Raw genomic sequence first — 47,336 nt, 5'->3', positions numbered from 1 at the left:
CGCGCGCAGCCCCCTGCCGCCCCTGCGCCCGACCGCGCGCCCCGCCGCCCCGTCGCCGCAAGGCCCTGCATCGGCGCCGCAACGCGCGCCCGAGGCGCCGGACATCCAACCCGGCGGCTCGGTCGAAATCTACCGCCGCCGCCCCGGCACATCGCAATTCCAACGCTCGGAGGTCCGCGATGCGTGACACGCCCGCCCCCATCAAGCTGCGCGGCCAGTATATCGGCGGCCGCTGGATCCCCGCCGCGCGCAGCTTCGCCGATCTCAACCCTTCGACCGGCGCGCTCTGGGCCGAGGCGCCCGACGGCACCCGCGCCGATGCCGCCGCCGCGATCGAGGCCGCGCATGCCGCCTTTCCCGACTGGGCAGCGATGAAATTCACCGAACGCTCGCACATGATGCACAAGATCGCCGAGGTCTGGGAACGCCGCGCGCCCGAATTCATCGCCGCCGTGCAGGCCGAAGGCGGCGGCTGGTACGGCAAGGGCGCGTTCGAGGCGCATTACGTGACCGAGGTTTTCCGCTCCGCCGCCGCGATCTGCTATCAGCCGCTGGGCGAGGTTTTGCCGTCCGAATACGGCAAGTTTTCCAGCGCCGTGCGCTCGCCCATGGGGGTGATCTCGGTCATCAGCCCGTGGAATTTTCCCGGCGTCCTGACCGCGCGCGGCTTTGCGTTCGCACTGGCTGCCGGCAACACCATCGTGCTGAAGCCGTCCGAGGACACGCCCTACATCGGCGGGCTGTGGTTCGCCGAGGTGCTGGAAGAAGCAGGCGTGCCGCCCGGGGTGTTCAACGTCATCACCTGCTCGCGCGACGGGGTCGCGGCGATGGGCGACGAGATGATCGAGCACCCTTTCGTCAAGGGCATCTCGTTCACCGGCTCGACCCCGGTGGGCCGCGCCATCGCCGCCAAGGCGGGCGCGCATCTGAAGAAGGCCTGCGTCGAGCTGGGCGGCAAGGACAGCCTGATCATCCTCGACGACGCCGATATGGAGCGCGCCACGCAGGCGGCCAATTTCGGCAGCTTCATGCATCAGGGCCAGATCTGCATGTCGGTGGAAAAGGTGCTGGTGCACGAGGCGATCTATCAGCCGTTCCTTGAACAATTTGCGGCCCGTGCGGCACGGCTGAAGGTGGGCGACACCGCCGACAAGGCGAATGTGATCGGCCCGCTCATCAACGACCGGCAGGTCGCGCGGGTGAAGGCGCAGCTGGAAGACGCCATCGCCAAGGGCGCCGAGATCGTCACCGGCGGCGGCATCAACGGGCGGTTTGTCGAACCCACCATCCTGACCGGCGTGACCCCCGACATGCTGGTCTACCGCGATGAGACCTTCGGTCCCGTCGTGCCGGTGATCCCCTTCCGAACCGATGACGAGGCGATCGCGCTGAACAACGACACCGAATACGGGCTGAGCGCGGGCATCATCACCCAGAACGAGGCGCGCGCGCTGGACATGGCGCGGCGGCTGGAGACGGGCATGTGCCACGTCAATTGCTCGTCGGTGAACGATGAGCCGCATGTGCCCTTCGGTGGGTCCAAGGCCTCGGGGCTGGGGCGGCACGGCGGGCGCTGGTCGATCGAGACCTTCACCGAAACGCGCTGGATCACCCTCGACCGGGGTGGTCGGCCCTATCCTCCGGTCTTCTGATGACGGCGCCTCTGCCCCTTCTGCGCGACAAGCGCATCGCGGTCATGGGTTCGGGCTCGGGCCTCGGACTGGCTGTCGCGCGCGCGGCCGAGGCGGCGGGGGCCGAGGTTCTGGGCATCGATGCAGAGGCGCGTTTCGACCATCTGGCCGAACTCTACCGCGTCGATCCGGGCGATCCCGCATCGGTCGATGCGCTGGCGCAGGCCCTGCCCGACGATCTGGACGGCCTTGCACTGTTCCCCGCCCTGCCCGACGGCCCGCCCGCGCGCCAACTGGCCGAGGCACTGGCCGCGCCCAAGCGACTGGCCGCAATGCTGGCCCCGCGCCTGCCGAAGGGCGCGGGCATCGTCGTGCGGGGCGCAACCGTTGACAAGGCACGCCCCGGCGCGCTGGCCGCGATCCGGGCGGGCGTCAGCCTGCAGCCCGGCGCGTCCGAGACCTTCGCCGCAACATGGGCGCTGGACACCGAACCCACGGGCACCGCCCGACTGATCGGCTGGGCCATAGCCGCCTGGGCGCTAGGCCGCGCGCAGGCCTGGCCGTCGCTGCGCGTCAACGCGGTCATTCCGGCCCAGCCCGATGGCCGCCTGCCGCTGGCGCGTGCCGCCGAGCTTGGCCTCGACGCGGGCGAAGGCGCCGCCATCGCCGCGCGCGCCGCGATCTTCCTTCTGTCCGACCTTGCGCAGGGTCTGACGGGCGCCAGCCTTGCCGCCGATGGCGGGCATTCGGCGCAGATACAAACCCGCCTCGAGGGGCTTTGAGGCATCCGGAAAGGACCCACAGATGAGCACCATCTTCTGGATTATCGCCTTGATCGTCGTGCTTGCCGTGCTGATCGGGCTGGCCGCCGCGTTCTACGAGCGGTCGACCAATGCCGTCAGCCTCGTGCGGACCGGGATCGGCGGGCGCAAGGTCGTCATCGACGGCGGCGTGCTGGCCCTGCCATGGTTCCACGAGGTCAGCCGCGTCAACATGCAGACGATACGGCTGGACATACAGCGTCAGGGTGAACGCGCGCTCATCACCCGCGACCGGCTGCGCGTCGATGTGGCGGCCGAGTTCTATCTGTCGGTGCCGCCCTCGGACGAGGCCGTCGCGCGGGCCGCGCAGGCGCTCGGGCGCCGCAGTTTCCAACCCGATGAGCTGCGCGCGCTGATCGAGGGGATGCTGGTCGATGCCCTGCGCTCGGTCGCGGCGCGTCATACGATGGACGAGCTGCACGAAAACCGCGCCGAATTCGTCGACGCGGTGCGCACGGCGCTGTCGGCCTCGATCACGCGGTATGGGCTGGCTTTGGACAGCGTGTCGCTGTCCGCGCTGGACCAAACGCCCTTTGGCGCGCTCGATGAGAACAACGCCTTCAACGCCGTGGGCCTGCGCAAGCTGGCCGAGGTTGTGGCGCTGTCCAAACGCGAGCGGGCCGAGATCGAGGGGGAGACACAGGTTTCCGTCCGGCGCGCGGCGATGGAGGCCTCGCGCCGTCAGCTTGAGATCGACCTTGAAGAACGCCGCGCCGAAATCGCGCAAGCTCAGCAGATCGAAGCGCTGATGGCCACCCAGCTGGCCGAGATCGCGCGCGCCAAGGCCGAGGCCGAACGCGCCGCCGCCGAGGCCCGGATCCGGATGGAGCAGGACATTCAGGCCGCCGATATCGCCCGCGAACAGGCGATCCGCGAGGCCGAGATCCTGCGCGCCCGCGCGCTGGAGATCGCCGAGCAGGAACGCGCGGTGCAGGTGCTGGCGAAAAGCCAGGAAGAATCGCGCGCGCAGGCCGAGGCCGATCTGGCCCGCGCCGAAGCGGTCCGCGCGCATGAGGCGATCGAGACCGCCCGCGCCGGGGCCGAGGCCGAACGCAAGCGCGATCTGGGTGTCGTCAGCGCCGAGGCCGAAGCCGCCGCCGCCGCACGCCGGGCCGAGATCGCTGCGCAATCGGCGCACAAGGTCGCGGGCGAGGCGCTGGAATCCGCCCGTCTGGACGCCGAGGCCGGGCTCACCCGCGCCAAGGCCGATGCCGAGGCCCTGACCGCCCGCATCGCTGCCGAGAATACCCGTTCCGAGGCGACGCTGGCGCATGAGGCCGAACTGGCGCGGCTGGATGCGATGCCGAAGATCATGGGCGAGATGATGAAGCCGGTCGAAAAGATCAAGGAAATCAACATCAACCAGGTCGGCACCGTCGAAGGCTCGCGCGGGGCGATCCTGCAGGCGCTGGAATCGGTGCTGGATCAGGCGGTTCAGGCCCCCAATCTGCACCGCGTTCTGGACCGGCTGACCGATGACATCCGCGACGGCGATCTGGACCGCAAGCGCCGCCGCGACCGGCGCGACGATTGAGGAAGGCCCACCCATGACCACCAATGCGGCGATGCCCCTGAAGGCGCCCGAGCGCTTCTTCATCAACGGCGACTGGGTCCGCCCGCGCACGTCGCGGATGACCGAGGTGGTCTCGCCGGTGACTGAGGAAACCATCATCCGCTACCCCGAGGCCGCGCCGGAGGATATCGACGCCGCCGTCGCCGCTGCGCGCGAGGCCTTCGAGCATGGCCCCTGGCCCCGGATGGAACCGGCCGAGCGGGCGTCCTATCTGCGGCGGATCGCGGCGCTGATCACCAACCGGCTGGAAGAAATCGCCTGGGCCTGGACCATGCAGGTGGGCGCACCGATAAGCCTGACACGCAAACTGGTGCCCCAGAACGCGACGCTGTTTCGCTATTACGCCGACCTGATCGAACACTACCCGTTCCGCGACGACCGACGCCGCGCCGATGGCGGTGCCGTGCGCGTCCTGCGCGAACCGGTGGGCGTCTGCGCAGCGATCTCGCCATGGAATGCGCCGATGGTGCTGCTGACCTACAAGATCGCCGCCGGGCTGGCAGCGGGGTGCACCTTCGTCGCCAAGCCGTCGCCCGAAACACCGCTCGAAGCCTATATCCTTGCCGAGTGCATCGAACAGGCCGGGCTGCCGCGCGGGGTGTTTAACCTCGTGCCCTCGGGCCGCGAGGGCGGCGACCACCTGATCCGGCATCCGCAGATCGACAAGGTGGGCTTTACCGGCTCGACCGCTGTGGGCAAACATATCATGCGGGTCTGCGCCGACCGGCTGGCGCGGGTGTCGCTGGAACTGGGCGGCAAGTCCGCCGCCGTTCTGCTGCCCGACGCGGATTTCCAGCAGGCGCTGCCGTCGCTCATGGTCTATTCCATGCCGATCACCGGGCAGGTCTGTTTCTCGCTCACCCGGCTTCTGGTGCCCAATGCGCGCAAGCAGGAATTCCTCGACACGTTCCTGCCCGCCGTCCGGTCGCTGAAGGTGGGCGATCCGGCTGATCCTGCGACCCAGATGGGACCGCTGGCGATGGCCCGACAGCGCGAGAAAGTCGAAGGTTATATCGCCGCCGGGCGCGCGGGCGGGGCGATGCTGGCCTGCGGCGGCGGGCGTCCCCGCGGGCTGGACAAGGGGTTTTATGTTGAACCCACGGTGTTCAGCGACGTCACGCCGGACATGAAGATCGCACAGGAAGAGATCTTCGGCCCCGTCGTCTCGGTCATTGGCTATGACGACGAGGACGACGCCGAGCGCAAGGTCAACGCCACCCGCTACGGGCTGAACGGCGCGGTCTATTCCCGCGATGTCGAGCGCGCCTATCGTTTCGCCAAACGGATGAAAACCGGTGGGCTGACGATCAACGGTCTGATCGTCGACCCCGAGCACCCGTTTGGCGGCTACCGTGAAAGCGGCATGGGACGCGAAGGCGGGCCCGAGGGGCTCGACAATTATCTTGAGGTCAAGACGATCCATATCGCCTGACAGGGCTTTCCTGACCGCGATTTCCGGCTCGCCAAGGGGCCGTTTTCCGGCGCATGGCGGTGCCGGAATGCCCCTTCTGTCGGTGCTTTTCCCCTTTGAGAACCCGCGTTTTCAGCGTGCCGAAACCCTTGTTCGCCGGGAAATGGCAGGCGCCGTCAGCGGTATTGATTCGGTGCTATTGATGCAGACGCGGCTGCATCCGATCCCATCGCCCCACAAGGCCGCGTTGACAGCCCTTTACAACATTCACTTGACTGAAAATCATTTTATCCCGCGCGTCCGTGCAGCATTCGCGCATCGTGCAGTCGCAGAAATTCCACCCCAACGGCCTAAAACTCTTCGCTTTTCATTTGCGGCATCGGCAAGGCCACCGGAGCGGAGGAAACCACGTTTACAAATTTACATTTTTCAGCGCGCAACAAAACACTCGAATTATCACTGGATTTTGAAACATCGCTATGGAACCCATTTAACGATGGGGCTTCCCGGATCTGGAGGAGACGAGCCGGGCCGCAACCATCTTATGGGAGGAATACATGTCTGATCTGAAACTGTCGCGCCGCGGACTTCTGCGAGCGGGTGCCGCGTCGGGTATTGCGATGGCCGCGCCCATGATTTTCACCAATCGCGCCTATGGCTTCACCAACGAACCTGGCTCGGGCAGCGTCACGCTGGGCTTCAACGTCCCGCAGACCGGCGCCTATGCGGATGAGGGCGCGGACGAGCTGCGCGCCTATCAGCTTGCCGTCGAGCATCTCAACGGTGAGGGCGATGGCGGTATGCTCAACACCTTCTCCAGCCGCGTGCTGGATGGCACCGGCATTCTGGGCCGCCGCGTCGAATACGTCACCGGCGACACGCAGACCTCGTCCGATGCCGCCCGCTCGTCCGCTCGCTCGATGATCGAACGCGACGGTGCGATCATGATCACCGGCGGCTCGTCCTCGGGCGTGGCGATCGCCGTGCAGGGCCTCTGTCAGGATGCTGGCGTGATCTTCATGGCCGGTCTGACCCACTCGAACGACACAACCGGCAAGGACCGCCGCGCGAACGGCTTCCGCCATTTCTTCAATACCGAGATGACGGGCCGCGCCCTCGCGCCGATCCTGGAAGCCAATTACGGCACCGACCGCAAGGCCTATCACCTGACCGCCGACTATACCTGGGGCTGGTCGCAGGAGCGGTCGATCCGCGCCTATACCGAGGCAATGGGCTGGGAGACCACCAACGCCGTGCTGACCCCGGTGGGCGCGGGCGACTTCTCATCCTACCTGACGCCGGTGGCCAATTCGGGTGCCGATGTGCTGGTGCTGAACCATTACGGCGGGGACATGGTCAACTCGCTGACGCAGGCGGTGCAGTTCGGCCTGCGCGACCTGCAGGTCAACGGCAAGAACTTCGAAATCGTCGTGCCGCTGTTCTCGCGCCTGATGGCGCGCGGTGCGGGGTCGGCCATCGAGGGGATCTTCGGCTCGACCAACTGGCACTGGTCGCTGACGGATGAAGGCTCGCAGGCCTTTACCCGGTCGTTCGGCGAGAAATACGGCTTCCCGCCCAGCCAGGCGGCGCAGACCTGCTACGCGCAGACCCTGCTCTATGCCGATGCCGTGACCCGCGCGGGCACGTTCAACCCCTGCGGCGTGGCCGAAGCGCTGGAAGGCTTCGAGTTCGACGGGCTGGGCAACGGCCCGACGCTGTACCGCGCCGAGGATCACCAGTGCTTCAAGGACGTGCTGGTCGTGAAGGGTAAGGAGAACCCGCAAAACGAGTTCGACCTTCTGGAGATCGTCGAGATCACCCCGCGCGAGACCGTCACCTATCCGGTCGATCACCCCGATTTCCAAGGCGGTGACCTGGGAGCCTGCAACCCGGGCGCCTGATCCTTTTGCAACCGACACGGCCCGGGCGCTTCACCGCGTCCGGGCATCCGCGCTGATCGCCCCGGTGATCAGCGGGTGATCCCCGCCCTTGTGGCACCGGATTGGGAACTTCCATGGAATCGATCATCCTGCAAATCCTCAACGGCCTGGACAAAGGGTCGGCCTATGCGCTGATCGCGCTGGGTCTGACCCTGATCTTCGGGACGCTGGGCGTGGTCAACTTCGCGCATGGGGCGCTGTTCATGCTCGGCGCGTTCGTCGCCGTGACGGTGAAGAACCTGCTCAACCTGTCCTTCGAGACCATCGACGAGACACGGCTCGACTTTCTCAACCGGCCCCTGCGGGTGCAGACCCCCTATGTCGAGCACTGGTTCGGCCCCGAGATCGGCGCGACGATCATCGACTGGTCCGTGCCGCTGGCGCTGATCGTGGCGGTGCCGGTCATGGCGCTGATCGGCGTGGCGATGGAGCGCGGGCTGATCCGCCATTTCTACAAGCGTCCGCATGCCGACCAGATCCTTGTGACCTTCGGGCTGGCGATCGTGCTGCAGGAGATCATCAAGGCGAATTTCGGCGCCAACCCGATCCCGACACCGGCGCCAGAGATCTTCATCGGGTCATTCGATTTTGGCGTCTGGCTGGGCTTTGATCCGTACGCAATCATGTATCCCTACTGGCGCCTTGTGTATTTCGGCTTTGCCGCCGTGGTGGTCGGCGCGGTCTTTGCCTTCTTGCAATTCACCACCTTCGGCATGGTCGTGCGCGCCGGTATGGCCGACCGCGAGACCGTGGGCCTTCTGGGTATCGATATCGACAAGCGCTTCGTCATCGTCTTCGCGCTGGCCTCGATCGTCGCGGGCTTCGCGGGGGTAATGTACACGCCGATCCTGTCGCCCAATTACCATATGGGGATGGACTTTCTGGTCCTCAGCTTCGTCGTCGTGGTGGTCGGCGGCATGGGCTCGCTTGCCGGTGCGGTCGCGTCGGGTTTCCTGCTGGGGATCCTGCAGAGCTTCGCATCGATGACGCAGGTGATCGAGCTGATCCCCGGTATCAATCAGGTGGTGATCTATCTGGTCGCCGTCATCGTGCTGTTGACCCGTCCTCGGGGCCTTCTGGGCCGCAAGGGCGTGATGGAGGAATGAGCCGTGCTCGGACTTAACAAGGCAGATACAAGGCTCTACGTCATCATCCTGATCATGCTGATCTTCGCGCCGTTCATTCTGAACCCGTTTCCGGACGGATCGAGCCTCGCGCAGTTCAATGCAGGCTATCCCGACATGATGCAAAAGCTGGTGATCTTCGGCATCTTCGCGGTCGGCTTCAACATCCTGTTCGGGCTGACCGGCTATCTCAGCTTCGGCCATGCCGCGTTTCTCGGCGTCGGATCCTATGCCGGGGTCTGGATGATGAAGCTGCTCACCATGAACGTGATCCCCGCGCTGATCCTGTCGGTGCTCGCGGCGGGCGCGCTGTCGCTGATCATCGGCTTCGTGTCGCTGCGTCGTTCGGGGATCTACTTCTCGATCCTGACGCTGGCTTTCGCGCAGATGTGCTACAGCCTCGCCTATTCGGTGCTGACCCCGATCACCGGCGGCGAGACCGGGCTGCAATTGTCGCTCGACGATCCGCGCGTGATCGGCACCAGCCAGACCGCGTCGGGCAATATCCCCGTGCCGCATTTCTTCGGCATCGAGATGGGACAGGGCATCACCATCGATGTCGGCGCGTGGAGCTTCGTGTTCAATTTCGGCTATTACTTCGCCGCCACCGTCTTCGCGCTTGCGATGTTCCTTGCCATCCGGCTGTTCCGCTCGCCCTTCGGGCTGATGCTGAGGGCAGTGAAATCGAACCAGAGCCGGATGAGCTATACCGGGCTAAGTTCGCGCCCCTACGCGCTGGCGGCCTTCGTGATCTCGGGGATGTATGCCGGGCTCGCGGGCGGGCTGATGGTCGCGATGGACCCGCTCGCGGGCGCCGAGCGGATGCTCTGGACCGCTTCGGGCGAGGTAGTGCTGATGACCATCCTCGGCGGTGCGGGCACGCTGATCGGCCCGGTTCTGGGTGCAGGCGTGATCGTCTATCTGGAATCGATCATCTCGACGATCAACGAAGCCGTGCTGCATGGCTGGTTCTCGGGTCTGCCCGCGTGGCTCGACTCGGTCTTCGTGACCATCATCAAACCCTTCGTCGGCGAAGGCTGGCACCTGCTTCTGGGCGCGGTCTTCATGCTGGTGGTGATCTTTCTTCCCGGTGGCATCGTCGAGGGCGGACAGCGCCTTGGCCGGCTCTTTCGTCGCGACGGCGCCCGGGGGCGCAAGAACGGCGCGCCAAAGAACGGCGCCCCAAAGAATGGCACGGACAGCGCCGAACAACCCGGCGAATGAGGGAGACGTCTGATGGGAATTCTTGAAGTCACCGGCGTCAACAAGAAGTTCGGCGGGCTGCAGGCGCTGGGGGATGTCAATCTCGACGTGGCCGAGGGAAGCTGCCACGCGATCATCGGCCCCAACGGCGCGGGCAAGTCCACGCTGCTGAATTGCCTTGTCGGCAAGCTGATGCCGGATTCGGGCAGCGTGACCTTTCAGGGCAAGAACCTGCTGGGCCTGAAGCCGCACGAGATCAACCAGTTGGGGATCAGCCGCGTGTTCCAGACGCCCGAGATCTTCGGCGATCTGAGCGTGATGGAAAACATGCTGATCCCCTGTTTCGCGCGGCGCGACGGCTCTTTCCGCCTGCACGCTTTCGAGACCGTCGCTCGCGAGAAATCGCTCAACGACGAGGCCGAGCAGATGCTGGCCGAGGTCAACATGCTGGAAAAGCGCAACATGCAGGCCTCGTCCCTCAGCCGGGGCGACAAGCGGCGGCTGGAAATGGCGATGTGCCTTGTTCAGAAACCCAAGCTTCTGCTTCTGGACGAGCCCACGGCCGGCATGGCGCGCGCCGATACCAACAACACGATCGAGCTGCTCAAGGACATCAAGGACCGGCTGCACATCACCATGGCGATCATCGAACACGACATGCACGTGGTGTTCAGCCTCGCCGACCGCATCACCGTTCTCGCCCAGGGCACGCCGCTGGTCGAGGACGTTCCCGAACGGATCAAGGGACATCCCAAGGTGCGCGAAGCCTATCTCGGCGAAGCGCAGGTCTGACAGAAAGGGCCACGACATGAACGCGAAACCCCAATGGGATCCGAACGCCAATCACGCCAGCCATGCCCCGGCCTTTCTGTCCGTCTGGGGGCTCGAGGCCTATTACGACGAAAGCTACATCGTTCAGAATGTCAGCTTCAACGTGCATGAAGGCGAGATCCTCGCGCTTCTGGGCCGCAACGGCGCGGGCAAGACCTCGACCCTGCGGGCGCTTGCGCGGGTCGACACGCCCGAGCTTCGGCATGGTGAAATCTGGCTCGACCATCAGCCGCTGCACAAGATGAAAAGCCATCAGGCCGCCGTCGCGGGGCTGGCTCTGGTGCCCGAGGACCGGCGCATCATCCCCGGCCTGACGGTCGAGGAGAACCTGAAGCTCGCGCAGATCGTGCCGCCCGTCGGCTGGTCGCTCGACCGCATCTACGAGCTGTTCCCGCGTCTGGGCGAGCGGCGGCGGCAGGAAGGCGTGACGCTGTCGGGCGGCGAACAGCAGATGCTGGCCATCGCGCGGGCACTGGCGCGCGACATCAAGCTGCTGCTTCTCGACGAACCCTATGAAGGGCTCGCCCCGGTCATCGTGCAGGAAATCGCCAAGACGCTGAACGTGATCCGCGATCAGGGGATCACCACGATCATCGTCGAGCAGAACGCCGTGGCGGCGCTGGACCTGTCGGACCGGGCAGTCATTCTGGATACCGGAAGCGTGGTCTTCGACGGCGACGCGAAAGAGGTGCTGGAAAACTCGCAACTGCGCGAGGAATATCTGGCCATCTGACTGCGCCTTTCGGGCGACGGCGATGGAACGGGCGGGCCGGTCTTGCGACGGGCCCGCCCCTGCTTTTGTCAGAACGGTTCGGTCTGGGGCACCCAGTTGCCACCCTCGACCCGGTCGATCGAGATCATCTCGGGCATGGCGTGGTTGTTCTCGAAATGCTGCTCGCCATAGGTCATGAAATCCGAGTGCGTGGTCGCATTCGCGCCCTCAATGAAGCTTTCGGCGTTCAGATCCTCGCCCGCCGCACGCAGCGAATTCAGGAACCAGTTGGCATAGGAATAGGCATTCGCCGCGTTCTCGTCGGGGACCGAGTCATAGGCCTCGCGATAGGCGGTGATGAAGGCCTGCGCTTCCTCGTCGGTCGTATCCTCGCCGTGCAGACGCCAGCCGCCGATGCCGTAAAGGCCCTCGACATCCTCACCACCAAGCCGGGCCACGATGGTCGAGCGTCCGGGAATCGCGGTCAGCACGTTGACATCGTCCCAGCCCAGCTTCTTGACCTCGGACATCACACCCACGGTCTCGCGGATGATGGTGCCGGCGACGATCAGATCGACATCAGCCGCCCTGAGCCGCGCGACCTGACTTGAGAAGTCGATATCGCCGGGGCGATAGGCGGCTTCCTCGGTCACGGTCATGCCCAGCGATTCCAGCGCCGGGTTGACGCCTGCGCGGATCAGGTCGCCGAACGGGCCTTCCTGATAGATCACCCCGACCCGCTGCGAACCCCATTCCGGGATCACCCGTTCGAGCGCGCGCTGCGTGGTCGTGTTGTAGTTCTGCACGGTGGTGAACAGATGCGGATCCCCGCCCGCGATCTGGTGCATGACGGCCGAGGCGGCCCAAGGCGCAAAGGCGATCGTGCCCGAACCGGTCGTCAGGCCCATGGTCGCGGCATTGGTGCCCGACCCGAAGCTGTTGAGCAGCGCGAAGACTTCGTCCGAGCGGATGAGCTTCTGCACGGCGCGCACCGCAAGCTGCGGCTGCCCGCCGTTATCCTCGACGATCCAGCGGACCTGACGGCCATGGATGCCGCCCGCGGCATTGGCCTGCGCGATGGCAAGCTCGGTCGCGTTCCGCAGCGCGGGCATCCCCGCCGCAGCCGGACCGCTGAGATCCAGATGCGCGCCGATGACGATTTCATCGGCATGGACCCCGGCGGCACGCGCCGGGCGCAGGCTGCCGCCCAGGGCAAGCGCGGCGGCGCTGCTGGCGAGCATCTGACGACGGTTCATATTCATGGCGTCCTCCCTTTTGGTGTCTGACGGCGTGTTGATGTCTCGGACATGCTCTCCTCCTTCCGCCTGCCGTCTCAGGCGGAATACATGCCTTCGATGAGGGGCGCGTATTTTTGCGCGATGACTTTCCGCTTCAGCTTCATCGTGGGCGTCAGTTCTTCATCCTCGGCGGTGAGAAGCTGGTCGATGATGCGGAAGCTCTTGATCTGTTCGACCCGCGCCAGCCGCGGATTTACCGCGTTAATTTCACCCTGGATCAGCTCGACGATAGCGGGCGCCCGCGCGAGGCTGGCGAAATCGGTATAGGGGATCGCCTGTTCCTGCGCATAGCGGGCGACGTGTTCGAGGTCGATCATCACCAGCGCGGTCACGTAGCGCCGCCCCTCGCCGATCACCACCGCGTCGGTGATGAACGGGCTGAACTTGAGCTGGCTTTCGATCTGCGTGGGCGTGATGTTCTTGCCGCCCGCCGTGATGATGATGTCCTTGATGCGGTCGCGGATCGCCAGATACCCTTCGGGGCTGATCTCGCCGCAATCGCCGGTCTTCAGCCAGCCATCGGGCGTGATCGTCTCGGCGGTCTTCTCGGCATTGCGCCAGTAGCCCGCGAAGACATTGGCACCGCGCACCTGAATCTCGCCTTCGTCGGCGATGCGGATCTCGGTTTCCCCGGCGGGCAGTCCCGCCCAGCCCAGCCGGATCCCGCCCTTGGGCGTCGAGGCCGCGAAACCGGCGGTTTCGGTCATGCCGAAAGCTTCGCGCAATTCGATCCCGATGGACAGGAACCAGCGGATCAGTTCGGGCGGGACCGGGGCCGCGCCGGTCAGCGCGCTGCGGCAGTTCTGCAGGCCCAGAAAGATCCGGATGTTGCGGAAGGCCAGCGTGGCGAGCAGCCGCGTATGCAGACCCTGACGCGGCGGTTTGCGTCCTTCGAGCGCCGCGTCAACGCCTGCGCGCCCGGCGTCGAGGGCGTGGCGATAGACCCAGCGCGCGGGCCCGATCGCGTCGCGCAGAAACAGCTCGATCTGGCTGTGCATCTTTTCCCAAAAGCGCGGCGGCGCGAAGACGATATGCGGCGCCACCTCGCGGATATCGTTGGCCACGGTGCCGGCGTTTTCGGGGAAATGGACGACCAGCCCCAGCGCCATCGGGTTAAAGACCGAGGCCATACGCTCGGCGATATGGCACAACGGCAAGAAAGAGAGCGTCTTGTCGCCCAGCCCGGCATCCAGATATTCGCTCGCCTTGCTGAGCTGGAACACCGCGTTCCGGTTCGAGATCATCGCCCCCTTGGGCGCCCCCGTCGTGCCCGAGGTATAGACCAGAAAGGCCAGATCCGCACCGCGCCCCGCTTCGATCGCGGCTTCGAAATCCGGCGACTGGGTTTTGGAAAGCTCTTCGCCCCGGCGCAGGAAATCGTCGAAGAAACCCACCTGCGGATCGGACAGGTTTCGCAGGCCTTCGCGCTCGATCACCAGAATACGCCTGAGGTCGGGGCAGTCATCGCGCACGGCGAGCGCCTTTTCCAGCTGCTCCTGATTTTCGACCACCAGCACCCGGCAGGCGGAATCCTGCAAGATGTATCGCAGCTGATCGGGCGAGGCGGTCGGATAAACGCCGTTGCCCACATAGCCCATGCATTGCGCGCCCATATCGGCAAACAGCCATTCGGGACGGTTTTCGGCCAGAACGCCGATCACCTCGCCGCGCGCCATACCCAGATCGCGCAAAGCCAGCCCGAAGGCGCGCGCCTTCGCGTAGTACGCGCCCCAGCTATAGCTCTGCCACAGCCCGCGATGCTTGTGGCGCAGGGCCGGCAAATCCGACCATTCCTGCACCCGCGCGCGGAACACGCGGGCCGGTGTGTCAAAGCCCAGAAACGTCACGGCAGGCGGCATCATCGCGTTCATCTGAGGCTCATCTCCACGTTTTTCTGCGCTTCCAGCGCTGTTGCGTGCCCGACAGCCCCTCGCCCGCACCGCCGCCCAGATAGGCCTCGCGCACGTCTTCCTTCTGGCTGAGGACGGCGCAGCTATCGGCGGCGACGATTCGGCCCAGTTCCATGATGTAGCCGTCGTCGCCATGCTTGAGCGCCACGGCAGCGTTCTGCTCGACGACCAGAACGGCGGTGCCGGTTTCGTCGCGGATCTTGCGGATGATTCCGAAGATTTCATGCGTCAGCATCGGCGACAGGCCCAGACTGGGCTCGTCCAGCATCAACAGCTTGGGCGCCGACAGATAGGCGCGACCGATGGCCACCATCTGCTGCTCGCCGCCCGAGAGCAGGCCTGCATGTTGCGCATCGCGCTCTTTCAGCCGCGGGAACCACGCCTGAACGCGCTCGATATCCCGCTCGACCGCGTCGCGATCCCGGCGCGCATAGGCGCCCATCATCAGGTTTTCGCGCACGCTGAGAAACGGATAGACCTGCCGCCCCTCGGGCACCAGAACCAGCCCGCGCCGGGCGATGGCATCGGCCTCTTGGCCCTGCACCTCGACGCCGTCGAACAGCACCTTGCCCTTGAACGGGTCGATCACGCCGGCCAGCGTGTTCAGAAGCGTGGTCTTGCCCGCCCCGTTCGCGCCCAGCACGGCGGTGATGCGGCCCTCGGCCACCTGCAGGTTCACGCCCTTCATCGCGGCGATAGGCCCGTACCACGTTTCCAGATTCTGCACGTCCAGAAGCATCGTCACGTCCCCAGATAAGCGGCAATCACGTCGGGATGCGATTGCACCTCGGCCGCGCTGCCCTGTGCCAGAACCCGCCCCTGCGCCATGCAGACCACCCGGTCGGCGACCGCGTTCACCAGCGACATATCGTGTTCGATCATCACCACGGTGATGCCCAGATCGCTGCGGATGTCGTCGATCCAGAAGGCCAGATCGCGCGTTTCCTCAGGGTTGAGCCCAGAGGCGGGTTCATCGAGAAACAGGATCTCAGGTTCCGAACACAGCGCGCGGCCCAGCTCGACCACCTTGCGCACGCCGTAGGGCAGGCCCGCAACGCGGGCATTGCGCCACGGCGACAGGTCGAGAAACTCGATCACCTCTTCGGCCTTGGCGCGGTGCGCTTCTTCCAGCCGGGTAAGCGCGGGCGTGCGCAAGACCTGCCGCCACCATACACCGCCGCCGAACCGGTGACGGCCCAGCAGCAGGTTGTCGAGCACGGTCGCCGCGTCGAACAGCTCGATATTCTGGAAGGTGCGGGCGATGCCCAGATGGGCGATGCGCGCGCGCGGCAGGCGCGAGATGTCCTGCCCCTTGAACGCGATGCGCCCCTTGCTGGCATCGAACACCCGCGTCACAAGGTTCAGCATCGAGGTCTTGCCTGCGCCGTTGGGGCCGATCACGGCCAGCACCTCGCCCGCCTTGACCGAGATCGACAGATCCGAGATCGCCGCCAGCCCGCCGAAATGCAGAGCCACCTGATCGAGTTCCAGAACCGCGCCGGTCATCGGTTACGCTCCGATTTCATATAGGCCTTCTGTCGCCGGAACGTGTCGCGGCGATACAGCGGAAAGTTCTCGAGCAGCGCGCGGATCTTCATCCAGCGCCCGTTCAGGCCGGTCGGTTCGAACAGCACGAAGAAGGCCAGAACGGCGCCCGCGACGAAGATCTCCAGCCCCGATTGCCGCGCCATGGATTGCGGCAGCACGTCTTTCAGCAGGGCGACACCGTTGGGCAGCATGCTGATCAGCACCGCGCCAAGGATCGCGCCGCGCAGGCTGCCCATGCCGCCGATTACCACCATGAGCACCAGATCGAGCGACAGAAGCAGGGTGAAGGCGTCGGGCGTCAGATAGCCGATGTGATGCGCCATCAGCGCCCCGGCCAGCCCGGTAATGCCCGCCGACAGGCCGAAGGCGCCGACCTTCATGCGCTTGACCTCGATGCCCAGCGCATAGGCTGCGGCCTCGGAATCGCGCACGCCGGTAAAGGCCCGCCCGATGCCCGAGCGCAGCAGGTTGGCCAGCGCCAACAGCACCAGAACGACCACCAGCAGGCAGAGATAATAGAACACCTTGGGCGATCCCAGCGAGATCCCGGCAATGCTGGGCGTCTCGACCAGCATCCCCATGAAACCGCCGGTCACACCGCGCCACATGCCGATCACCTGCTCGACGACGATCGAGAAGGCGAGCGTCACCATGGCCAGATACAGGCCCGACACGCGGATCGCCGGAATCCCCACGACCAGCCCCGCCCCGGCAGAGATCAGCGCAGCCAGCGGCAGGGCCAGAATGAACGGCACGCCATGCGCCAGCAGCCATGCATGGCCGTAAGCACCGATGGCGACGAAGCTGGCATGGCCGAGGCTGATCTGCCCGGTGAACCCGCTGAGCGTCATCAGGCCCAGCGACGCCACGCACAGGATCAGCACGTAGCTGAGTTCGCCCACGAAGTAGTTCGACGCAACCAGCGGCACCACCAGAAGCGCGGCCAGAAGGACACCGTAATTGACCCAGTCGGCGGGATGCTTGAGCAGCGCGAAACCCTGCCGGTAGCGCGTATGATAATCGAACCGCAAAGCTCAGACCCTCCGTCCATGCGCGTCGCCCATCAGGCCATTGGGCTTGAGGATCAGCACCACGATCAGGACCAGATAGGCCGCGATGTCCTTGAAGCCGTCGGGCAGGTAGACGCCCGCATATTGTTCGATCAGGCCGATCAGGATACCACCCAGCACCGCACCCGGCAGGCTGCCGAAGCCGCCCAGCACGATGGCGGCCAGCGCCTTCAGCGTGATCAGCCAGAGCGCCGTATCGACCAGCGTCAGCGGCGCAAGAAAGATCCCCGCAATCGCCGCCGTCACCCCCGCCAGCGCCCAGACCAGCGAATTGAGCCGCTTCACCCGCACGCCGTTCAGATGCGCGGCCAACTGGTTCTGGCTGGCGGCCTGCATCGCGATACCCAGACGGGTCTTGCGGAAGAACACCCACAGCAGTGCCGCGATCAGGAACACCACCGCCATGATGACCAGCGACAGGTCGGCGATCGTGACCCCGAAAAGCTGCACCGAGCCGCCCGTCCACGGGGTGTCGTAGCTTTGGGAATCGGTGCCGAAGATCATCTGCACCAGGCCGCGCAGCATGAAGGCCAGCGCGATGGTCAGCATGACGCCCGCGAATTGCGGCTGACCGGCGATCCGGCGGACGATCAGCGCGTCCATCCCATAGGCCAGAACGCCCAGCCCTGCCGCCACCAGCGGCAAGACCAGCCAGAAGGGCATGCCCGCCCCGGCGATCAGCGCCCAGGCCGAGAAGGCCGACAGCACCAGAAGGTCGCCATGCGCGAAGTTCAGCACCTCGGTGGCCTTGTGGATCAGCACCACCCCCATCGCCACCAGCGCATAGATCGCCCCGACCGCGATGCCGTTCACGGTAAGCTGCGCGAAAAGTTCCAAGGCCGGACTCATGCGGCGCCCTCCGTTTCGAAACGGACATCCCAGGCGTTCAGCCGCTCGTGGCAATGCCCACAGGTGGCGCGCGGCACGAAGGCTTTGCCGCAGGCCTTATGGCGCGGGCGGATCGAGCTGGGTTCGTTGAACAGATGCTCGGACGCCCAGACGCTCAGCAGCGCGATATAGGGAAACAGCGCACGTCCCGCAGGGGTCAGCAGATAGACACGGCGGCGGCGGTCGTCGCGGTCGGGCTCGACGCTCAGAAGTCCGGCCTCGACCATGGCAGGCAGACGGCGGCTCAGAAGCGGCGGGCTGATCCGAAGCACATGGGACAACTGGTCGAAATGCCGACAGCCCAGAACCAGCGCCGAAACGATCATCAGCGTCCAGCGATCCATCCGCAGCGCAAGATGGTCCATCGCGCCGTCGGTGACCGTGACCTTTGGCGTGCGCATCGGCGCGTCAGGATCGTGCGGCAGGTGCGGATTGGGCTTCAGCGTCAGCTCAAGGTCGCGCAGCGTTACCGTCTCGCCGCAGGCCGCGCAGCTCAGCTGCGGGATGAACCCATGGCCGCAGGTCTTGTGGACCAGCCGGGTCGGCAGGGCGATGCGGTTCTCGCCAAAGCGCTGCTCCCAGTCCCAGGTCATCAGCGTGGCCTCATAGACCGCCATCCCCTTGCGGGTCAGATGATAGGCGTAGCGCTCGGGCCGCTCCTGATAGAGACGCGGACGCATCAGGTCCATCTGCATCAGCGATTTCAGCCGCGACGACAACGTGCGGCGCGGGATCGCCAGCCACGACTGGAAATCGTCGAACCGCTTTACCCCCATAAAGGCGCCCATCAGGATCTGCATCGTCCAGCGGTCGCCGATCAGCTTCAGCGCATGGCTCAGCGTCGAGGTGCTCAGCGCGTCGCGGATCAGGTCGAGATCGGGCGTTTCGCTCATGCCACCCGCTCGATGATAAGAGCCGAGGCAAGCCCGGCTGCCCCGCAGGCGGCGATCAGCGCGCGCCGCGCGCCGCGCCGCTCGAGTTCATCCAGCGCGGTGCCGATCAGTGCCGATCCGGTGGATCCCATGGCGTGGCCCAGCGCGATGGCCCCGCCATTCACGTTGAGCCGGTCCTGCGGCACATCCATGTAGCGGGCGAAATGAAGTGCAAGGGCCGCGAAGCTTTCATTGACTTCGAACAGATCGATATCGTCGGCCTGCAGACCGGCCCGGGTCAGTGCCGCCTGCGCCGCGTCGACCGATCCTGTCAGCGCCAGCACGCGGTCCACCGACAGCTCGGCGCTGGCCAGAAGTCGCGCGCGGGGTTTCAGCCCCGCCGCCTGTGCCGCCGCCTGCGTCCCCAGCAGCACCGCCGAGGCGCCATCGGCCATGGCGGGCGAGTTCCCCGCATGGTGAACGTGGTCGATACGGTCAAGCCCGGTATAAGCCATGAGCGCCGCGTCGAACCCATAGGCCTGCCCCATCTCGGCAAAGGCCGGGTCCAGCGCGGACAGCTTTTCGGCGCTGGTGCCCGCGCGCGGCGTTTCGTCCTGTTCCAGTCCGGCCACAGAAACCAGTGACGCGAAGGCCCCGGCGTCGCGCGCGGCAATAGCGCGGCGCTGGCTTTCGGCGGCATAGGCATCGCAGTCGGCGCGGCTGAAGCCCTCGGCCGTTGCCACAGCGTCGGCACTGATGCCGATCGGGACAAGCCCGGCGGCCTTCTGGAACGCATGGTCGTGGGTCAGCGGCCCCTTGTCGGACGCCATCGGCACCTGCGACATGCTCTCGACCCCGCCGCCGATGGCCAGACCGTCTTCGGCCTGCGCCTTGAGCGCGGCCAGCGTCACCGCCGTAAGCCCGCTGGCGCAGTAGCGGTTGACCGTCAGACCCGGCACCGCGTCGGAATAGCCCGCCGCGATCAGGCCCAGCTTGCCGATATTCGCCCCCTGCCCGCCGGTCTGCGTGACGCAGCCGAAAATCGCATCGGCCATTGTCCGTCCCTTGAGCGCATGGCGCTCTGCCATCGCCCTGAGCGGGGCAGCCAGCAGATCGACCGGCGTGGTCTGCGCCAGCGCCCCCTTGGCATTGCCGCGACCGCGCGGCGTGCGCAATGCGTCGATGATGACGATCTCGGTCATCCGTTCCTCCCTTGTCGCCGGTCGCCCGGCGCGATGGCCTTGGCGTCTTACTGCGCCTCGACCACGAAACTCACCACGGTGCCGAACGAGCCGCCGATATTCAACGTCTGCATCCGTTGGGCCCCCTCGATCTGCATGGCTTCGGCCTGACCCAGCACCTGCCGCGCCGCGTCGCGCAGCATCCGCGTACCCGTCGCGCCGACCGGATGGCCGCAGCCGATCAGCCCGCCCGACATGTTCACCGGGCAGCGGCCCCCCGCCTCGATGCTGCCATCCTCGACTGCCTGCCAGCTTTGCCCCGGCGGGGTCAGCCCCAGATGGTCGATGGCGATGTATTCGGTGGTGGTGAAACAATCATGCGTCTCGACCCCGCTCACCGCCTCGATCCCGGCGATCCCGGCGCGGCGCCATGCATCCTCGATGGTCTGGCGCACATGCGGAAAGACGTAGTCGCCCTGCCGTTCAAGCTTGTCGCGAAAGCGCAGCCCGGCATTGCGATGGCCCCAGCCCGCGATCCGCGCCGCGCGCTTGCCGGTGCGGCGCGACCATTCCGCCGCGAAGGCGGGCGAGGCCAGAACCAGCGAGGCCGCACCATCGGTGATCTGCCCGCAATCCTGCCGCCGCGTGCCCGGCTCGATCACCGGGTTGGCGTTGTCGTCATCGGTGAAGCTGAGCGCGTTGAAAGCCCAGCCGCGTGTCTGCGCCAGCGGATTATTTCGGGCATTCCCGTAATTCAATTCGGCGATCCGGTTGAGATGGCGCCGGTCCAGCCCATAGCGCGCGTCGTATTCCTGCGCGGCCAGCCCGAACACGGCGGGCCACAGGAAGCGGCAGTCAATATCCTCGTGCCCCTGCCAGCCGGCGGCGTTCTGGTTGACCGAGGCGGCGTCCCCCTTGGTGTTCTTGAACTCCTCGGCACCGACGACCAGCACGCAATCGTAGCGCCCCGCCTCGATCTCGGCCATCGCCGCCAGCACGGCGAGCGAGGCACTGGCGCAGGCCCCTTCGTGACGCATCGCCGGAACACCCCAAAGCTCGGGCACCACCTGCGCGACCATGGCGCCCAGATGCGCCTGCTGACGCTGCATCTCGCCGAATGCGTTGCCGACATGGATGCTCTCGACCTGATCGGGCGTGACCTGCGCGTCTTCCAGAACGTCCAGAACCGAGTCCCGGATCATGTCCGAGATATCCAGCCCCTCGCGCGACCAGGCGCGGGCGAAATCACTTTGCGCGGTGCCAAGGATGAAAGTCATGCGACGCTCCGGTCCAGCCGCGACGACAGGCGTCCGCGCGCGGCGTCATATTCCGCTTCCAGCCGCGCGACGATGGCCGAGGCTGGTTCCGTCCCGGTTACCGCGCCGACGCCCTGCCCCGCCGACCAGACATCGGCCCAGCGCTTGCCTTTCAGGCTCTGGCTGCTGTCATAGGCGCGGCCCGGCGCGTCGGGCATGTCGTCGGGGTCCATCCCGTTGTCGCGCAGCGACGGCTTCAGCCAGCTTGCCGGGGTGCCGGTGATCCCGGCGCTAATCAGCAGATCCTCGATCTGGGCGGCGGCCAGCATGTCCTTGTAGGCTGCGGGCGCCATGCTTTCCTCGGCGGCGATGAAGCGCGTGCCCATATAGACATAATCCGCTCCCGCCGCGATCGCCCCGGCAATGCCCGCGCCATCGGTAATACCGCCGCCGACGATGACCAGACCGTCGAAAAAGGCGCGCACCGCGCTGACAAAGGCAAAGGGCGACAGCATCCCGGTATGACCGCCCGCCCCGGCGCAGATACAGGCCAGCCCGTCCGCCCCCGCCGCGACCGCCTTGCGCGCCAGCGCAACGCTCGTCACATCGGCGATCACCTTGCCGCCATAGGCATGCACCGTCTCGATGGCCGGTTTCGGCGATCCCAGCGCGGTCACGACGAAGGGCGGCTTGTGCTTGTCGATCATCTCGAGATCCTGCGGCAACCGCGCATTCGAGGAATGCGTCACCAGATTGGCGCACCATGGGGCCTCGCCGACCTCGGCCCGGATCCGGGTCATCCAGTCGTCGAGCTGTTCGATGCTGCGGCAATTGGGCGTCGGAAAGGCACCGACAATCCCGGCTTTGCAGGCGGCGATCACCAGTTCGGGACCCGAGACGAGGAACATGGGCGCGGCGAATACCGGCAGGCGAAGCGGATCAGCCATTATCGGACCTCTCGGGACGGCGGAACAGGACGGCGGGATTGAGTGACGGCAAAGCGCGAGGCGACGAAAGCCAGCGTGGTCAGCGCCGCATTGCCCGCGCCGTTCAGCCCGGTGACGTGGTAATCGCTATAGGCGGCAGCGAAATTGAGCGGCATGGCGCCGGTCAGGTTGATGGTCAGCTGCGCACCGGCGCGGGAATAGGCGTCTTCGGCGCGGGCAATCAGATCCTCGTCCCGGGCATAGAGAAAGCCGGTGATCCCGCCTTTCTGCGCCGCATCCGTCGTGGCCTGTTCCAGCGCATCCTCGGCCGAGTCGCAGTCAATGACGAAGCCGATCGGGCCGAAGCGTTCCTCGGCATAGAGATCGCGCGCCTCTTTGCCCAGCTGCACCAGAAGCGGCGTCGCGGTGCGGGCGCCGGGGAAATCGGGATGCTCATAGCGGCGGCTATCGAGCAGCACCTTGCCCCGCGCGCGTCCCTCGTCGCGCATCCGCGCGATCAGGTCCAGCGTTCCCGCCCCCTGCACTGTGGCAAGGATCATCGACGCGCGGCGCGGATCCTCTGTCAGGCGGGCGATGGCGGCAGCCAGCCGCGTAGCGACCTCTTCGCGTGCAACCGGGCCATCGGACGTGTCGATCTGCGGCGGCAGATAGACATTCTGCGGGCTCGTGCACATCTGCGCCGAGAACATGCACATGGTCGTCGCCAGCGAGCGGATCGCCGCGTCCAGATCCTCGGCCCCGGCCAGCACCACGGTGTTGCAGCCCGAGGTTTCGGTGAAAGCGATGGCGGGATGGGCGTTGGCCTCGACCCACTGACCGAAACGGGCCGAGCCGGTGAAATCGACGATGGCGCAATCGGGATGCTTGATCAGCACCTTGCCCAAGGGCGCGTCGAGCGTATCGAGACACAGCGTCACAAGGTTTGGATCGAAGCCCTGCTCGTCCAGCAGGTCACGAAAAACGCGAACGGTGATCGCCATCGGCAAGACGCTGGCGGGATGCGGCTTGACGATCACCGCGTTGCCGGTGGCAAGGCTGGCAAGCATCGACGGCCACGCGTTCCATGTCGGAAAGCTTGCGCAGGTGAAGCAGACCGCGACGCCGCGCGGCACCAGCCGATAGGTCTTTTCCAACGAAATCTCATCACGACCGAACCGCCGCGCCCAATGCGCCTGCGGCGTGACCGCGCGCATCGCCTGTTCGGCATAGACCAGCGCCTCGATCCCGCGATCGAGCGCGTTCACCCCCGACCCGGCATAGGCCATGTTATAGCTCTGGCCCGCCGTATGCATGACCGAATGGACCAGCGTGAACAGATGGTCGCGGTAGAGCCGGTCGAGCCCCTCCATCAACAGCATGAGGCGGGTGTCGACCCCGGCGGCGGCCCAGCCCGGCATCGCGGCCTTGGCGGCGGCAAACAGCGCGTCGGAGTCGGCCTGCGGATAGGTGATGCCAAGGGGCTCTTGCGTATAAGGCGACAGCTCTTCGCCCGCCTGCCCGGTTACGCCCGGCAGATCCAGCGCGAAGGGCTTGCCCAGCATCGCCTCGAACGCGGCCTGCCCCGCGGGGGCGGCGCTTTCTGCATCGGGGTAGAGCTTGGGCATTTCGGGATAGGGCGACCAGCAGGCGCGCTCGGCACAGGCCTGACGCGCGCGGTCGAGTGTGGCGGCGTGATCGAACATCAGCGTCTCCAGCGCAGGCGATGATGACGGGGACCTTCCTGCGCCGACAGGGTCAGCGCGCCGCCCTCAAGGTCGATGCGGCGCACCTGTTCGGTGCCGGGAAAGTCGGGATTCAGGCTGTGGGTGACGGCATGGACGACATGGGGAATGCCCTCGCGCTCTTCGATCCGCCACGTGCCCGCGTAGTGAAAATAGCTCTCAAAGGCGGCGATCCGCTCGGCATCGGGCGCCTTGCGCGGATTGCCGGTCGACCAGCGCGGACGATCCGCGCGGGCGATGCAGGCCGACATGAAGCCATCGTCGGTATAGCAGATCATCCCGGTCGGGGACTCGCCGAAGGGATGCGTGACGCGCCCCTCCGTTTCGATCTCCCAACCGACCAGATGCCAGGTTCCTCCCAGATCCGGCATCAGGCCACCTGCGCCGCACTCAGCTGATCTTCGCGCACCCAGCAGGAATGGAAGCCATGCGGCACCCGCTGCGGCACGATCACCCGCGCGATGGGACCTTTCGAGATGTCGCGCGCATCGGTGACCCAGACTTCCGATCTGTTGGCCAGCCCGTTCCACACGAAGCCCACGACATAGCCGTCATCTTCTTCGACCGCCCCGTCGCGCGGCGCGAAGGGCGCTTCCGAGAACCAATAGCCCTCGCCCGGGTGATAGGCGACGGCAGCGCCGGTCTGCAGGTCGTATTTCACCAGCCCGGCGAAATGCGGCTGTTCAAGCGTGCGCGGACGCCCCATCAGAACGTTATAGGTGTAGCGGTTCTTCACCCCCTGAAAGCGGGTGTTGATCATCGGGAATTCGGTGTTGAGGATGTCGTCAACAACCCCTTCGCGCGTGGCCCCGGTATCGAGGTTCATGCGCCACTGATACAGCTCGTAATCCGTGCCCTGTGTGCCGATGGTAAACAGCAGCCGCTGCACATCCAGCCCGCCATCGTAGCCGCGCGGCATGGCATAGGGCGTGCCGAGCATGACCAGCTCGCGTTCGCCCTGCGCGTTGGTTTCCTCCCACGCATTCGAGACATGCAGCATGTAGCGCGGGCTGAACTCGAACCAGCGGATCTGATCGGGCGTGCCGTGCCGGGGGATGACGGCAAAACGGGTCGGCCAGTCCTGATGGAATTCCAGCGAATAGCGGCCCCGTTGCAGCGCCTCGCGGTTATTGACCAGCGGGAAGTCGTGCAGGATCGTGAAATTCGGCGTGATCGCGCAATCATGCGGCAGGCGCGGCCCCGGCAGCTCGACCGGCATGAAGGTTTTCAGCGCGCCATCCGGCCCGATCACCCCGTAATGCATGTAGGGATGGCGGTTGCCATAGGCGAAGAACACGAATTCGCCCGTCGCCTCGTCGATCCGGCTGTGGGCCGAGATCTGCAATCCCACCAGCCGGGGGTCCTGTTCCAGCTTGCCCAGCGTCTGCAGGCTGCCGGGATCGACGGTATAGACCGCGCCGCCCCGGTACCACATCGAATAGAGCTTGCCGTTGTGGAACTTCACATCGGTATTCGCGGTGTTCTTCAGCGCGTCATCGGGCAGCGTGCCATCGGGCATCCGGTCCTTGAGCCCCGGCCACAGCGCGCGCCCGGCCTCGCGTTCGGCTTTCAGACCGTCGGTTTCCACCATCCGGTTGCGATAGGTGGCGCGGCCCCCCTGAAAGCGCACCGCGTGCAGCATCCCGTCGCCGTCGAACCAGTGATACTTCCCGTGCGGCGCATGAGCGGGCGAGGGCCCGTTGCGCACATAAAGACCGTTCAGATCCTCGGGCAGTTCGCCGATCACTTCCAGATCCTGCGCTTCGATCTCGCTATGGATCGGCGCGAAGGCCCCTTGCATCGAGGCATTCTCGACCAGCCAATCCTGTTCGGCGGGTATCGTCTCGAGTCCCATGGTTTTCCTCCCTCAGCCCATGGCCGCGCGCGCCAGAATCCCGCCATCGCGGAAATCGGCACCGTTGGCCCAGCATGAATGCGTCCCGCTCGCCAGCTGGTGCGGAAGCTGCAGCTTGCAGACCGCCCCCTTGTCGAAATCCTTCGCGTCGATCAGCCAGACTTCGGACTTGCCGGTCTTTTCGTTGATCACGAAGGTCACCAGATAGCCGTCATCCTCGGACGTGGCGCCGACGCGCGGTGCAAAGGGCGCCTCGCTGGCGTAGAGCCCCTCGGGCAGGGTCAGCTGCCAGCTTTCGCCCGTTTCGAGGTCGTGCTTCACATAGCCGTTGAAGATGAACCAGCCGGGCACCTGCACCGCCGAATAGGCGTAGCGATAGGGCTTGCCCGCGTATTTCTGGTTGATCATGCCGAATTCCAGCACCCGGTCGTCCAGCCGCTCTTCGCGCGTCTCGCCGGTCTTCAAGTTAAAGCGCCAGCGATGCAGCTTGGTGCCCATCTTGTGCTGGTCGAGATAGGACATCATCCGCTCGTAGCCCGGCTTCGCCCCCTCGTAATTCGTGGGCATCGGGTCTTCCTGAAAATACCCGTCGAGCACGATCTCGTCGCCGTCTTCATAGGCGTTGAGCCAGTGCAGCACGAAGGTCGGCGCGGCCTCGAACCACTGGACATCCTCGGCCCCGCCCCGGCGCGGGATCACCGCGAAGCGCGAAGGCTGGTCCTTAAAGAACCGCACCACATGCTTGTCGCGCTTCAGTAGCTCGGGGTCCCAGTGCAGCGGGAAATCGTTGAGGATCGCGTAATTCTTGGTGAAGGCCATGTCATGCGGTAGGCGTGGCCCCGGCAGCGGCACCGGCGTGTAATGCACCAGCCGGTCGCTGCGATCGACGACGCCGTAATGCATGTAGGGCGGCGTCTTCGAATAGTTGAAGAACAGCAATTCGCCAGTTTCTTCATCCACCTTGGTATGGGCCGAGATGCCGTGTTCGGGCGACCAGTCGGGCACACCCTGCTGATCCAGCGTCAGCGGGTCCATGCGGTAGCCTTCGCCGCATTGGAAATAGGTCGATAGCGCCTTGCCGGCATGAACAACCACATCCGTGCTGCTGGCATCCTTCAGCGCGCCATGCGCGCCCCAGCCGGGGCGTTTGGACAAAGCCGGGTCTTCCATCAGCCCGGCCCAAAGCCGCCCGCCGCTTTCGATTTCGGCCTGCAAGCCCTTGGTTTGCACGAAACGATTACGATACTGCACCTTTCCTTCGCGAAAGGCCGCCAGATGGATCATCCCGTCCCCGTCGAACGGATGGTACCGATCCATGGATTGATGCAACGGATTCTGCGTGTTGCGCAGGTAGACCCCGTCGATATCGGTCGGGACCTCGCCTTCCAGCAAAATTAGGTCATCAGCGTTGACCTCTTGATGCAGCGGAGCCCAGGGACCTTGCAGATAGGGGTGATCTCCCGGCTCGATCGTGCCGGAGTATTCTTTGACCACGTCGTGGCTCATGACACTCCTCCCGTAGCATCAGGAAACTTCACTTACGTTATTGTACTATTGATTCCGACAAAACATGACTCTGTCAACAACTTTTCCGCGACGCGGTTTCGACAGCACCCGCCCGGCCCCGCATGGGCCGCGCTTCTTGCCCCGGCCCGGTCCGGGCGGTAAGCCTGCTTCATGCGCATTCTGGACAACGTGATCTCGGACCGAGGGTCGAAATACGCCGTTTCCGGCGGCCCCTGCGCGTCCGAGGACGAGGCGAAAACCTTCATCAAGACGCTGTGCCGCAAGAAGAAATTCGCCAAGGCCACGCACAACACATGGGCGCTTCTGACCGATGAGGCACCGATCAAGAACGACGATGGTGAAGCCGGGGCGGGCATGGTGATCCTGCGGATGCTCGAACGCGAAGAGCTGCGTGATCACATCATCGTCGTGACGCGCTGGTTCGGCGGCAAGCATCTGGGCGGCGACCGATTCCGCCACGTTCAGGACGCGGTGCGGATGTATCTCGACGATCTGCGGTCGTCCTGAAGACCCCCATTAGGAAACGCTGACGGACCGGGGACGCGGCCCGCATCCCCTTGCCTGCCAGCACGCGCGGGATAAGACTTTCGCATCCCGAATACGAGCCACCCAAGACTTCACAGGATCGCAAACAATGCCGAGCTTTGACATGGACGCCCTGCGCACGATCGTGGTCGGGACCGATCTGGGCAGCTTTGCGCGCGCGGCGGTGCAGCTTGGGCGGTCGCAATCGGCGGTCAGCATGCAGCTGAAAAAGCTGGAACATCAGGCCGGCGCGCCGCTGTTCCTGCGCAAGGGACGCGGGCTTGTTCCGACCGAGGCGGGCGAAGCGCTGATTGCCTATGCGCGCCGAATCATCGCCCTGAATGACGAGGCAGCGCAGCAATTGGGTGCCGCAAGCCCGGCGGCAACGGTCCGTCTTGGCCTGCCGCAGGATTTCTTCGACGACGTCATGCCCGCGACGCTGACGCAGTTCACGCGCGAGAATGACGACGTTCATGTCGACATCCGCGCGGGCGACAACCACCGGCTTGCCGACGAGGTCCGCGCCGGGCGCCTCGATGCGGCGATTGCCTTTTTCCGTCCCGGCAGCGCCGCCGAGGGCGAAACGCTCTGCGAATTGCCGATGCGCTGGTTCGCCCACCGCGACCGGGCCGGGCGGTCTTGGCCCCAGCCACTCCCGCTTGTGCTGTTCGACCATCCCTGCCTGTTCCGGCAGGCGACCCTCGCCGCGCTGGATCAAAGCCGGATCCGATGGCGCGCGGCGCTGACCACGCCCAGCCTGCCCGCGATCTGGGGGGCGCTGCGCTCGGGGCTGGGGATTGCGGTCCGCACCGATCACGGCAAGCCCGAGGATATCGTGGCGCTGACCGATCACCCCAACTTGCCCGCCCTGCCAAATATCGAGGTGCGGCTGCTGCGCGCTCCGGACCTTTCGCGCATAGCCGAAAGGCTGGCCGATACCCTGCGCGCCGAAACGCTGACGCATGTCGCCCCCGGTGCGGCGCCGCGCGAGACCTGTTGAACCCGCAGCGTATCTTGGTAGGATGAGACACACCGAGGGGGGTCCCGACAAGGGGCTGAGATATTGCTGGCCGGACACCACGACCGCGCAGCGCAGTGACCCTTAGAACCTGATCCGGATCATGCCGGCGAAGGGACAGGACCGCAGCGCTTTCTTGCCCTTGCCGGCCTCATTGCCCGAGGCCGCCATGCCAAACCCACAGACACCCGACCACCCGATCCCCGCCGTGCTGGCCGTCGTCATCCGGGGGGATGACATTTTGCTGGTGCGCCGCGCCAATCCGCCCGATGCGGGCCTGTGGGGCTTTCCCGGCGGCAAGATCGACAAAGGCGAGACGCTTCAAACCGCCGCCCTGCGCGAATTGCACGAAGAAACCGGCGTCACCGCCAAGGCGCTGCAGGTCTTCACCGCGCTCGATGCGTTCGACCGGGACGCGGCCGGGATGCTACGGCGCCATTTCATCCTGATCGCCGTTTTGTGCGAATGGACCGGGGGCGAGCCGGTCGCGGGCGATGACGCGCTCGAGGCGCGCTGGGTCGATCTGGCGGGGCTTCCGAACTCGGGCCTGCCGCTCAGCCGAGACGTGGCCGATGTCGCCGCGCAAGCCGCCGCGCTGCTGGCGGAGGGCGGGGCATGATCGCCAATATCCTCAGCATCGCGGGCACCGATCCGTCGGGCGGGGCCGGGATTCAGGCCGATATCAAGGCGATCTCGGCGCTTGGCGGCTATGCCTGTTCGGCGATCACCGCCGTGGTCGCGCAGAATACCCAAGGGGTGCGGTCCTTCGTGGCGCTTGAACCCGCCTTCGTCGTGGATCAGATCGATGCGGTCTTCGACGATGTGCGGATCGACGCGGTCAAGATCGGCATGATCGCGAATGCCGCGATTGCCGAGGCCGTGGCGGACCGGCTGCGGCACCATAGTGCGCGCAATGTGGTGCTCGACCCGGTGATGGTGGCGAAAAGCGGCCATGCCCTGCTGGCGCCCGAGGCGGTCGCCGCAGTGCGCGACCTGCTGGCGCCATTATCCACAATCATCACGCCGAACCTGCCCGAGGCCGCCGTGCTGCTGGGCCGCCCCGACGATTGGGATACCGGGTCAATGCGCGCGGCCCTGCCCGCGCTGCAGGCGCTGGGGGCGGACTGGGTGCTGCTGAAGGGCGGTCATCTGACCGAGAGCGCCGACAGCACCGACCTGCTGGCCGGGCCCAGTGGCGTCACCGCTTTTCCCGCGCCACGCATCGCCACGACCAACGACCACGGCACCGGCTGCACGCTGTCTTCAGCCCTTGCCGCGCTGCTTCCCCGGATGGCGGTGCCCGAGGCGGTTGCGCAGGCCAAGGCCTATCTGAGCGGCGCGCTTGCGGCCAGCGACGCGCTCGATGTCGGCCGAGGCCATGGGCCGGTGCATCATTTCCACGCGCTCTGGCGGTCAGCGGGATAAAGCGTCGATCTCCTCGCGCATCGCCTGCGCCGCGGTTTGCGGATCGGGCTGGCCGCAGATCGCCGACACCACCGCGATGCCCCGCGCACCGGCGGCGAAGGCCTGTGCGATATGTTGGCGTTTCATCCCGCCGATGGCGACCGCCGGGACCGGGCTGGCCGCGACCTGCGCCGCCAATCCGTCAAAGCCGACCGGGCGCTTGTGGTCCTGTTTGGTGGGCGTGGCAAAGACCGGCCCGGCGCCGATGTAATCGATCAGATGCGGATCGACCGCCGCAGCCAGCGCGGGGCTTTCCACCGACAGGCCCAGAAGCATCGCCTTCCCGATCCGCGCGCGGGCCTCGGCCACGGCCATATCGCCCTGCCCGATATGCAGGCCATCCGCGCCGATCGCGACCGCAGCCTCGACATCGTCGTTGACGATCAGCCGCGCCCCGCTTCCCGCAAGCGCGCGTTTCAGGGCTCGGCCGGTTTCGATCATTGCCGCCGTGCCGCCCGTCTTGTCGCGCAGCTGGACCATCGTCGCGCCGCCCGCGACCGCCCGGCGCGCGGTTTCCACCATCCCGATCCCGGCGCAAAGGCCGGGATCGAGCACGAGGTACAGCGACAGGTCGAAAGACGGCTTCATGCCGCGACACTTTCCAGCGCGCGGATTTTGACCTCGGCCCCCAGCGCTTCGGGAGTCACGGCGTGCAGCGCGTCGAGGAAACGCGGCGCAAAGCTGCCCGGCCCCTGCGCCCCCTCATGCGCGCGGCGCCCCGCAACGGCGAAATGCGCCAGCGCCGCAATGGTGGCGTCGAACGGGTCATCCGCAACCGCCGCATAGGCGCCGCACAACCCGGTCAGGGAACAGCCCAAGGCGGTGTTCATCGGCATATAGGGCGAGCCGCCCGCGATCCGTGCCGCGCGCGTGCCGTCGGTGACGAAATCGCTCTCGCCCGTCACCGCGACCACGCCCCCGGTCTGCACAGCCAGCCAGCGTGCCGCGTCTTCCGCGAGGCTCACGCTGTCGCGCCCGTCGACGCCCTGCCCCTGACTGGCCTCGCCCGCCAGCGACAGGATCTCGGACGCGTTGCCCCGGATGATCGTCGGTTTCAGCGCCACCAGATCCGCCGCCGTCCGGCGCCGCAGCGCCGTGGCCTGACAGGCGACGGGGTCCAGAACCCACGGTTTCCCGGCGGCCTGAGCCCCCTCAATCGCCGCGCGCATCCCCGACAGGAAGGGCGAGGACAGCGTGCCGATATTCACCGTCAGCGCACCGGCGATGCGGGCAAATTCCCCGGCTTCCTCGGCATCCGAGACCATCGCAGGCGAGGCCCCGGCGGCCAGCAGCACATTCGCGGCGATGTTCATGGCGACATAGTTGGTAATGCATTGCACCAGCGGCGGCGCGGCGCGCAGCGCGGCCAGCAATTCCTGAGGTGACTGGCTCATTTCACGTCCTCCAGCGGGATATACAGATCTCCGCCTTCGCGGAACTTCTCGGCCATCTTCTCCATCCCCTCTTTCTGGGCCTCGGCGCGGATGTCGTGGCTGATCCGCATCGAGCAGAATTTCGGCCCGCACATCGAACAGAAATGCGCGACCTTGTGGGCTTCCTTGGGCAGGGTCTCGTCATGCATCGACCGCGCCGTTTCAGGGTCGAGCGACAGGTTGAACTGATCTTCCCACCGGAACTCGAATCTTGCGCGTGACAGCGCATCGTCGCGGGCCTGCGCCGCCGGATGTCCCTTGGCCAGATCGGCGGCATGAGCGGCGATCTTGTAGGTGATGACGCCGGTCTTCACATCGTCGCGGTCGGGCAGGCCCAGATGTTCCTTGGGCGTGACGTAGCAAAGCATCGCGCAGCCGAACCAGCCGATCATCGCCGCGCCGATACCGCTGGTGATATGGTCGTAGCCCGGCGCGATATCGGTCGTGAGCGGCCCTAGGGTGTAGAACGGCGCCTCGGCGCAGGTGGCGAGCTGCTTGTCCATATTGGCCTTGATCTTGTGCATGGGCACATGGCCCGGCCCTTCGATCATGACCTGACAATCCTTGGCCCAGGCGATCTGCGTGAGTTCCCCCAGCGTCTCCAACTCGGCAAACTGCGCTTGGTCGTTGGCATCGGCGATCGAGCCGGGGCGCAACCCGTCACCCAGCGAGAAGCTGACATCATAGGCGCGCGCGATGTCGCAGATCTCGTCGAAATGCTCGTAGAGGAAGCTCTCGCGGTGATGGTGCAGGCACCATTTCGCCATGATCGACCCGCCGCGCGATACGATCCCCGTGACCCGGTCGACCGTCATCGGGATCATGTGCAGCCGCACGCCCGCATGGATGGTGAAGTAATCCACCCCCTGCTCGGCCTGTTCGATCAGCGTATCGCGGAAGACCTCCCAGCTCAGATCCTCGGCAATGCCGCCGACCTTTTCCAGCGCCTGATAGAGCGGCACCGTGCCAATGGGCACGGGGCTGTTGCGCAGGATCCAGTCGCGGATGTTGTGGATGTTGCGCCCGGTCGACAGGTCCATGACCGTATCTGCGCCCCAGCGGGTGGCCCAGACCATCTTTTCGACCTCTTCGGCCATCGACGAGGTGACGGCGGAATTGCCGATATTGGCGTTGATCTTGACCAGAAAGTTGCGGCCGATTGCCATCGGCTCGGCCTCGGGGTGGTTGATATTGGCGGGGATGATCGCCCGTCCCTTGGCCACTTCGTCACGCACGAATTCGGGCGTTATGAAATCAGGGATCTCGGCGCCGAAATCCTCGCCGTCGCGCAGCAGCGCCTCCTTGGCGGCCTTGCGGCCCATATTCTCGCGGATCGCGACGAATTCCATCTCGGGCGTGACGAGGCCCGCGCGGGCATAGGCCATCTGCGTCACCGCGCGACCGCCGGAAGTCCGGCGCGGGGCGTGGCGCACCGGGAATTCCGGCACCAGCCGCGCGCCATCGGCAAAGCCGTTATCCTCGGGCCGGACATGGCGACCGTCATAGCGTTCGGTATCGCCACGAGCGTCAACCCAGCTCTCGCGCAGACGCGGCAGCCCGCGGTCGATGGCGATCCGGGCATCGGGATCGGTGTAAGGGCCAGAGCTGTCATAGACAGACACCGGCGGTTCGCCCGAGGTCGGGTGCAGGTCAATCTCGCGCATCGGCACGCGGATATCGGGGTGCAGCACGCCCGCCTGCCAGACGCGGCGCGAGGCGGGCAGCGGGCCCGTGGTAACGCTTGGGGTCAGGTCTTTCATCGGTCGGAGCCTCCATAGCTCGAAGCGTTGGAGACCCAGTTCCGCGTTCGAATGGAGGTGGCCCGCGCAAGACGCCGATTGGTTCGGGGCGACCCCCGCGCAGCCATGACACCATCCCTACGCCAGTGTGAACTGGATCAGGTTCATCGGGTCACTGCGCTGCACGGTCTTGGAATCCGGCCAGCAGTATCTCAGCCTCTTGTCGAGACCCCCCGGGTGAGTGCGGCCAACCTGCCGAGCGGGACGCGCCTTGTCAATGCGTCGCTGGCGGCCATCCATTTACCGGAAATTCGAAAGCGTGACTTTCCATAAATTCGTTTTTCCTAACATGAACGCCCCCCTAACCTGCGCGACAGACAAGGAGGGCTCGCCCATGCCAACCACCGCATCCACCGGCTTCATCGGCCTTGGCACGATGGGCGCGCCGATGGCGCTGAACCTCGTCCGCGCTGGCACGCCACTGACGGTCTGGAACCGGACCCCTGAACGCAGCACCCCTCTCGCCCAAGCCGGGGCCGAGGTCGCGCCCGATATCGACGCCGTGTTCGCCCGCTGCGAGACGGTGTTGCTGATGCTGGAAAATGATGTCGCCACCGATGCGGTACTGGGCCGCAGCACCGAAGCCTTCGCCCATCGCGTTGCGGGACGGCGGATCGTGTCGATGGGGACGACCGCCGCGGCGTATTCCAAAGCGCTGGCCGAGGATATCCGCGCCGCCGGGGGCCGCTATGTCGAAGCGCCTGTTTCCGGCTCGCGCGCGCCGGCGGAAGCGGGACAGCTTGTGGGAATGCTGGCCGGTGATCCGGGCGATCTGGACGGGCTTGAGGCGCTGCTCGCCCCTGTGTGCAAACAGATCTTCCTCTGCGGCAAGGTTCCCGGCGCGTTGCAAATGAAGCTCGCGGTCAACGTGTTCCTGATCACCATGGTGACCGGCCTTGCTGAATCGGCGCATTTCGCGGCGCAGCATGGGCTGGATATGGCACGCTTCGTCGAGATCCTGAACGCCGGGCCGATGGCCAGCGACGTCTCGCGCGTGAAGCTGGACAAGCTTCTGCGCGATGATTTTTCGCGGCAGGCGGCGATTTCGGATGTGCTCAAGAACAGCCGTCTGGTGGTAGAAGCCGCGCAGGCGGCGGGCACCGCGCATCCGCTGATGACGGCCTGCACCACGCTTTACGCCCAGACCGAAGAATTGGGGCTGCAAGACGAAGACATGATCGCGGTTGTCCGGGCTTTCGACGCCCGGACAAGCCGTGAAACGGATTGAGCCGACGGCCCGCTCCGACGTGGCTCCGGCCCGGGTTCAGGCCGTATCGACGCGGTCCAGCGCGTGGCACGCCGCCTGTCCGATCGGTGTCGGCTGCGGCTGCGGCACTTCGTGGCGGCAGCGGTCATGGACCAGCGGGCAGCGCGGATGGAAGGCGCAACCCGGCGGCGGCGAGATCGGATTGGGGATCTCGCCTTCGACCGGACGCCGCCTGCGCCCCGACAGCGCCAGATCCGGCACCGCGTCCAGCAGCATGCGCGTATAGGGATGCTGCGGCTCGGTGAACAGCTTCTTGCCCTGCGCCACCTCGACCAGCCGCCCCAGATAAAGCACGCCGATCCGGTTCGCCATGTGCCGGACCACCGACAGGTCGTGACTGATCAGCAGATAGGTCAGGCCGAATTCGTCCTGCAGGTCGCGCATCAGATTCAGGATCTGCGCCTGCACCGACACGTCCAGCGCCGAGGTCGGCTCGTCACAGACGATGAATTCCGGCTTTGACGAAAGCGCCCGCGCGATGGCGATCCGCTGACGCTGACCGCCCGAGAATTCATGCGGAAACTTGTTCACATCCCCCGCCGACAGACCGACGACTTCGAGCAGCCGCGCGGCCTCTTTGCGGGCGTCGGTCGGGTTCATCAGGCCAAAGGTGCGGATCGGCTCTGCAATGATCTCGCCCACCCGCCAGCGCGGATTGAGGCTGGCGAACGGATCCTGAAAGATCATCTGGAACCGGCGGCGCAGGCTGCGGGGGATGCCTGCGCTGGTGTCGATCCTCTGTCCGTCGAAGGTGATCGTGCCCGCCGACGGCGGCAGCAGGCCCACCACCATCTTGGCAATCGTCGACTTGCCCGACCCGGATTCGCCCACCAGTGCAAAGGTCTCGCCCCGTGCGATTTCGAAACTGACATCCGCGTTGGCGGTGAGGAATTGCTTTTCCTCGCGCTCGATCACCCGGTTGAGCCAGGGTTTCGAGACGTCGAACCGGCGCGTCAGCCCGTCTATCTTCAGCAGCGGCTCAGCCATGAGGCACCTCTTGCGCTTTGGCCGGATCATGCAGCCAGCAGGCCACCTGCCGCCCCGCTTCGGGCGACAGCAAGTCGGGGCGGTCGGTGAAACAGGGGGCAAAGGCCCGGTCGCAGCGCGGATTGAAGGCGCAGCCCTGCGGGATCGCGTTGAGACGGGGCATCGAGCCGGGGATCTGCACCAGCCGGTCGCTTTCCTGCGTCAGCGTCGGAATCGAGCCCATCAGGCCCTGCGTATAGGGATGCAACGCCTCGGTGATCACTTCGCGCACCGGGCCCACCTCGGCCATGCGTCCGGCATAGAGCACGGCCACGCGGTCGGCGGTTTCGGCGATCACGCCCATATCGTGGGTGATCAGCATCACGGCGGCGCCGCGTTCGGCGCAGATGTCCTTGAGCACCTCGATGATCTGCGACTGCACCGACACGTCGAGCGCCGTTGTCGGCTCATCGGCGATCACCAGTTCCGGCTCGGCGCAAAGCGCCAGCGCGATCACCACGCGCTGCCGCATCCCGCCCGAGAAATGGTGGGGATAGTCGTCGATCCGTCTTTCGGCGGCGGGGATACCCACGCGGTCCAGAAGCGCGACGGCCCGTTTGCGCGCCTCGGCCTCGGAACAGTCGATATGCGTGCGGATCGTTTCGATCAGCTGCTGGGCGACGGTATAGAGCGGGTTGAGCGAGGTCAGCGGGTCCTGAAACACCATGCCGATCCGCTTGCCCCGGATCTTGCGCAGGGCGTAGGGGCGCAGGTTGTCAATCCGCTCGCCCTTGAGCCGGATCTCGCCGCCAGCGATGCGGCCGGGCGGCTCGATCAGGCCGATGATGGCGGCGCCGGTGATGGATTTCCCGGCGCCGGATTCACCGACCATGCCCAGCACCTCGCCCGGCATGATGTCGAAGCTGACGCGATCCAGCGCGCGAAGCGTGCCGCGGCGGGTGGGGAACTCCACCACCAGATCGCGGACGGAAAGCAGGGGGTCTGCCATTGCGGGCCTCCCTTAACGAAGACGAGGGTTCAGCGCGTCGCGCAGCCAGTCACCCAGCAGGTTGACCGACAGCGCAAGCGCCAGAAGGGTGAGGGCGGGGAACAGCAGGATCCACCATTCGCCCGAGATCAGGAACGACTGCCCGATGCGGATCAGCGTGCCCAGGCTGGGCTGCGTCGGCGGCACGCCCACGCCAAGGAACGACAGCGTCGCCTCGGCAATGATCGCCAGCGCCAGCGAGATCGTCGCGATGACCAGCACCGGCCCCATCACGTTGGGCAGGATATGGCGGAACATGATCTTGGCCGGATGCGCGCCGATAACGCGGGCGGCCTGCACGTATTCCTTGTTCTTCTCGACCATCGCGGCGCCGCGAACGACGCGGGCGAACTGCACCCAGTCCGACAGGCCGATGGCGACGATCAGCACCCAGATCGCCATCTGGTCGCGCAGGTTGTCGGGGATGAAGCCGCGCGCGATGCCGAAGATCAGCAGCGCGATCAGGATCGCCGGGAAGGCCAGCTGCACATCCGCGACGCGCATCAGCGCGCTGTCGACCCAGCCGCCGCGCCAGCCCGCGAACAGCCCGATGGAAATGCCCAGCACCATGGCGAACACGACAGCCATCGCGCCCACAAACAGCGAGGTCCGGGTGCCATACATGATGGTCGACAACATGTCGCGGCCCTGATTGTCGGCGCCCATCACGAAGGTTTCGCCGGTAAAGGCGTTGGGCTCCATCGGCGGGGTGAAACCGTTCATCAGGTTCAGCCCGGCGGGGTTATAGGGGTTCATCGGCGCCAGCCACGGCGCTAAGACGGCGCAGAAAATGATCACCAGCGCGACGAGCGTCGCGACAACGGCCACCGGCGAGGTACGAAAGGCATAGGCCAGATCGCTGTCCCAGGCGCGGTACAGGCGACCGGGGGGCTTGGACGGAACGGGGGTTTTGCTCTCAGGGGTCATGGCGTGGCTCCCGTCAATGGGCTTTGCCGGCGCGATCCACGCGCAGGCGCGGATCGACCGCGTAATAAAGCAGATCGACGATCAGGTTGATCACGACGAAGACCAGCGCGATCATCATCAGATACGCGGCCATCACCGGCACATCGACGAAGCGGACCGAGTTGATGAACAGCGCGCCGACGCCGGGCCAGTTGAACACCGTCTCGGTGATGATGGCGAAGGCGATGATCGAACCCAGCTGCAAGCCGGTAATGGTGATCACCGGCACCAGCGTGTTCTTCAGCGCATGGCCGAAATTGATCGCGCGGGCCGACAGGCCACGGGCGCGGGCAAACTTGATATAATCGGTGCGCAGGACTTCCAGCATCTCGGCACGCACCAGCCGCATGATCAGCGTCATCTGGTACAGACCCAGCGTGATCGCCGGCAGGATCAGCGCCAGCCGCCCGGAATGCGTGAGCAGCCCGGTCGACCACCAGTCACCCAGCGCCACGACCTCGCCCCGCCCGTTCGAGGGCAGCCAGCGCAGCTCGACGGCAAAAACCCAGATCAGCAGGACGCCGATCAGGAAGGTAGGCAGCGACACGCCGATCAGCGAGCCGGTCATGATGATATTCGACATCACGCCCCGTCGCCTGAGCGCGGTATAGACCCCCAGCGACAGCCCGACGACAAAGGCCAGAAAGCCCGAGACCAGCGCCAGTTCGATCGTCGCAGGCAGGCGCTGCAGGATCAGCTCGGTCACCGGCATCTGCAGGCGATAGGAAATCCCGAACTCGCCCTGCGCGGCATTGCCCATGAAACGGGCGAATTGCAGAAGGATCGGATCGTTCAGCCCAAGGCTGTCGCGAAGCGCCTGACGATCCGCGATCGAGGCTTCCTGCCCGACCATCGAGTTGACCGGGTCGCCGACGAAGCGAAACAGGGTGAATGAGACCGCCGCAACCGCCACCATGACGATGATGGATTGCAGCAGACGTCGGATGATGAAGGCGATCATGGGCGTGTCCCGTCATGGTTCGCGCGTGGCGGGGCTGGCGATGACACCGCGGCGGCGCCGGGCATCGGGATGGTCGGCTTGGATAGCGCCGCGCCCAGCCTAGACGACAGGCGGGCGCGATGGCAAACGCCCGGCCGGGCACGGGGCCGGCCGGGCGCATGGCTCAGAGCCGAGGTCAGTCGACGGTGACGGTCCAGAGCGTCGGCGAGTTCTCGGGATGCACCTCGATATTCAGACCGTCGCGCACCGCATAGGCCAGAAGCTGGTTATGCACGTTCAGGAAGACGCGGTCTTCCATCACCTGATCCCAGATCTGCGCGATCACTGCGTTGCGCTCGTCCAGATCGGTCATCGTGGCAATCGATTCGATCATCGCATCGACTTCCGGGTTCGAATAGCGGCCACCGTTATAGGCGCCGTACGACCCTTCGCGCGTATGCACGAGGAAGTTGAAGATATAGGCCGAATCGAAGGTCGGCACGCCCCAGCCCAGCATGTAGAAATCGGTTTCCCAATTCTCGATCAGCGGGAAGTGCAGCGAGCGCGTCTGCGAGTTCAGCGACACGTCGATGCCGATACGGCCCAGCATCCCCACCATCGCCTGGCAGATCGCCTCGTCGTTCAGGTAGCGGTCGTTCGGGCAGTCGAGCTGCACCGAGAAGCCATCGGGATAAACCGACGAGACCAGCTCGGCCGCGCGCTCGTAATCGGGCGCGCCGTACTCGTTCATCTCTTCCGTCCAGCCATTGACGAAGGGCGGCAGCGGCGCGGCCGACGGCTGCGACTGGCCGCGCATCACGACCTGCCGGATCGCGTCACGGTCCAGCGCCAGCGCCATGGCTTCGCGGATCTCGGGATGCGAGAACGGGTTGTCGTCCACGTTGCTCGATTGCAGCGTGTCCGAGCTTGCGTCATAGGCGAAGAAGATGTTGCGGTTTTCCGGGCCGGTGACGACATTCACGCCCTCGGTCTGCTCGAGCCGGGCGATATCCTGCACCGGCACGTCCTGCACGAAATCGACCTCGCCCGACAACAGCGCGGCGATGCGCGTCGCGGCTTCCGGGATCGGCTGATAGATCACCTCGGTGACCTGCGGCGCGTCGCCCCAATACGTGTCATTGACCTCGAGCACGGTGCGCACCTCGGGATCGCGCGACACAAGCTGGTAAGGCCCGGTGCCGTTGGTATTACGCACCGCGTAGTTTTCGTCGCCGGCGGCGTAGTTCTGCGGCGTGACGACGTCGTTCGCCTCGGCCCAGTCCTTGTCGACGATGAAGAAGTTGGTCAGGTTGTTGGGATACAGCGGCGACGGGCCGCTCATCTGCACGTGCACGGTGTAATCGTCCACCGCCTCGGCGCCGACAACATCGGCGTGAATCGCGCGGAAGCCCGAGTCTTCGTGCAAGACCCGCTCATACGAGAACACGACGTCCTCGGCGGTGAAGGGTGAACCGTCCTGGAACGTCACGCCTTCGCGCAGCGTCAGCACCCAGATCGTGGGATCGTCGGGGTGGATCTGCCAGTCGGTGGCAAGGCCCGGCGCCAGCGTGCCGTCGACGTCGCGCGACACCAGCGTGTCGTAAACGTGGCGCAGCAGGGCCAGCGTGGGCCCTTCGTTCTGGCTGTGCGGATCAAGGGTCAGCGCATCGGCGACGCGGGCCCAGCGGACGGTTTCGGCCTGTGCGGCCCCGGCGGCCAGGGCCAGCGCGGCGGCTGAAACCGAAAGGGTCAGCGCACGTGCAAGCTTGGTCATGGTCGTCTCCCTATTAGGTCAGATGCCTGAAGAAGGCAGGCAATAGACGAAGAGATACAGATTTGATCATGAAGTCAATTCAGCCTCGCCAATCAAAAGTGACTTTCCGACAAGAATGCCGCAAGGGCAAGTTCGCTTCCCGCGCGCGAGGCTGACGAACGATCGGGTGCGAAATATTTTTCTTTAGTCAAAGCATTGTTATTAAACGACTTTGATGATCTTTAGGCGTTGAGAACGGCAAGGTATTCTTGAAATTCTTGCGCAGCGCACCATTGCGCCTAAAACGCTGCGGACCCCGCATCAGGGAATGCCGGGCCGGCCTGAATACGCTTTGGATCGGACATGGAAAACCGACAGCGCAGGGTGAATAACTTAACACATAAAAGAATAAGCAGCCCGTAGTCAGGCCCGACTTAAACCCTCCCTCCTGGGGGCAAAGCGCAAGCGCTCAGGCGGATTCGACGAAGTCGATCAGGCGCGGAAGGCAGACGCGCCGCAGGTCGTAATTCTCGACGATATGGGCCCGCGCCGCCGCGCGCATCGACCGATGCGCATCCGGCCGGGCCAGCGCGTCGATCAGCGTGGCGGCGATGTCGTCGGTATCGAAGAAATCGACCAGCCGCCCCGTCACGCCGTCCTCGACGACCTCTTCCACCGGCGCGGTGCGCGACCCGACGACCAGAGCACCCGCGCTCATCGCTTCCAGCATCGACCACGACAGCACGAAAGGAACCGTCAGATAGCAATGCGCCCGCGTGCACTGCATCAGCGACAGGAAGCTGGCATAGGGCACCTTGCCGGTGAAATGGACCCGGCTCATGTCGAGCCGGTCGCGAACCTCGTCAAGAAACAGTTCTTTCCAGCTTTGGCCCGCCGGCGGACGCGCTCCGTAGCTGACATCGTCGCCGCCGATGATCACCACCTGCGCATTCGGACGCGCGCGCAGGATCTCGGGCAGCGCGCGGATGAACGAGTGATAGCCGCGATAGGGTTCGAGATTGCGATTGATGAAGGTCAGAACCTCGTCGCCCGCGCGAAACCGCACGCCCGAGGGCAAGGTCACCTGCGCGTCGCGATCCGGACTGACGCGGTCGGTATCGACGCCGTCATGGATGATGGTGATCTTGTCGCGGAAAGCGGCGGGAAACGTGTCGGCCTGAAACTCGGTCGGTGACAACGCGCCATCGGCCTGCGTCATCATCAGCGCCTGATGGCCCTGCCGGGCGATGACGGACAACGCTTTTTCGGGATTATCCGAAGCAAACTCGGGGTCAAAGCCCACATCCAGCCCGTGCGGCGCGTAATACAGCTCGGCATAGACCAGAAGCCGCGCCTCGGGCCAGATTTCTTTCAGGAATAGCGTCTCGCCCCAGCCGCCATGGCCGAAAATCACGTCGGGCACATATCCATGCTGATCGCGCAGCACCCGCGCGGCCCGCGACACGCGATAGGCGCGGTTCGTCATCTCGCAATAGGTGGTGCCAAGCTGCGTGACCTTGGGATCGGGGCGCGGGTCCGGCTTGCGGTAGCGAAAGGTGGTGATCGAGGATTGGCGCGCGTTCGTCTCGTCGGTCAGGGCGGTGACATCGTGCCCGCGCTCCACCAGAGCCGGCGCCAGATGCAGGAACTGGCCCGGAAAATTCTGGTGGACGAACAGGATCTTCACGCGTCCTCCGTATCGGACCGCCCAATGGTCTTGAGATCGAACGCCGCCGCGAGCAATGCGCGCGTATAGTCGCTGCGCGGCGCATCGAACACCTGCGCCGCCGGCCCGTATTCCAGCACGTCGCCCTGCTTCAGCACAAGGATCTGATGCGACATCGCCCGCACCACGCGCAGGTCGTGGCTGATGAACAGATAGGCCAGATGGTGCTTTTTCTGCAATTCCCGAAGAAGCTCGACGATCTGCACCTGCACGGTCATGTCCAGCGCCGAGGTCGGCTCGTCCAGAATCACCAGCTTGGGCTGCAGGATCATCGCGCGAGCGATGGCGATCCGCTGCCGCTGCCCGCCCGAGAACTCGTGCGGATAGCGATCCATCATCGACGGATCCAGCCCGACCTCGGTCATGATCGCCGCGACCGCCTCGCGTTCGGTACCGCCGGTGGGCACGCCGTGCACACCCAGCCCTTCAGCGATGATCTCTTCGATCGTCATGCGCGGCGACAGACTGCCGAACGGGTCCTGAAACACGATCTGCATTTCGCGCCGCAGCCCGCGCAGCGCTGCGCGCCCCGACCCTTTCTCGCCCGAGGACGAGATATCGCGACCCATGAACACGATCTTGCCTTCGGACCGGGTGAGCCGCGCGATGGCCAAAGCCAGCGTCGTCTTGCCCGAGCCCGATTCCCCGACGATGCCCAGCGTCTCGCCCTCTCGCAGGCTGAGCGAGGCCTCGTTCACCGCCTTGACGTAACCGACGGTGCGCCGCAGGAAGCCGCACTGGATCGGGAACCAGATGCGCAGATCCTCGGTCCGCAGGATTTCCGACGCGCCCTCTGGCACCGGCAGGGGCGCGCCCGACGGCTCGGCTTCCAGCAGCTTGCGCGTATAGGGATGCGCGGGGGCGGTGAAGACCTGCTCGGTCGGGCCATGTTCGACGATCTCGCCGTTCTGCATGACGCAGACCCGGTCGGCGACCCGGCGGACGATGTTCAGATCGTGGGTGATGAACAGCATCGACATCCGCTCGGTCCGCTTCAGATCGGCGAGCAGTTCAAGGATCTGCGCCTGAATCGTCACGTCCAGCGCGGTGGTCGGTTCATCGGCCACCAGAAGCTTCGGACCGTTGGCCAGAGCCATCGCGATCATCGCCCGCTGACGCTGCCCGCCCGAAAGCTGGTGCGGATAGCTTTTCATCCGGGTCTCGGCGTCACGAATGCCGACCTTGTCCAGAAGCTCGAGCGCGCGGGCGCGGGCATCGTCGCCGCTGACCGCCTGATGCAGTTCGAGCGCTTCGGTGATCTGCTTCTCAATCGTGTGCAGCGGATTGAGCGAGGTCATCGGCTCTTGGAAAATGAAGCTGATATCGTTGCCGCGCACGCGCCGCAGCTCGGCCGCGGGGGCGCCGACCATCTCGGCCCCTTCGAAGGTGATCGAGCCGCTCAGATGCGCGGCATCCCCCAGCAGGCCGACGGTGCTGAGCGCGGTCACCGATTTGCCCGAGCCCGATTCGCCCACCAGCGCGACGGTCTCGCCCTCGGCGATCTCGAACGACACGCCGCGCACCGCGCGGGTTTCCTTGCCGCCCTGCCGAAAGGCGACACCGAGGTCGGTCACTTTGAGCAGGGTCATCGGAACGTCTTTCGTGGATCAAAGGCGTCGCGGATGCCTTCGAAGACGAAGACCAGAAGGCTCAGCATCAGCGCGAAGGTCAGGAAGGCGGTAAAGCCCAACCACGGCGCCTGCAGGTTCTGGCGCGCCTGAAGCGTCAGGTTGCCCAGCGACGGGGCCGAGGCGGGCAGGCCGAAGCCCAGAAAGTCCAGCGTCGCCAGCGTGCCGATCGCGCCGGTGACGATGAAGGGCAGCATGGTGACGGTCGCGACCATGGCATTGGGCAGCAGGTGGCGGAACATGATGCGGGCATTCGACACGCCCAGCGCACGGGCGGCGCGGACATATTCGAAATTGCGTGCCCGCAGGAACTCGGCCCGGACCACCCCCACCAGCGCCGTCCATGAGAACAGCACCATCAACACCACCAGCAACCAGAAATTCATCGGTATGATCGCCGCGACGATGATGATGACATAGAGCGACGGGACCGAGCCCCACAGCTCGATCAGGCGCTGCGCGATCAGGTCCGTCAGGCCGCCGAAAAAGCCCTGCACCGCGCCCGCCACGATGCCGATCACCGACGAGATGGCGACGACAATGAAAGCGAAGGTCACCGACAGGCGGAAGCCGTAGATCACCCGCGCCAGCACGTCGCGCGCGGCGGCATCGGTGCCCAGCCAGTGATCGGCATCGGGGGCCGAAGGCGCGGGGCCGCCGATATTGTTGATCGTATCATAGGAATAGGGAATCAGCGGCCAGAGCAGCCAGCCCTCATAGACCTCTTCCCCTTCGACCATGCCGGTCGTGGCCTGCTCCATCGCGTCCTCGGGATCGTCGAGACACCATTCGACGCCGCCGGTTTCGATCAGGCATTGTACCTCGGGGATACGGTAATCGGCCTGCGTGCGGAACTCGCCGCCATAGGCGGTTTCGGGATAGAACTGGAAGATCGGAAACTGGATCTCGCCGCGATAGCTGACGGCGACGGGGACGTCATTGGCCAGAAACTCGGAAAACAGGGTGATTCCGTACAGGATCAGAAAAATCCACAACGACCAATAGGCACGCCGATTGGATTTGAAGTTCCGCCAGCGACGCTGGTTGAGCGGGGACAGGGCCATCGGTCAGGTCTCTCGCGTTTCGAAATCGATACGCGGGTCGATCCAGACATACATCAGGTCCGAGATGATGCCGACGATCAGCCCCATCAGCGTGAAGATGAACAGCGTGCCGAAGATCACCGGGTAATCGCGCTGCAGCGCCGCTTCGAAGAACAGCCGCCCCAGCCCGTCGAGCGAGAAGACCTGCTCGATGATCAGCGACCCGCCGAAGAAGGCACCGATGAACACCGCCGGAAAGCCCGCGATCACGATCAGCATCGCGTTGCGGAAGACATGGCCGTACAGCACCTTGCGTTCGACCAGCCCCTTGGCGCGGGCGGTCATCACGTATTGCTTGCGCAATTCGTCAAGGAACGAGTTCTTGGTCAGCAGGGTCAGCGTGGCGAAGCTGGAAATCGTCAGCGCCAGCGTCGGCAGCACCATGTGATACGCGTAATCTAGGATCTTGCCGCCAAAACTCAGCTGCTCCCATACCTCGCGCTCGGAATGAATGCCGCGCGACGGGAACCACTGGAAATACGAGCCGCCCGCAAAAATCACCAGCAACAGGATCGCGAACAGGAATGCCGGGATCGCGTAGCCAACGATGATGACGCCCGAGGTCCATGTGTCGAAGGGCGTGCCGTCCTTGACCGCCTTGCGCACCCCCAGCGGGATCGAGACGATATAGGCGATCAACGTGGACCAGAGCCCCAGCGAGATCGAGACCGGCATGCGCTCGATCACCAGTTCGATCACCGTTTTCGAGGTGAAGTAACTGGTGCCGAAATCGAACTGGAAGTAATTCACCATCATGTCGATGAACCGCTCGAAGGGCGGTTTGTCGAAGCCGAATTCCCGCTCGAGCTGCGCGATGAATTCGGGCGGCAGGCCGCGCGCACCGATATAGCGGTCGCTCGCCCCGCCCCCTGATCGCGCCACATCGTCGCCGGCGCCCGAAAAGCCGCGCGTCACGTCGCCTTCGCCCTGCATGGTGGCGATGACCTGCTCGATCGGGCCACCGGGGACGAATTGCACCAGAACGAAGTTGATGACCATCACGCCGATCAGCGTCGGGATCACCAGGAGAAGCCGTCGAAGAATATAGGCGCCCATGATGTATGGCGGCCCTTACAAGGCGCCTTCGGCGCGCAGTTCGGCCATGCGGTCGGCATCGAACCACCACCAGTCCATCACACCGGCCGACAGGAAGGGGAATTCCTCGGGGTGACGATAGACATCCCAGTAGGCGAACCACTGGTTGGGGCTGTACCACAGCGGGACCATGAAACGCTCATAGCGCAGCACGCGGTCCAGCGCCCTGAGCGCGGTGTCACGCTCTTCCGGCGTCTCGGCCATGAGCGAGATGTCGATGATCCGGTCGACCAGCGGGCTGGCCAACCCGGCGGGGTTGAACAGCGAATATTCGGCCGCTTCCGAGCCGAAGCGCTGATGCAGGCCGGTGCCGGTATCGAGGAACGCGACATAAGCGTCGAAGATCATGTCATAGTCGCGGTCGCGCTGGCGCAGCGTGTATTGCGACGGGTCGATGCGCTGACCCACGGCCTCGATCCCCATCGCGCGCAGATTCTCGAGAAAGCTCTCGATGATCGCCTCGCCGGTGGCCGAACCGGCGGTCGAATACGGGAATTCGATACGCATGGGCTGGCCCGCTTCGTTCCGGCGCACCCCGTCCTCGCCGACGATCCAGCCCGCTTCCTGCAGCAGCCGGTTGGCGCGGCGCATGTTGCGGCGGTCCTGCAACGCATCGGCCGAGGATTCCGGCGGGATATAGGCTTCCTCGGTCAGCAGATCGGGCGGCACCAGATCGCCCAGCGATTCCAGCAGCGCCAGTTCATCGCCCTCGGGGACGCCGGAGGCTTCCAGATTGGTGCCCTGGCTGAACGAATAGCGCCGCGCCATCAGCCCGTATTGCAGCTGCTGGTTCGACCACTCGAAATTATAGGCGAGCGTGATCGCCTCGCGCACGCGCGGGTCCTGAAGCTGCGGGCGGGCAAGGTTGAACACGAACCCGGTCGGCGTGGGGGGCGTGCCGTCGGGCACCTCTTCACGCGTGACCCAGCCGCGATCGACCGCCGGGAAATCATAGGAAATCGCCCATTGGCGCGAATTGCCCTCGGTCCGGAACAGGTATTCGCCGGTCTTGAACGCCTCGAACGCGGCGGCGTCATCCGAAAAATACTCGACCCGGATCGTCTCGAAATTGTGGCGGCCCTGATTTTGCGGCAGGTCCCAGCCCCAATAGTCCGGATTGCGACGATAGGTGATGTGGCGGTTGATCTCGTATTCGTCGAGCATATAGGGCCCCGACCCCGGCGAAGTTTCCAGCCGCGGCTCATCGAGCCGGGCGTTGTTCTCTTCGAACCACGCTTTCGAGAAGACCGGGGTCGAGCCCACCTGATCGATGAGCGACCGGCGCG

At 65.4% G+C, this 47,336-nt stretch carries 43 protein-coding genes and 2 riboswitches (1 of these 45 cut by a window edge); of the genes, 16 read left to right on the top strand and 27 right to left on the bottom strand.

What is annotated here, in order from left to right; translation table 11 throughout:
• The 11 genes from JI664_RS08960 to JI664_RS08910 form a co-directional block, all read left to right on the top strand.
• Positions 1-187 (top strand): hypothetical protein (locus JI664_RS08960; protein WP_207013367.1); only part of this gene is annotated, 187 nt, incomplete at its 5' end.
• A complete protein-coding gene (locus JI664_RS08955; protein WP_207013366.1) occupies positions 180-1,652 on the top strand; it encodes an aldehyde dehydrogenase family protein in 1,473 nt (490 codons plus the stop codon). The genes JI664_RS08960 and JI664_RS08955, both read left to right, overlap by 8 nt.
• Positions 1,652-2,413, top strand: a complete 762-nt coding sequence (locus JI664_RS08950) for a hypothetical protein (protein WP_207013365.1) — start codon at positions 1,652-1,654, stop codon at positions 2,411-2,413. The genes JI664_RS08955 and JI664_RS08950 overlap by 1 nt, the downstream gene beginning before the upstream one ends.
• 22 nt (positions 2,414-2,435) lie before the next feature.
• Positions 2,436-3,986, top strand: a complete 1,551-nt coding sequence (locus JI664_RS08945) for a flotillin family protein (RefSeq protein ID WP_207013364.1) — start codon at positions 2,436-2,438, stop codon at positions 3,984-3,986.
• 13 nt (positions 3,987-3,999) lie between these two features.
• The gene (locus JI664_RS08940; RefSeq protein ID WP_286173972.1) at positions 4,000-5,457 is read left to right on the top strand and encodes an aldehyde dehydrogenase; all 1,458 of its coding nucleotides are present in this window, start codon (positions 4,000-4,002) and stop codon (positions 5,455-5,457) included.
• 67 nt (positions 5,458-5,524) lie between these two features.
• The gene (locus JI664_RS08935; protein ID WP_207013363.1) at positions 5,525-6,001 is read left to right on the top strand and encodes a hypothetical protein; all 477 of its coding nucleotides are present in this window, start codon (positions 5,525-5,527) and stop codon (positions 5,999-6,001) included.
• On the top strand, positions 5,994-7,337 hold the full coding sequence (locus JI664_RS08930; RefSeq protein ID WP_207013362.1) for a substrate-binding protein: 1,344 nt from the start codon (positions 5,994-5,996) through the stop codon (positions 7,335-7,337). The genes JI664_RS08935 and JI664_RS08930 overlap by 8 nt, the downstream gene beginning before the upstream one ends.
• A gap of 113 nt (positions 7,338-7,450) precedes the next feature.
• On the top strand, positions 7,451-8,482 hold the full coding sequence (locus JI664_RS08925) for a branched-chain amino acid ABC transporter permease (protein WP_207013361.1): 1,032 nt from the start codon (positions 7,451-7,453) through the stop codon (positions 8,480-8,482).
• Positions 8,483-8,485: 3 nt separating this feature from the next.
• On the top strand, positions 8,486-9,724 hold the full coding sequence (locus JI664_RS08920) for a branched-chain amino acid ABC transporter permease (protein WP_207013360.1): 1,239 nt from the start codon (positions 8,486-8,488) through the stop codon (positions 9,722-9,724).
• 12 nt (positions 9,725-9,736) lie between these two features.
• Positions 9,737-10,495 carry an ABC transporter ATP-binding protein gene (locus JI664_RS08915; protein WP_207013359.1) on the top strand — a complete coding sequence of 253 codons (759 nt, stop codon included), beginning with the start codon at positions 9,737-9,739 and terminating at the stop codon, positions 10,493-10,495.
• 16 nt (positions 10,496-10,511) lie between these two features.
• Positions 10,512-11,267 carry an ABC transporter ATP-binding protein gene (locus tag JI664_RS08910; protein WP_207013358.1) on the top strand — a complete coding sequence of 252 codons (756 nt, stop codon included), beginning with the start codon at positions 10,512-10,514 and terminating at the stop codon, positions 11,265-11,267.
• A gap of 68 nt (positions 11,268-11,335) precedes the next feature.
• On the opposite strand, the gene JI664_RS08905 is transcribed toward JI664_RS08910, so the two are convergent.
• From JI664_RS08905 to JI664_RS08840, 14 genes are all read right to left on the bottom strand, one after another.
• A complete protein-coding gene (locus tag JI664_RS08905; RefSeq protein ID WP_207013357.1) occupies positions 11,336-12,508 on the bottom strand; it encodes an ABC transporter substrate-binding protein in 1,173 nt (390 codons plus the stop codon).
• 71 nt (positions 12,509-12,579) lie between these two features.
• Positions 12,580-14,415 (bottom strand): AMP-dependent synthetase/ligase, encoded by a 1,836-nt coding sequence (locus JI664_RS08900; protein WP_207013356.1) that lies wholly within the window; start codon positions 14,413-14,415, stop codon positions 12,580-12,582.
• A gap of 7 nt (positions 14,416-14,422) precedes the next feature.
• Positions 14,423-15,193 (bottom strand): ABC transporter ATP-binding protein, encoded by a 771-nt coding sequence (locus JI664_RS08895; RefSeq protein WP_207013355.1) that lies wholly within the window; start codon positions 15,191-15,193, stop codon positions 14,423-14,425.
• A gap of 2 nt (positions 15,194-15,195) precedes the next feature.
• Entirely contained in the window at positions 15,196-15,960 is a 765-nt protein-coding gene (locus JI664_RS08890) for an ABC transporter ATP-binding protein (protein ID WP_207013354.1), read from the bottom strand.
• Complete coding sequence (locus tag JI664_RS08885; protein ID WP_207013353.1) at positions 15,957-17,033, bottom strand: branched-chain amino acid ABC transporter permease; 1,077 nt, start codon at positions 17,031-17,033, stop codon at positions 15,957-15,959. Before JI664_RS08885 ends, JI664_RS08890 begins: the two co-directional genes overlap by 4 nt.
• Before the next feature lie 3 nt (positions 17,034-17,036).
• Positions 17,037-17,921, bottom strand: coding sequence for a branched-chain amino acid ABC transporter permease (locus tag JI664_RS08880; RefSeq protein ID WP_207013352.1), 885 nt, complete (start codon positions 17,919-17,921; stop codon positions 17,037-17,039).
• Positions 17,918-18,853, bottom strand: a complete 936-nt coding sequence (locus JI664_RS08875) for a winged helix-turn-helix transcriptional regulator (RefSeq protein WP_207013351.1) — start codon at positions 18,851-18,853, stop codon at positions 17,918-17,920. The genes JI664_RS08880 and JI664_RS08875 overlap by 4 nt, the downstream gene beginning before the upstream one ends.
• Positions 18,850-20,034 (bottom strand): acetyl-CoA C-acyltransferase, encoded by a 1,185-nt coding sequence (locus tag JI664_RS08870; RefSeq protein ID WP_207013350.1) that lies wholly within the window; start codon positions 20,032-20,034, stop codon positions 18,850-18,852. Before JI664_RS08870 ends, JI664_RS08875 begins: the two co-directional genes overlap by 4 nt.
• A 47-nt stretch (positions 20,035-20,081) precedes the next feature.
• Positions 20,082-21,290, bottom strand: a complete 1,209-nt coding sequence (locus JI664_RS08865) for an acetyl-CoA acetyltransferase (protein WP_207013349.1) — start codon at positions 21,288-21,290, stop codon at positions 20,082-20,084.
• Positions 21,287-22,216, bottom strand: coding sequence for an NAD(P)H-dependent flavin oxidoreductase (locus JI664_RS08860; RefSeq protein ID WP_207013348.1), 930 nt, complete (start codon positions 22,214-22,216; stop codon positions 21,287-21,289). Before JI664_RS08860 ends, JI664_RS08865 begins: the two co-directional genes overlap by 4 nt.
• Entirely contained in the window at positions 22,216-23,898 is a 1,683-nt protein-coding gene (paaN, locus tag JI664_RS08855) for a phenylacetic acid degradation protein PaaN (RefSeq protein WP_207013347.1), read from the bottom strand. The genes JI664_RS08860 and paaN overlap by 1 nt, the downstream gene beginning before the upstream one ends.
• The gene (locus JI664_RS08850) at positions 23,898-24,308 is read right to left on the bottom strand and encodes a lipocalin-like domain-containing protein (RefSeq protein WP_207013346.1); all 411 of its coding nucleotides are present in this window, start codon (positions 24,306-24,308) and stop codon (positions 23,898-23,900) included. Before JI664_RS08850 ends, paaN begins: the two co-directional genes overlap by 1 nt.
• Positions 24,308-25,792, bottom strand: a complete 1,485-nt coding sequence (locus JI664_RS08845; protein WP_207013345.1) for a carotenoid oxygenase family protein — start codon at positions 25,790-25,792, stop codon at positions 24,308-24,310. The genes JI664_RS08850 and JI664_RS08845 overlap by 1 nt, the downstream gene beginning before the upstream one ends.
• 12 nt (positions 25,793-25,804) lie before the next feature.
• Positions 25,805-27,298 (bottom strand): carotenoid oxygenase family protein, encoded by a 1,494-nt coding sequence (locus tag JI664_RS08840; RefSeq protein ID WP_207013344.1) that lies wholly within the window; start codon positions 27,296-27,298, stop codon positions 25,805-25,807.
• Positions 27,299-27,469: 171 nt separating this feature from the next.
• Here JI664_RS08840 and JI664_RS08835 point away from each other — a divergent pair, with 171 nt between their 5' ends.
• The 4 genes from JI664_RS08835 to thiD all read left to right on the top strand — a co-directional run bounded on the left by JI664_RS08835 (position 27,470) and on the right by thiD (position 30,287).
• On the top strand, positions 27,470-27,826 hold the full coding sequence (locus JI664_RS08835; protein WP_207013343.1) for a YigZ family protein: 357 nt from the start codon (positions 27,470-27,472) through the stop codon (positions 27,824-27,826).
• Between the two features lie 127 nt (positions 27,827-27,953).
• Complete coding sequence (locus tag JI664_RS08830; RefSeq protein ID WP_207013342.1) at positions 27,954-28,844, top strand: LysR substrate-binding domain-containing protein; 891 nt, start codon at positions 27,954-27,956, stop codon at positions 28,842-28,844.
• Positions 28,845-28,869: 25 nt separating this feature from the next.
• A riboswitch (TPP riboswitch) is annotated at positions 28,870-28,997 on the top strand.
• Positions 28,998-29,031: 34 nt separating this feature from the next.
• Entirely contained in the window at positions 29,032-29,481 is a 450-nt protein-coding gene (locus tag JI664_RS08825) for an NUDIX hydrolase (RefSeq protein ID WP_207013341.1), read from the top strand.
• Entirely contained in the window at positions 29,478-30,287 is an 810-nt protein-coding gene (gene thiD / locus JI664_RS08820) for a bifunctional hydroxymethylpyrimidine kinase/phosphomethylpyrimidine kinase (protein ID WP_207013340.1), read from the top strand. The genes JI664_RS08825 and thiD overlap by 4 nt, the downstream gene beginning before the upstream one ends.
• Here thiD and thiE read toward each other — a convergent pair.
• The 3 genes from thiE to thiC are packed head-to-tail and all read right to left on the bottom strand — an operon-like array spanning position 30,276 to position 33,519.
• Entirely contained in the window at positions 30,276-30,914 is a 639-nt protein-coding gene (thiE, locus tag JI664_RS08815) for a thiamine phosphate synthase (protein WP_207013339.1), read from the bottom strand. The genes thiD and thiE overlap by 12 nt on opposite strands.
• Entirely contained in the window at positions 30,911-31,720 is an 810-nt protein-coding gene (gene thiM / locus JI664_RS08810) for a hydroxyethylthiazole kinase (RefSeq protein ID WP_207013338.1), read from the bottom strand. Before thiM ends, thiE begins: the two co-directional genes overlap by 4 nt.
• Complete coding sequence (gene thiC, locus JI664_RS08805; protein ID WP_207013337.1) at positions 31,717-33,519, bottom strand: phosphomethylpyrimidine synthase ThiC; 1,803 nt, start codon at positions 33,517-33,519, stop codon at positions 31,717-31,719. The genes thiM and thiC overlap by 4 nt, the downstream gene beginning before the upstream one ends.
• A 96-nt stretch (positions 33,520-33,615) precedes the next feature.
• Positions 33,616-33,744: riboswitch (TPP riboswitch) on the bottom strand.
• A gap of 148 nt (positions 33,745-33,892) precedes the next feature.
• On the opposite strand from thiC, the gene JI664_RS08800 reads away from it, so the two are divergent.
• On the top strand, positions 33,893-34,786 hold the full coding sequence (locus tag JI664_RS08800) for an NAD(P)-dependent oxidoreductase (RefSeq protein WP_207013336.1): 894 nt from the start codon (positions 33,893-33,895) through the stop codon (positions 34,784-34,786).
• A gap of 36 nt (positions 34,787-34,822) precedes the next feature.
• On the opposite strand, the gene JI664_RS08795 is transcribed toward JI664_RS08800, so the two are convergent.
• The 10 genes from JI664_RS08795 to JI664_RS08750 all read right to left on the bottom strand — a co-directional run.
• Complete coding sequence (locus JI664_RS08795; RefSeq protein ID WP_207013335.1) at positions 34,823-35,812, bottom strand: ABC transporter ATP-binding protein; 990 nt, start codon at positions 35,810-35,812, stop codon at positions 34,823-34,825.
• Positions 35,805-36,800 carry an ABC transporter ATP-binding protein gene (locus tag JI664_RS08790; protein ID WP_207013334.1) on the bottom strand — a complete coding sequence of 332 codons (996 nt, stop codon included), beginning with the start codon at positions 36,798-36,800 and terminating at the stop codon, positions 35,805-35,807. Before JI664_RS08790 ends, JI664_RS08795 begins: the two co-directional genes overlap by 8 nt.
• A gap of 12 nt (positions 36,801-36,812) precedes the next feature.
• Positions 36,813-37,766 (bottom strand): ABC transporter permease, encoded by a 954-nt coding sequence (locus JI664_RS08785; protein WP_207013333.1) that lies wholly within the window; start codon positions 37,764-37,766, stop codon positions 36,813-36,815.
• A gap of 13 nt (positions 37,767-37,779) precedes the next feature.
• A complete protein-coding gene (locus JI664_RS08780) occupies positions 37,780-38,766 on the bottom strand; it encodes an ABC transporter permease (protein WP_207013332.1) in 987 nt (328 codons plus the stop codon).
• A gap of 175 nt (positions 38,767-38,941) precedes the next feature.
• Positions 38,942-40,519, bottom strand: a complete 1,578-nt coding sequence (locus tag JI664_RS08775) for an ABC transporter substrate-binding protein (protein WP_207013331.1) — start codon at positions 40,517-40,519, stop codon at positions 38,942-38,944.
• A 448-nt stretch (positions 40,520-40,967) separates the two neighbouring features.
• A complete protein-coding gene (locus tag JI664_RS08770) occupies positions 40,968-42,185 on the bottom strand; it encodes a glycosyltransferase (RefSeq protein WP_207013330.1) in 1,218 nt (405 codons plus the stop codon).
• The gene (locus JI664_RS08765; protein ID WP_207013329.1) at positions 42,182-43,813 is read right to left on the bottom strand and encodes an ABC transporter ATP-binding protein; all 1,632 of its coding nucleotides are present in this window, start codon (positions 43,811-43,813) and stop codon (positions 42,182-42,184) included. The genes JI664_RS08770 and JI664_RS08765 overlap by 4 nt, the downstream gene beginning before the upstream one ends.
• Positions 43,810-44,916: an ABC transporter permease gene (locus tag JI664_RS08760; protein ID WP_207013328.1), complete on the bottom strand. Its 1,107-nt coding sequence runs from the start codon at positions 44,914-44,916 to the stop codon at positions 43,810-43,812. The genes JI664_RS08765 and JI664_RS08760 overlap by 4 nt, the downstream gene beginning before the upstream one ends.
• Before the next feature lie 3 nt (positions 44,917-44,919).
• Complete coding sequence (locus JI664_RS08755) at positions 44,920-46,011, bottom strand: microcin C ABC transporter permease YejB (protein WP_207013327.1); 1,092 nt, start codon at positions 46,009-46,011, stop codon at positions 44,920-44,922.
• 15 nt (positions 46,012-46,026) lie between these two features.
• A protein-coding gene (locus tag JI664_RS08750) for an extracellular solute-binding protein (protein WP_207013326.1) crosses the window boundary here: on the bottom strand, positions 46,027-47,336 show its 3' portion. The gene runs 634 nt beyond the window's last position; the window shows 1,310 of its 1,944 coding nt (coding positions 635-1,944); the start codon falls outside the window, past its right edge; its stop codon occupies positions 46,027-46,029.

Source organism: Rhodobacter sp. NTK016B (assembly GCF_017303295.1).
In the GTDB taxonomy this organism is placed as follows: Bacteria; Pseudomonadota; Alphaproteobacteria; order Rhodobacterales; family Rhodobacteraceae; genus Pararhodobacter.
The sequence above is the reverse complement of the archived record's forward strand: the minus strand, read 5'-3'. Positions and strand labels throughout refer to the sequence as shown.

Excerpts from the sequence above, each read along its gene's own strand:
- JI664_RS08800 (WP_207013336.1), top strand. The coding sequence starts at position 33,893 with ATGCCAACCACCGCATCCACCGGCTTCATCGGCCTTGGCACGATGGGC.
- JI664_RS08870 (WP_207013350.1), bottom strand. The coding sequence starts at position 20,034 with ATGACCGAGATCGTCATCATCGACGCATTGCGCACGCCGCGCGGTCGC.
- JI664_RS08765 (WP_207013329.1), bottom strand. The coding sequence starts at position 43,813 with ATGACCCTGCTCAAAGTGACCGACCTCGGTGTCGCCTTTCGGCAGGGC.
- JI664_RS08775 (WP_207013331.1), bottom strand. The coding sequence starts at position 40,519 with ATGACCAAGCTTGCACGTGCGCTGACCCTTTCGGTTTCAGCCGCCGCG.
- JI664_RS08785 (WP_207013333.1), bottom strand. The coding sequence starts at position 37,766 with ATGACCCCTGAGAGCAAAACCCCCGTTCCGTCCAAGCCCCCCGGTCGC.
- JI664_RS08760 (WP_207013328.1), bottom strand. The coding sequence starts at position 44,916 with ATGGCCCTGTCCCCGCTCAACCAGCGTCGCTGGCGGAACTTCAAATCC.
- JI664_RS08895 (WP_207013355.1), bottom strand. The coding sequence starts at position 15,193 with ATGCTTCTGGACGTGCAGAATCTGGAAACGTGGTACGGGCCTATCGCC.
- JI664_RS08865 (WP_207013349.1), bottom strand. The coding sequence starts at position 21,290 with ATGACTTTCATCCTTGGCACCGCGCAAAGTGATTTCGCCCGCGCCTGG.
- JI664_RS08835 (WP_207013343.1), top strand. The coding sequence starts at position 27,470 with ATGCGCATTCTGGACAACGTGATCTCGGACCGAGGGTCGAAATACGCC.
- JI664_RS08825 (WP_207013341.1), top strand. The coding sequence starts at position 29,032 with ATGCCAAACCCACAGACACCCGACCACCCGATCCCCGCCGTGCTGGCC.
- JI664_RS08795 (WP_207013335.1), bottom strand. The coding sequence starts at position 35,812 with ATGGCTGAGCCGCTGCTGAAGATAGACGGGCTGACGCGCCGGTTCGAC.
- thiE (WP_207013339.1), bottom strand. The coding sequence starts at position 30,914 with ATGAAGCCGTCTTTCGACCTGTCGCTGTACCTCGTGCTCGATCCCGGC.
- JI664_RS08860 (WP_207013348.1), bottom strand. The coding sequence starts at position 22,216 with ATGGCTGATCCGCTTCGCCTGCCGGTATTCGCCGCGCCCATGTTCCTC.
- JI664_RS08900 (WP_207013356.1), bottom strand. The coding sequence starts at position 14,415 with ATGAACGCGATGATGCCGCCTGCCGTGACGTTTCTGGGCTTTGACACA.
- JI664_RS08840 (WP_207013344.1), bottom strand. The coding sequence starts at position 27,298 with ATGAGCCACGACGTGGTCAAAGAATACTCCGGCACGATCGAGCCGGGA.
- JI664_RS08850 (WP_207013346.1), bottom strand. The coding sequence starts at position 24,308 with ATGCCGGATCTGGGAGGAACCTGGCATCTGGTCGGTTGGGAGATCGAA.
- JI664_RS08940 (WP_286173972.1), top strand. The coding sequence starts at position 4,000 with ATGACCACCAATGCGGCGATGCCCCTGAAGGCGCCCGAGCGCTTCTTC.
- JI664_RS08790 (WP_207013334.1), bottom strand. The coding sequence starts at position 36,800 with ATGGCAGACCCCCTGCTTTCCGTCCGCGATCTGGTGGTGGAGTTCCCC.
- JI664_RS08955 (WP_207013366.1), top strand. The coding sequence starts at position 180 with ATGCGTGACACGCCCGCCCCCATCAAGCTGCGCGGCCAGTATATCGGC.
- thiD (WP_207013340.1), top strand. The coding sequence starts at position 29,478 with ATGATCGCCAATATCCTCAGCATCGCGGGCACCGATCCGTCGGGCGGG.
- thiC (WP_207013337.1), bottom strand. The coding sequence starts at position 33,519 with ATGAAAGACCTGACCCCAAGCGTTACCACGGGCCCGCTGCCCGCCTCG.
- JI664_RS08755 (WP_207013327.1), bottom strand. The coding sequence starts at position 46,011 with ATGGGCGCCTATATTCTTCGACGGCTTCTCCTGGTGATCCCGACGCTG.
- thiM (WP_207013338.1), bottom strand. The coding sequence starts at position 31,720 with ATGAGCCAGTCACCTCAGGAATTGCTGGCCGCGCTGCGCGCCGCGCCG.
- JI664_RS08890 (WP_207013354.1), bottom strand. The coding sequence starts at position 15,960 with ATGACCGGCGCGGTTCTGGAACTCGATCAGGTGGCTCTGCATTTCGGC.
- JI664_RS08905 (WP_207013357.1), bottom strand. The coding sequence starts at position 12,508 with ATGAATATGAACCGTCGTCAGATGCTCGCCAGCAGCGCCGCCGCGCTT.
- JI664_RS08930 (WP_207013362.1), top strand. The coding sequence starts at position 5,994 with ATGTCTGATCTGAAACTGTCGCGCCGCGGACTTCTGCGAGCGGGTGCC.
- JI664_RS08925 (WP_207013361.1), top strand. The coding sequence starts at position 7,451 with ATGGAATCGATCATCCTGCAAATCCTCAACGGCCTGGACAAAGGGTCG.
- JI664_RS08875 (WP_207013351.1), bottom strand. The coding sequence starts at position 18,853 with ATGAGCGAAACGCCCGATCTCGACCTGATCCGCGACGCGCTGAGCACC.
- JI664_RS08880 (WP_207013352.1), bottom strand. The coding sequence starts at position 17,921 with ATGAGTCCGGCCTTGGAACTTTTCGCGCAGCTTACCGTGAACGGCATC.
- JI664_RS08935 (WP_207013363.1), top strand. The coding sequence starts at position 5,525 with ATGCCCCTTCTGTCGGTGCTTTTCCCCTTTGAGAACCCGCGTTTTCAG.
- JI664_RS08915 (WP_207013359.1), top strand. The coding sequence starts at position 9,737 with ATGGGAATTCTTGAAGTCACCGGCGTCAACAAGAAGTTCGGCGGGCTG.
- JI664_RS08780 (WP_207013332.1), bottom strand. The coding sequence starts at position 38,766 with ATGATCGCCTTCATCATCCGACGTCTGCTGCAATCCATCATCGTCATG.
- JI664_RS08845 (WP_207013345.1), bottom strand. The coding sequence starts at position 25,792 with ATGGGACTCGAGACGATACCCGCCGAACAGGATTGGCTGGTCGAGAAT.
- JI664_RS08910 (WP_207013358.1), top strand. The coding sequence starts at position 10,512 with ATGAACGCGAAACCCCAATGGGATCCGAACGCCAATCACGCCAGCCAT.
- JI664_RS08950 (WP_207013365.1), top strand. The coding sequence starts at position 1,652 with ATGACGGCGCCTCTGCCCCTTCTGCGCGACAAGCGCATCGCGGTCATG.
- JI664_RS08830 (WP_207013342.1), top strand. The coding sequence starts at position 27,954 with ATGCCGAGCTTTGACATGGACGCCCTGCGCACGATCGTGGTCGGGACC.
- JI664_RS08945 (WP_207013364.1), top strand. The coding sequence starts at position 2,436 with ATGAGCACCATCTTCTGGATTATCGCCTTGATCGTCGTGCTTGCCGTG.
- paaN (WP_207013347.1), bottom strand. The coding sequence starts at position 23,898 with ATGTTCGATCACGCCGCCACACTCGACCGCGCGCGTCAGGCCTGTGCC.